The sequence below is a fragment of the Sulfitobacter sp. TMED3 genome, assembly GCF_002167505.1.
In the GTDB taxonomy this organism is placed as follows: domain Bacteria; phylum Pseudomonadota; class Alphaproteobacteria; order Rhodobacterales; family Rhodobacteraceae; genus Sulfitobacter; species Sulfitobacter pontiacus.
Genome location: NZ_NHBI01000051.1, coordinates 1 through 57,671 on the forward strand (window position 1 = coordinate 1; position 57,671 = coordinate 57,671).

Annotated in this window: 53 protein-coding genes and 2 pseudogenes (1 of these 55 running past the window's edge); 28 read left to right on the forward strand and 27 right to left on the reverse strand. The window is 60.0% G+C overall.

The features are described from left to right. On the reverse strand, positions 1-292 hold a 292-nt coding region (locus tag CBB63_RS12670; RefSeq protein WP_286699403.1), incomplete at its 3' end, for an ATP-binding cassette domain-containing protein. A 92-nt stretch (positions 293-384) separates the two neighbouring features. Beyond that, a complete protein-coding gene (locus tag CBB63_RS12675; RefSeq protein WP_286699404.1) occupies positions 385-1,470 on the reverse strand; it encodes a polyamine ABC transporter substrate-binding protein in 1,086 nt (361 codons plus the stop codon). A 146-nt stretch (positions 1,471-1,616) separates the two neighbouring features. On the opposite strand from CBB63_RS12675, the gene CBB63_RS12680 reads away from it, so the two are divergent. The 6 genes and pseudogenes from CBB63_RS12680 to CBB63_RS12705 all read left to right on the forward strand — a co-directional run bounded on the left by CBB63_RS12680 (position 1,617) and on the right by CBB63_RS12705 (position 9,489). Further along, on the forward strand, positions 1,617-2,297 hold the full coding sequence (locus CBB63_RS12680; RefSeq protein ID WP_286699405.1) for a GntR family transcriptional regulator: 681 nt from the start codon (positions 1,617-1,619) through the stop codon (positions 2,295-2,297). Positions 2,298-2,418: 121 nt separating this feature from the next. Beyond that, positions 2,419-3,849, forward strand: a complete 1,431-nt coding sequence (locus tag CBB63_RS12685) for an aspartate aminotransferase family protein (protein ID WP_286699406.1) — start codon at positions 2,419-2,421, stop codon at positions 3,847-3,849. Positions 3,850-4,209: 360 nt separating this feature from the next. Beyond that, positions 4,210-5,311: pseudogene (locus CBB63_RS12690) on the forward strand (ABC transporter ATP-binding protein). Positions 5,312-5,422: 111 nt separating this feature from the next. Next, a complete protein-coding gene (locus CBB63_RS12695; protein WP_286699407.1) occupies positions 5,423-6,538 on the forward strand; it encodes an extracellular solute-binding protein in 1,116 nt (371 codons plus the stop codon). A gap of 100 nt (positions 6,539-6,638) precedes the next feature. Next, positions 6,639-8,306, forward strand: a complete 1,668-nt coding sequence (locus CBB63_RS12700) for an ABC transporter permease (RefSeq protein WP_074636530.1) — start codon at positions 6,639-6,641, stop codon at positions 8,304-8,306. A 4-nt stretch (positions 8,307-8,310) separates the two neighbouring features. Next, a complete protein-coding gene (locus tag CBB63_RS12705) occupies positions 8,311-9,489 on the forward strand; it encodes an ABC transporter permease (RefSeq protein ID WP_005850529.1) in 1,179 nt (392 codons plus the stop codon). A gap of 79 nt (positions 9,490-9,568) precedes the next feature. Here CBB63_RS12705 and CBB63_RS12710 read toward each other — a convergent pair whose 3' ends face one another. From CBB63_RS12710 to dapD, 8 genes are all read right to left on the reverse strand, one after another. Beyond that, a complete protein-coding gene (locus CBB63_RS12710) occupies positions 9,569-10,828 on the reverse strand; it encodes a lytic murein transglycosylase (protein WP_286699408.1) in 1,260 nt (419 codons plus the stop codon). Between the two features lie 123 nt (positions 10,829-10,951). After that, a complete protein-coding gene (gene rnr, locus CBB63_RS12715; protein ID WP_286699409.1) occupies positions 10,952-13,231 on the reverse strand; it encodes a ribonuclease R in 2,280 nt (759 codons plus the stop codon). Positions 13,232-13,234: 3 nt separating this feature from the next. Beyond that, positions 13,235-13,837, reverse strand: coding sequence for a TIGR04282 family arsenosugar biosynthesis glycosyltransferase (locus CBB63_RS12720; RefSeq protein WP_064217293.1), 603 nt, complete (start codon positions 13,835-13,837; stop codon positions 13,235-13,237). Next, entirely contained in the window at positions 13,834-14,256 is a 423-nt protein-coding gene (locus CBB63_RS12725; RefSeq protein ID WP_005850535.1) for a GNAT family N-acetyltransferase, read from the reverse strand. The genes CBB63_RS12720 and CBB63_RS12725 overlap by 4 nt, the downstream gene beginning before the upstream one ends. Continuing rightward, positions 14,253-15,398: a succinyl-diaminopimelate desuccinylase gene (dapE, locus tag CBB63_RS12730; protein ID WP_286699410.1), complete on the reverse strand. Its 1,146-nt coding sequence runs from the start codon at positions 15,396-15,398 to the stop codon at positions 14,253-14,255. Before dapE ends, CBB63_RS12725 begins: the two co-directional genes overlap by 4 nt. Positions 15,399-15,537: 139 nt before the next feature. After that, positions 15,538-15,876 carry a DUF8846 family protein gene (locus CBB63_RS12735; RefSeq protein ID WP_286699411.1) on the reverse strand — a complete coding sequence of 113 codons (339 nt, stop codon included), beginning with the start codon at positions 15,874-15,876 and terminating at the stop codon, positions 15,538-15,540. 61 nt (positions 15,877-15,937) lie between these two features. Continuing rightward, a complete protein-coding gene (locus CBB63_RS12740; RefSeq protein ID WP_005850538.1) occupies positions 15,938-16,192 on the reverse strand; it encodes a GlsB/YeaQ/YmgE family stress response membrane protein in 255 nt (84 codons plus the stop codon). A 61-nt stretch (positions 16,193-16,253) separates the two neighbouring features. Next, positions 16,254-17,081 carry a 2,3,4,5-tetrahydropyridine-2,6-dicarboxylate N-succinyltransferase gene (gene dapD, locus CBB63_RS12745; protein ID WP_286699412.1) on the reverse strand — a complete coding sequence of 276 codons (828 nt, stop codon included), beginning with the start codon at positions 17,079-17,081 and terminating at the stop codon, positions 16,254-16,256. Positions 17,082-17,233: 152 nt separating this feature from the next. Here dapD and CBB63_RS12750 point away from each other — a divergent pair, with 152 nt between their 5' ends. Continuing rightward, positions 17,234-18,085 (forward strand): LOG family protein, encoded by an 852-nt coding sequence (locus CBB63_RS12750; protein WP_502695924.1) that lies wholly within the window; start codon positions 17,234-17,236, stop codon positions 18,083-18,085. Positions 18,086-18,503: 418 nt separating this feature from the next. Here the strand turns inward: CBB63_RS12750 and rlmN are convergent. Both rlmN and CBB63_RS12765 read right to left on the reverse strand, forming a co-directional pair. Beyond that, a pseudogene (gene rlmN, locus CBB63_RS12760) lies at positions 18,504-19,679 on the reverse strand (dual-specificity RNA methyltransferase RlmN). A gap of 204 nt (positions 19,680-19,883) precedes the next feature. After that, a complete protein-coding gene (locus CBB63_RS12765; protein WP_009825608.1) occupies positions 19,884-20,414 on the reverse strand; it encodes an invasion associated locus B family protein in 531 nt (176 codons plus the stop codon). Positions 20,415-20,593: 179 nt separating this feature from the next. Between CBB63_RS12765 and CBB63_RS12770 the strand changes: the two genes are divergently transcribed. Further along, entirely contained in the window at positions 20,594-21,574 is a 981-nt protein-coding gene (locus CBB63_RS12770; RefSeq protein WP_286699415.1) for an asparaginase, read from the forward strand. A 62-nt stretch (positions 21,575-21,636) separates the two neighbouring features. Here the strand turns inward: CBB63_RS12770 and serB are convergent, their stop codons facing one another. Continuing rightward, positions 21,637-22,512: a phosphoserine phosphatase SerB gene (gene serB, locus CBB63_RS12775; protein WP_005850546.1), complete on the reverse strand. Its 876-nt coding sequence runs from the start codon at positions 22,510-22,512 to the stop codon at positions 21,637-21,639. Between the two features lie 252 nt (positions 22,513-22,764). Here serB and pcaF point away from each other — a divergent pair, with 252 nt between their 5' ends. From pcaF to CBB63_RS12850, 15 genes are all read left to right on the forward strand, one after another. After that, on the forward strand, positions 22,765-23,967 hold the full coding sequence (gene pcaF / locus CBB63_RS12780) for a 3-oxoadipyl-CoA thiolase (RefSeq protein WP_286699416.1): 1,203 nt from the start codon (positions 22,765-22,767) through the stop codon (positions 23,965-23,967). A gap of 30 nt (positions 23,968-23,997) precedes the next feature. After that, a complete protein-coding gene (gene paaA, locus CBB63_RS12785; protein WP_286699417.1) occupies positions 23,998-24,990 on the forward strand; it encodes a 1,2-phenylacetyl-CoA epoxidase subunit PaaA in 993 nt (330 codons plus the stop codon). A gap of 5 nt (positions 24,991-24,995) precedes the next feature. Continuing rightward, on the forward strand, positions 24,996-25,340 hold the full coding sequence (gene paaB, locus CBB63_RS12790) for a 1,2-phenylacetyl-CoA epoxidase subunit PaaB (RefSeq protein ID WP_286699418.1): 345 nt from the start codon (positions 24,996-24,998) through the stop codon (positions 25,338-25,340). Positions 25,341-25,393: 53 nt separating this feature from the next. Continuing rightward, the gene (paaC, locus tag CBB63_RS12795; protein WP_286699463.1) at positions 25,394-26,116 is read left to right on the forward strand and encodes a 1,2-phenylacetyl-CoA epoxidase subunit PaaC; all 723 of its coding nucleotides are present in this window, start codon (positions 25,394-25,396) and stop codon (positions 26,114-26,116) included. Beyond that, on the forward strand, positions 26,110-26,577 hold the full coding sequence (gene paaD, locus CBB63_RS12800) for a 1,2-phenylacetyl-CoA epoxidase subunit PaaD (RefSeq protein WP_286699419.1): 468 nt from the start codon (positions 26,110-26,112) through the stop codon (positions 26,575-26,577). Before paaC ends, paaD begins: the two co-directional genes overlap by 7 nt. A 3-nt stretch (positions 26,578-26,580) precedes the next feature. Continuing rightward, entirely contained in the window at positions 26,581-27,645 is a 1,065-nt protein-coding gene (locus tag CBB63_RS12805) for a 2Fe-2S iron-sulfur cluster-binding protein (protein ID WP_286699420.1), read from the forward strand. A 10-nt stretch (positions 27,646-27,655) separates the two neighbouring features. Continuing rightward, positions 27,656-29,680: a phenylacetic acid degradation bifunctional protein PaaZ gene (paaZ, locus tag CBB63_RS12810; RefSeq protein ID WP_286699421.1), complete on the forward strand. Its 2,025-nt coding sequence runs from the start codon at positions 27,656-27,658 to the stop codon at positions 29,678-29,680. Positions 29,681-29,741: 61 nt separating this feature from the next. Further along, positions 29,742-30,440: a PaaX family transcriptional regulator C-terminal domain-containing protein gene (locus tag CBB63_RS12815; RefSeq protein WP_502695929.1), complete on the forward strand. Its 699-nt coding sequence runs from the start codon at positions 29,742-29,744 to the stop codon at positions 30,438-30,440. Positions 30,441-30,495: 55 nt separating this feature from the next. After that, positions 30,496-31,110, forward strand: a complete 615-nt coding sequence (locus tag CBB63_RS12820; protein WP_286699423.1) for a ribonuclease D — start codon at positions 30,496-30,498, stop codon at positions 31,108-31,110. Then, entirely contained in the window at positions 31,107-32,069 is a 963-nt protein-coding gene (locus CBB63_RS12825; RefSeq protein WP_286699424.1) for a KpsF/GutQ family sugar-phosphate isomerase, read from the forward strand. Before CBB63_RS12820 ends, CBB63_RS12825 begins: the two co-directional genes overlap by 4 nt. A gap of 6 nt (positions 32,070-32,075) precedes the next feature. Next, positions 32,076-32,684, forward strand: a complete 609-nt coding sequence (locus CBB63_RS12830) for an LPS export ABC transporter periplasmic protein LptC (protein ID WP_009825618.1) — start codon at positions 32,076-32,078, stop codon at positions 32,682-32,684. Next, the gene (locus CBB63_RS12835) at positions 32,681-33,175 is read left to right on the forward strand and encodes an LptA/OstA family protein (protein ID WP_009825619.1); all 495 of its coding nucleotides are present in this window, start codon (positions 32,681-32,683) and stop codon (positions 33,173-33,175) included. Before CBB63_RS12830 ends, CBB63_RS12835 begins: the two co-directional genes overlap by 4 nt. Continuing rightward, complete coding sequence (gene lptB / locus CBB63_RS12840) at positions 33,175-33,933, forward strand: LPS export ABC transporter ATP-binding protein (RefSeq protein WP_005850564.1); 759 nt, start codon at positions 33,175-33,177, stop codon at positions 33,931-33,933. The genes CBB63_RS12835 and lptB overlap by 1 nt, the downstream gene beginning before the upstream one ends. Before the next feature lie 249 nt (positions 33,934-34,182). Then, positions 34,183-34,749, forward strand: a complete 567-nt coding sequence (gene hpf / locus CBB63_RS12845) for a ribosome hibernation-promoting factor, HPF/YfiA family (protein WP_005850565.1) — start codon at positions 34,183-34,185, stop codon at positions 34,747-34,749. Between the two features lie 42 nt (positions 34,750-34,791). Continuing rightward, entirely contained in the window at positions 34,792-35,256 is a 465-nt protein-coding gene (locus CBB63_RS12850) for a PTS sugar transporter subunit IIA (protein WP_005850566.1), read from the forward strand. A gap of 6 nt (positions 35,257-35,262) precedes the next feature. Here CBB63_RS12850 and CBB63_RS12855 read toward each other — a convergent pair whose 3' ends face one another. The 8 genes from CBB63_RS12855 to cysQ all read right to left on the reverse strand — a co-directional run bounded on the left by CBB63_RS12855 (position 35,263) and on the right by cysQ (position 44,366). After that, complete coding sequence (locus CBB63_RS12855; RefSeq protein WP_286699425.1) at positions 35,263-36,690, reverse strand: nodulation protein NodH; 1,428 nt, start codon at positions 36,688-36,690, stop codon at positions 35,263-35,265. 2 nt (positions 36,691-36,692) lie between these two features. Next, complete coding sequence (locus CBB63_RS12860) at positions 36,693-38,390, reverse strand: DUF5927 domain-containing protein (RefSeq protein WP_286699426.1); 1,698 nt, start codon at positions 38,388-38,390, stop codon at positions 36,693-36,695. Next, positions 38,387-39,373 (reverse strand): glycosyltransferase family 2 protein, encoded by a 987-nt coding sequence (locus CBB63_RS12865; protein ID WP_286699464.1) that lies wholly within the window; start codon positions 39,371-39,373, stop codon positions 38,387-38,389. Before CBB63_RS12865 ends, CBB63_RS12860 begins: the two co-directional genes overlap by 4 nt. Positions 39,374-39,546: 173 nt before the next feature. Beyond that, positions 39,547-40,584 (reverse strand): glycosyltransferase family 2 protein, encoded by a 1,038-nt coding sequence (locus CBB63_RS12870; protein WP_286699427.1) that lies wholly within the window; start codon positions 40,582-40,584, stop codon positions 39,547-39,549. Continuing rightward, positions 40,581-41,564 (reverse strand): UDP-glucose 4-epimerase GalE, encoded by a 984-nt coding sequence (galE, locus tag CBB63_RS12875; RefSeq protein ID WP_286699428.1) that lies wholly within the window; start codon positions 41,562-41,564, stop codon positions 40,581-40,583. The genes CBB63_RS12870 and galE overlap by 4 nt, the downstream gene beginning before the upstream one ends. A gap of 24 nt (positions 41,565-41,588) precedes the next feature. Then, the gene (locus tag CBB63_RS12880) at positions 41,589-42,488 is read right to left on the reverse strand and encodes a UTP--glucose-1-phosphate uridylyltransferase (RefSeq protein ID WP_286699429.1); all 900 of its coding nucleotides are present in this window, start codon (positions 42,486-42,488) and stop codon (positions 41,589-41,591) included. 280 nt (positions 42,489-42,768) lie between these two features. Then, entirely contained in the window at positions 42,769-43,569 is an 801-nt protein-coding gene (locus tag CBB63_RS12885) for a 3-deoxy-manno-octulosonate cytidylyltransferase (RefSeq protein WP_009825626.1), read from the reverse strand. Further along, positions 43,569-44,366, reverse strand: a complete 798-nt coding sequence (gene cysQ / locus CBB63_RS12890) for a 3'(2'),5'-bisphosphate nucleotidase CysQ (RefSeq protein WP_180828456.1) — start codon at positions 44,364-44,366, stop codon at positions 43,569-43,571. The genes CBB63_RS12885 and cysQ overlap by 1 nt, the downstream gene beginning before the upstream one ends. Before the next feature lie 112 nt (positions 44,367-44,478). Between cysQ and CBB63_RS12895 the strand changes: the two genes are divergently transcribed. Further along, a complete protein-coding gene (locus tag CBB63_RS12895; RefSeq protein ID WP_286699430.1) occupies positions 44,479-45,303 on the forward strand; it encodes an ABC transporter permease in 825 nt (274 codons plus the stop codon). A gap of 2 nt (positions 45,304-45,305) precedes the next feature. On the opposite strand, the gene CBB63_RS12900 is transcribed toward CBB63_RS12895, so the two are convergent. Beyond that, entirely contained in the window at positions 45,306-45,908 is a 603-nt protein-coding gene (locus tag CBB63_RS12900; RefSeq protein WP_286699431.1) for an alpha-ketoglutarate-dependent dioxygenase AlkB family protein, read from the reverse strand. A 208-nt stretch (positions 45,909-46,116) separates the two neighbouring features. Here CBB63_RS12900 and dnaK point away from each other — a divergent pair, with 208 nt between their 5' ends. The 4 genes from dnaK (at position 46,117) to CBB63_RS12920 (ending at position 50,779) form a co-directional block, all read left to right on the forward strand. Beyond that, a complete protein-coding gene (gene dnaK / locus CBB63_RS12905; protein ID WP_005850585.1) occupies positions 46,117-48,024 on the forward strand; it encodes a molecular chaperone DnaK in 1,908 nt (635 codons plus the stop codon). Between the two features lie 77 nt (positions 48,025-48,101). Continuing rightward, entirely contained in the window at positions 48,102-49,259 is a 1,158-nt protein-coding gene (dnaJ, locus tag CBB63_RS12910; RefSeq protein ID WP_286699432.1) for a molecular chaperone DnaJ, read from the forward strand. Positions 49,260-49,365: 106 nt separating this feature from the next. Then, a complete protein-coding gene (gene radC, locus CBB63_RS12915) occupies positions 49,366-50,127 on the forward strand; it encodes a RadC family protein (RefSeq protein WP_286699433.1) in 762 nt (253 codons plus the stop codon). 100 nt (positions 50,128-50,227) lie between these two features. After that, complete coding sequence (locus CBB63_RS12920) at positions 50,228-50,779, forward strand: hemerythrin domain-containing protein (protein ID WP_502695930.1); 552 nt, start codon at positions 50,228-50,230, stop codon at positions 50,777-50,779. A 3-nt stretch (positions 50,780-50,782) separates the two neighbouring features. On the opposite strand, the gene CBB63_RS12925 is transcribed toward CBB63_RS12920, so the two are convergent. From CBB63_RS12925 to CBB63_RS12945, 5 genes are all read right to left on the reverse strand, one after another. Then, positions 50,783-52,345, reverse strand: coding sequence for a substrate-binding domain-containing protein (locus CBB63_RS12925; protein ID WP_286699435.1), 1,563 nt, complete (start codon positions 52,343-52,345; stop codon positions 50,783-50,785). Between the two features lie 18 nt (positions 52,346-52,363). Next, positions 52,364-53,377, reverse strand: a complete 1,014-nt coding sequence (locus tag CBB63_RS12930) for a hypothetical protein (protein ID WP_286699436.1) — start codon at positions 53,375-53,377, stop codon at positions 52,364-52,366. Between the two features lie 112 nt (positions 53,378-53,489). Continuing rightward, positions 53,490-55,625: a polysaccharide biosynthesis tyrosine autokinase gene (locus CBB63_RS12935; RefSeq protein ID WP_502695925.1), complete on the reverse strand. Its 2,136-nt coding sequence runs from the start codon at positions 55,623-55,625 to the stop codon at positions 53,490-53,492. Between the two features lie 219 nt (positions 55,626-55,844). Then, the gene (locus CBB63_RS12940) at positions 55,845-56,408 is read right to left on the reverse strand and encodes a PqiC family protein (RefSeq protein WP_286699438.1); all 564 of its coding nucleotides are present in this window, start codon (positions 56,406-56,408) and stop codon (positions 55,845-55,847) included. Between the two features lie 3 nt (positions 56,409-56,411). Continuing rightward, on the reverse strand, positions 56,412-57,671 hold the 3' portion of the coding sequence (locus CBB63_RS12945) for an MlaD family protein (protein ID WP_502695926.1). It continues 852 nt past the right edge of the window; only the last 1,260 of its 2,112 coding nucleotides appear in the window; the start codon falls outside the window, past its right edge; it ends in the stop codon at positions 56,412-56,414.

The following is a 57,671-nucleotide window of genomic DNA, read 5'->3' on the forward strand; positions in this document are numbered from 1 at the left end:
TGAACTGAAAAATCAAGTTCACTGCCCCCTTGTTCGGCGTTATGCCCGCGATATTCTTACCCGCCAATTCGATCTTGCCCGCGCTTGGGTTTTCAAACCCGGCAAGCATGCGCATCATCGTTGTTTTACCGCAGCCCGAGGGCCCCAGCAGAGCAAAGAACTCGCTTTCATAAATACTCAAAGACAGATCATCGATCGCAACGAAATCGCCAAAACGCTTTGTCACATTCTCGAAGCGGATAAGCGGCTTTTCGTTCGGGTCATCCCACGGGGCGAAAACGGGTTGGCTCACTTTGATCTATCCTTTGCACAGCGTTTACCCCTCCGAATGGAAGGGTCCGGTTGATCGGGTCAAAACCGGTAAGGCTTTGACCCGATGCGATTTTAGATACCAGATTTGATCTTCGTCCACATACGCGTGACGACACGCTGTACCTTGGGTGAATATGAAGAAATGGTATACAGGTTTTCCAGCGTGGCTTCGTCTGGGTAAATCGCTGTGTCCCCGATTACGTCTTCGGCAAGGAACTCCTGGCTCGCCTTGTTGCCGTTCGCATAGTAGACGTAGTTCGACGCGGCGGCCATATTCTTTGCGTCCATCATGAAGTTCAAGAACTTATGTGCCCCATCCGGGTTTGGCGCATCCGCTGGAATAGCCATATTGTCGAACCACATCAGCGCCCCTTCTTTCGGCGCGTAATAGGCGATTTCGACACCGTTATCCGCCTCGGCCGCGCGGTCACGCGATTGCAGGATGTCACCCGACCAACCGAAGGCAACGCAGATATCACCGTTGGCCAGTGCGTTAATATACTCCGAGCTGTGGAACTTTTGAACGTGGGGGGCAACCGCCGTCAAAACAGGCTCTGCCTTCGCGATCACATCGGGGTCCTGGGTTTGGGGATCTTCGCCCAGAAACTTCAGCGCCGCGGGGATCATTTCTGTCGGAGCGTCAAGGAAATGCACGCCACATTCGGCCAGCTTTTCCATATTCTCGGGCTTGAATACGAGGTCAAGCGAATCNACAGGGGCATCTTCGCCCAGCACTTCCTTAACCTTGGTCATGTTCACGCCAAGCCCGGTGGTGCCCCACATATAGTTAACGGCATATTCATTNCCGGGGTCGTATTTCGATACGCGGTCCTCGATCACGTCCCACATGTTGGTGATGTTCGGCAGCTTGTCTTTGTCGAGCTTCTGGAAAACCCCNGCCGTGATCTGGCGTTCAAGGAAGGTACCNGTCGGGACAACCACGTCATAGCCGGACCCGCCTGCAAGCATCTTGGTTTCAAGCACTTCGTTACTNTCAAACACGTCATAGATCAGATCAATGCCGGTTTCTTTTTCAAATTTCNGCAACAGGTCTTCGTCGATGTAGTCGGACCAGTTATAGACCCGCACCTCTTCACCCAAGGCGCTGGTGGCGATCAATGCCGTTGCTGCGATTGAGCTGAGCAAGCTATATTTCATTGTCATCTCCCGTTGTGTAGGCTCAGTTGATCCGAACCTTTCGTCAATTTGATCAAGTTTTGCGTCATGCGACAAGATCATTTATAATTTTACGCAGGTGCATGCCGTGGTTCAAAATGTGGTTGAGTACAATTTAGGCAAATTTGATGAACGTAAATTCCGCTGACCTTGCGTCGCAAAAGCCTTTGGAAAGCCCGGCCAAGGTGCCGGCCCATCAGCATGTCTATGAACGCGTGCGCAAGCTGATCCTGTTCGGCGANCTTGCCCCCGGTCAGGCGGTCACCATTCAAGGCCTTGCAGAAACCCTTGATGCGGGCATGACCCCGGTGCGCGAAGCGCTGCGNCGTTTGATCGCCGAAGGCGCGCTGGTGCATCAGGGCAATCGNCGCGTATCGGTCCCTGTGCTGGACCTCGAAGGGGTTAACGAGCTGGAATTCATGCGNAAAACNCTTGANGCAGAGCTTGCTCAACGTGCCACAAGCCGCATGTCAGAGACTGTTTTAANCGANCTNGCACAGGTGGACGACGCGCTGAACCACGCGATTGATCGNGGGGATATCGGCGAATACCTGACCCAGAACTACCGCTTTCACACCATCGTCAACACCTGTGCCGAGGCCCCTATTCTGGCCGCNACCGTCGACCGTTTATGGCTGATGTTCGGCCCGTCGCTGCGCGTGGTCTGCGGTCGGTTTGGCACGTCGAACCTGCCAGATAAACATGCCGACTTGCTGGCGGCTTTTCGCGAAGGCGATGCGGCAAAGGCTGCGCAGGCCATGGCNGAGGATGTTTCTCAGGGCATGGTCCAGATTCGCGCCTCTCTTTGATTAAAATCTGATCGGCTGATAGCCGTTTATCATCACCACAGCAGAGCGATTCGATTGACTCTGCATAATTTGATCATATTCTGAGCCCAATCTTCCCTCCCCATTCCCAGAGGTGTTCTTTATGGCCCATATCACCAACCACATGCCCACCGCCGAGCTGCAAGCACTTGACGCCGCGCATCACATGCACCCGTTCACCACCAATGACGAACTTGCCGAGAAGGGCGCGCGGATTATCACCCGTGCCAAGGGCGTCTACCTGACCGACAGCGAGGGGAACGAGATCCTTGACGGGATGGCGGGTCTTTGGTGCGTCAACATCGGTTATGGCCGTCAGGAAATGGCCGACGTCGCCGCGCGCCAGATGCTCGAGCTGAACTACTACAACACNTTCTTCATGACCTCGCACGTGCCCGCCATCGCNCTTGCAAAAGAGATCGCGTCACTGGCCCCCGGCGATCTGAACCATGTGTTCTTTGCCGGGTCGGGGTCCGAAGCGAATGACACCAACATCCGGATGGTGCGCACCTATTGGGCCATGAAAGGGAAGCCAGAGAAATCCCACATCATCAGCCGCAAGAATGCCTATCATGGGTCGTCGATGGGGTCCGGCTCCCTTGGTGGCATGAGCTATATGCACGAACAGGGNGGCATGCCGATNCCCGGNATTCACCANATCAACCAGCCCGACTGGTGGGTGGAAGGNGGCGANCNNACGCCNGAGGCGTTCGGCCTTGCCCGCGCGCAAGAGCTTGANGCCAAGATCCTNGAGCTTGGGGCAGATAATGTCGCGGCGTTCATCGGTGAACCCATTCAGGGCGCGGGCGGGGTTATCGTGCCGCCAAGCACCTACTGGCCCGAAATCCAGCGTATTTGTGACAAGTACAATGTATTGATCATCGCGGACGAAGTGATCTGTGGTTTTGGCCGGACAGGCAGCTGGTTCGGGTCCGAGACGATGGGGATCAAGCCGCATATCATGACCATCGCCAAGGGCCTAAGCTCTGGCTACCAGCCGATTGGCGGGTCCATTGTGTGTGACGAGATCGCGCAGACCATCGGGTCTGGGGAGTTCAATCACGGCTATACCTATTCGGGGCACCCCGTCTGCTCGGCCGTGGCACTGGAAAACCTGCGGATTATGCAGGACGAAAACATTCTGGATCACGTGAACAATGTTGCCGCCCCCGCCCTGAAGGAAGGGCTGGCCAAACTGGCAGAGCATCCCTTGGTTGGCACCGTCAACGTCGCGGGCCTTATGGCGTCGCTGCCGCTGTCCCCGCGCAAAGAAACGCGGTCAAAGTTCGCAGGCGATGCAGGAACCGTCGGTTATATGTGTCGTGAACGCTGCTTTGCGAATAATCTGGTGATGCGCCACGTCGGCGACCGGATGATCATCTCGCCACCGCTGGTGATCACCCCCGAAGAGATCAAAGTATTCATGACGCGCGCCACCAAAGCGCTGGATGAAACCTATACCGCGGTCAAAGAAGGCGGCCTGCTCAAGGCAGCCGAAGACCACGCGCAAGACGCTGAATCGCCGCTCGGCTAAGGCGTGACATACATTCGGGACGAGGCGCAAAGGTCGCCCGTCCCGCCGCTGGAAGCACTGCAAGGAATTGTCTGTTTGCGACATCGGCAGTGGCTGACCAGCGCTCAAAATCGCCGGGTTCAGGGCGAGCCGCTGATGCTTAACCTATGGCAGATATTAACGAATTCCCCTTATTTCAAGCAAGCTGCACAGTAATTCCGCAGGCAAAAGAACTGTTTCTTGTCAAATAACCGTCGATCTTCCCGCAATTGACGCTTTCTGCCCAAAAGTGTCGTTAATTGGTTGCAAAGCGGAAACCAGCCAGTTTTAACTNCCTGTCAACAAGGGCGCTTGAACGTCACAATAAACGGGGAGCCAGCTTTGGCAGATACTTCAGCAACGAATGCGTTCGTAGAATTTGAACGCGTGCAGAAAAGCTATGACGGCGAAAATCTCGTCGTAAAAGACCTCAACCTGTCGATGCCGAAAGGCGAGTTTCTGACAATGCTCGGGCCATCGGGGTCCGGCAAGACCACCTGCCTGATGATGCTGGCNGGTTTCGAAACGGCNACGCATGGNGANATCNNGCTNGANGGNACAANCGATCAACAATATCCCGCCGCACAAACGCGGCATTGGCATGGTGTTCCAGAACTACGCGCTTTTCCCGCATATGACCGTTGCCGAAAACCTCGCCTTCCCGCTTGAGGTGCGCAAGATCGGCAAGTCCGAGCGTGAAGAGAAAGTNAAGATCGCGCTGGACCGTGTTCAGATGGGCGACTTCGGCGGCCGCCGTCCGGCACAGCTTTCCGGTGGTCAGCAGCAACGTGTTGCCTTGGCCCGTGCTTTGGTCTTCGAACCCGAACTGGTGTTGATGGACGAACCGCTGGGGGCGTTGGACAAACAGCTGCGCGAAACACTGCAGTTCGAGATCACGCATCTGGCGCATGAACTGGGCATCACCGTGGTCTACGTGACCCACGACCAGACCGAAGCGCTGACNATGTCCGACCGCGTGGNCGTGTTNGAAAACGGGCGCNTCCAACAGTTGGCCCCGCCCGATCTGCTGTATGAAGAGCCCGAAAACAGCTTTGTTGCGCAGTTCATCGGCGAGAATAACACTCTTGAAGGCGTTGTGACCGAGATCAAGGGCGGCACTTGCCTTGTGCAGNTGGACGGCGGCGGCCTGATCGAGGCAAAGCCGATCAACGTGACCCGCGCCGGCGAACGCACCCGCGTATCGATCCGCCCCGAACGTGTCGAATTCAACAAGGACCGGATGCAGGAAGGGGCACATACCCTGAAAGCCGAAGTGCTTGAATTCGTCTATATGGGCGACATCTTCCGCACCCGCCTGCGGGTTGCCGGGACCGACAACTTTATCATCAAGACACGAAACGCACCCGATCAGGTACGTTTGAAGCCAGGCCAGCAGATCGAGATCGGCTGGTTGGCAGAGGATTGCCGCGCCCTCGACGCATAAGCGTCAGGACGCGGCCGGCCGTCCAACGTTCGACGGCGTCGCACGAGGCTGTGGTTAAGCCCGATATCACACCCTCAAGACCCTAACGGGCATATAATGGGAGACTATCTAATGAAGTTTACGACAACGCTACTCGCATCCTCCGCGATCATTGGCGCTGGCACATTGGCATTCGCCGATGCGCATGCGGACATGGCCAAAGAGATGACGCTTGTTTCCTGGGGTGGCGCTTACCAAGCCAGCCAAGACAAAGCGTATCTGCAGCCCTATCTGGAAATGCACCCTGAACTCTCTGCTGTTTGGGATGAAAGCTCCAACGAAGCCGTGGCNAAGCTGCGCGCGATGAACGAAGCCGGNAACGTGACCTGGGATCTGGTCGACGTNGTTGCCGCTGACGCCATCCGCCTGTGCGACGAAGGTCTGGCGATGGAAATCGACGCGGACGAAATGCTGGCNGAAGCCCCCGACGGGACATCCGCTGAAGACGACTTTGGCGACCTGCTGGTCAGCGACTGCTTTATCCCGCAGATCGTGTATTCGACCACATTNGGGTATCGCACAGACATGGTTGGCGACACGCCTCCAACCAAAATCTGCGACGTCTTCGACACCGAAGCCTACCCAGGCAAGCGCGCGCTTGAAAAGCGCCCCATCAACAACATGGAATGGGCGCTGCTCTGTGACGGCGTTGCAAAGGACGAAGTCTATGACGTTCTGGCAACTCCGGAAGGTCAGGAACAGGCTCTGGCCAAGCTCGACACCATCAAGGACGACGTGATCTGGTGGTCCGCCGGTGCCGACACGCCACAGCTGCTGGCCGATGGCGAAGTCGTCATGGGNTCCACCTACAACGGCCGTCTGTTCAGCGTTATCGAAGAGCAAGACCAGCCCGTTGCAATGCTGTGGGACGCNCAGGTGTTCGACCTTGACGGTTGGATCATCCCAGCGGGTCTGCCTGACGACCGTCTGGCGCGCGTCAAAGACTTCGTGAAATTCGCGACAGACACCCAGCGTCTGGCGGATCAATCGCAGTACATCAGCTACGGCCCTGCCCGTTTGTCCTCCGCTCCTATGGTTGGCAAGCACGCAGAACTGGGCATCGACATGGCACCACACATGCCAACCGACCCGGCCAACGCAAAGAACACGTTCCTCTACAACTACGAGTTCTGGGCTGACTACCGCGACGACATCGACGCGAAGTTCCAGGCATGGTTGGCGCAATAATCGCCTGAACCATTCGGAGGAGGCCGTTTTGGCCCCCTCCACCCCTTATTTGTTTTTCCATTTTCCCGACCTTCCAGCGACCTAACCCCATGGGGCCGATATGAGCGATACCGCCGACGCGACGAATGACACACCTGAACAGACCGGCCCGATGCTGGCCGCGGACGGCACACCGCTGAAACGCAGCCTGAACCGTGCGCTCCGTCGTCAGAAGCTCAGCGCGCTTTTGCTGATCGCCCCTCTGCTGATCTTTATCCTGATCACCTTTATCGCGCCGATCGCCGATATGCTGTTCCGCTCTGTCGAGAACCAGATCGTCAGCGACACGCTGCCCCGCACCACGCAAACCCTGTCCGACTGGGACAGCGAAAGCGGTGAAACCCCCGGTGCCCCCGTCTACAAGGCGCTCTACGAAGACCTGTTCATCGCACAGGAACGCAAATTGCACACCCGTCTGGGCTCAAGGCTCAACTACGAGCTGACCGGTGCATCGTCCCTGTTCCGCAAATCCGGCCGCGGCGTGGATGACATTGGCGAAGTGTTTCAGGACCAGTTCGAGGATCTGAACGACTTCTGGAAGAAGGGCGAAAACTGGAACGCTCTGCTTGGCTCCGACGCCTGGCTGGCAGAGATTTCCGACTGGAAAAAATCCTCCGGCGACGACCAGCCCGCGTTTGAAATGCGCGAAGGCATGGCAGAGCTTCTGCCCGAGACCGCAGAATACTACGAAATTTTCGCCGACTTCGTTCAGAACGACGACGAAGACAACCTGTACAAGGAAGACCCATGGGCGCTGATCTACTCGGCACTCTATGACGACCTGACAGGCCCCACGGCATCGCAAATCGCCAGCTATTCAGGCCCGGCATCAGCCGAATTGACCGAGGCAGCCGCAGCCGCCCCTGCATTCGACGCAGTCGATTACAAAACAGCCTTCACCGAGATTGACGACGATTGGGGCAAAACCCCTATCTGGAGCACCATCCGCGCCTACAGTCCCGCGCTGACCAACGGCTATTTCCTGAATGCCGTCGACATGCAGAAAACGGCTGACGGTCCCGAATTCCGCCCCGACAACGAACGCATCTACGGCACGCTGTTCCTGCGCACGCTGTTCATGTCGGTCTGCATCACCCTCAGCTGTATCCTGCTGGGCTATCCGGTGGCGTGGATCCTCGCCAACCTGCCCGCGCGCACCGCGAACCTGCTGATGATCCTCGTGCTGCTTCCCTTCTGGACCTCGCTTCTGGTGCGGACATCGGCGTGGAAGGTCATGCTGCAACAACAGGGTGTGATCAACGATACACTGGTGTGGCTGGGCCTGGTGGCCGATGACAGCCGTCTTGCGCTGATCAACAACCAAACCGGCACGATCATCGCGATGACGCACATCCTGCTGCCCTTCATGATCCTGCCGCTCTATTCCGTGATGCAAACAGTACCGCCCAGCTATCTACGTGCGGCAAAGTCGCTGGGGGCCACGAACTGGACAGCCTTCTGGCGCGTGTATTTCCCGCAATCGGTGCCCGGCATCGGCGCGGGGTCGATCCTCGTGTTCATCCTGTCGATCGGCTACTACATCACGCCGGAAATCGTCGGCGGCACCACGGGGACATTCATCTCCAACCGGATTGCCTATCACATCTCCAGCTCGCTCAACTGGGGCCTCGCGGCCGCGCTTGGGGCGATCCTGCTGGCCGTGGTGCTTGGGCTTTACTGGGCCTACGACAAGATCGTCGGCATCGACAACGTGAAACTGGGAGGCTGATATCATGGTCGCACTCACACCTATCTCCCGCAAACCCGTCGGTTTCTATGTACCGGTTGTCGCCGCAGCAGGCGCCTTTGCCGGGCTCTTTGTCGGCACCGCCCAAGGCAGCGGACTGCTGGGCATCCTGATCGGAGCGCTGTCCATGGGGGCGCTGGCCTTTGTGCTGACGCAGCTGATCAAGAACGAAACCATCGCCCGCTGGACCTCTGTCATTCTGCTGGCGGTGATCGGCTTTATTCTGGGCGGCGTGCCCATGCTGGTACTGGGGGCCATCTTCGGCTGGTTCTTCGGCTGGTTCAGCTTCTGGCTCTACGAGGGACGCTACCGCGCCAAGGTCGCGCCCTATCTGACCCCGGGTCAGGTGCTCTGGCACTTTGCCTTCCGCATCATCTGCGGCGCGATCCTTGTGTTCCTGATCACACCGATCCTCGTGGTCATGCCACTTAGCTTCAACGCCGAGAACTTCTTTACCTTCACCCCTGAAATGCTGCGTTTCGATCCCGAAGGGTATTCGCTGCGCCACTACAAAGACTTCTTCAGCAGTTCCGCATGGCAAGGTGCCGTCTGGAACTCGATCAAGATCGCCCCGGCCGCGACCCTTCTGTCGGTCAGCTTCGGCACCCTCGCCGCCATTGGCCTGAGCCAGCAGCACGTGCCGTTCCGGCGCGCGATCATGGCAATCCTGATCTCGCCCATGATCGTCCCACTGATCATCTCGGCGGCGGGCATGTACTTCTTCTACAGCCGCGTCGGCCTGCAGGGCACATATGTCGGCGTAGTCCTGGCACACGCGGCCTTGGGCATCCCCTTCGTCATCATCACCGTCACCGCGACACTGGTAGGCTTTGACCGCTCTCTGACCCGCGCGGCGGCGAATATGGGGGCCAATCCGGTCACAACCTTCTTCCGCGTGCAAATGCCGTTGATCCTGCCGGGCGTGATCTCGGGCGGTTTGTTCGCTTTCATCACCTCGTTTGATGAAGTCGTCGTGGTGCTCTTTGTCGGCTCTGCCGGTCAAAAAACGCTCCCGTGGCAGATGTTTACCGGCCTGCGCGAACAGATCAGCCCCACGATCCTTGCCGTCGCGACGATCCTCGTGGTCATCTCGATCTGCCTGCTGACCGTGGTCGAACTGCTGCGCCGCCGCTCCGAACGGCTGCGCGGGATGTCACCCGGCTAAGCCGCTTCCAAATGGTTTAAAATCCTCGCCGAAGGCACGCGCCGGACCCAAAGGTCCGGCGCGTTTCATTTACGCCAGACTATTCCGCCGCGGCTGCGCGCAGCGCTTCCAACAATCGGGGGGAGGCATAGCCGTCAGGCACAAGCCCCTGCGACAATTGGAACTCGCGCACCGCATTGATGGTCAGCGGGCCGATCTTGGCGTCGATCTGGACCGTATCAAACCCCTGCGCCGTCAGCTGCGTCTGAAGCTCGATCCGTTCGTCATAGGTCAGCGCGCGGTCTTGCACCGGCCAGCTGGACTCGATCGGTCCGCCCCCGGCGATACGATCCGCCAGATGCCCCACGCCGATCACATAGGCATCGGCCGAATTATAGCGTTCGATCACCGCGAAATTCGCATAGATCAAAAACGCCGCGCCCTCTGCCCCACCGGGCAAAAGCAGGGACGCAGGGCCGTGATCCCCCAGCGATCCTGTCACAGGGCGCACCCCAAGCGCACGCCATTCCGCTGCCGTTTTCAGGATATCCCGCCCCGCCAGAAGATAGTCGAACCCCTCGGGCAGCCGTACCTCGACGCCCCAAGGCTGTCCTTGGACCCATCCGAAATGCTTGAGATATGCCGCGGTAGAGGCAAGCGCGTCACGTGGATCATCGCTCCAGATATCGCGTTTGCCATCGCCGGTGAAATCCTCGGCATATTGCTGGAAAGACGAGGGCATGAACTGCGTGTGCCCCATTGCACCAGCCCAACTGCCCTGCATCCTCGCGGGCGTGGTATCGCCCGCCTGCAAGATCCGCAGCGCGTCCAGCAGCTCCCCTTCAAAGAACGCCCTCCGCCGTCCGTCATAGGCCAATGTCGCCAGCGAGCTGAGCACCGGATCGCTGCCCCTGAAGGTGCCATAGGCGCTTTCGAGCCCCCAGATCGCGGTGACGATCTCTTTCTCGACGCCATAGCGCGTTTCGATCTGGGATAGCGCGTCGGCCTGCTCGGCCAGCGCCTTCTTCCCGTTGGTGACCCGTAGATCAGAGGTCGCGGTCTCCAGATAGGCCCAGATTGTTTTGGTGAATTCGGATTGGTTGCGGTCGCGGCGGATGACCTGCGGGTCATAGCGTACGGTCTGCATCGCGCGGTCAAAGACCGCACCGTCGATCCCTGCGGCCAAGGCACGCGCACGGAAGGCGGTCACCCAGTCCTGCAACCCCGCCGCGTTGCCCGGCTTTTGCACAGCCGCGGGCGGGCGCGCAGTACCCTCGGCCCCCGCAGCGATCACACCTGTGGCACCCGTCACCGAGAGTGTCACCCCGCCAACCAATACGCCAATTTTCAGCAGTTCCATTCCCGCGCCCTTCCCCAGCATCACGCTGCAAGCCTAGCGTCAAACGCCGCGCCCAGAAAGGCGGAGTTGCCCGCTGTGCGTGTTACTGCCTGCCTGATCCTGCCTCGTATTCCCGTTCCGGGGTCAGCGTCGTGTGCGTTTGACCTTGCGTTTTACCTTATCCGCCTTGCGCTTGGCTTTGACACCCTTGCGCTTGGGGTTGGTGCGGCCCGCAGGCCCACCGCGTCCGCGCCGCGCCCCTTGGCCGCCCTTGGGCAGGGCGTCACCCTCAAGCGTCAGCAGCTCCAGCGCGATGCCCCCGGTGACCGGGACCGCCTCTGACAGGCGCACGGTGACACGCTGCCCGACAGAGATGATCATGCCCGTATCCGACCCCATCAGCGTGCCGGCCTCTTGGTCGAAATGGAAATACTCGCGCCCCAGCGACCGCATGGGCAGCAGCCCGTCGGCCCCGGTTTCGTCCAGCTTCACAAAGGCTCCAAATCGCGCCACGCCGCTGATCCGGCCCGAGAATTCATTGCCCACACGTTCCGACAGATAGGACGCGAGATAGCGATCGGTGGTGTCGCGCTCTGCCATCATCGACCGGCGTTCCGTGTCCGAGATATGCGCGCCGGTCTGTTCGATATCCTCGATATCATGCTGGCTTAGCCCGTCATTGCCCCAGCCATGGGCAGTGATCAACGCGCGGTGCACGATCAGATCCGCATAGCGCCGGATCGGAGAGGTGAAATGCGCGTAGGACCGCAGCGCCAGACCAAAGTGCCCGATATGCGCAGGCCCGTAATAGGCTTGCGTCATCGACCGCAGGGTCGACAGGTTGATCAGCTCGGCATCATCCGTGCCCGCCGCATCGTTCAGCAGCTTGTTCAGATGGCGCGTATGCAGCACCTGTCCCTTGGCCAGCGTATAGCCCGCCGCCTGCGCGGTTTCGCGCAAGGCGTCCAGCTTGGCGGGAGAGGGTTCTTCGTGGATGCGATACAGCAGCGGCGTTTTCTTGGACAGCAGAGTCTCGGCGGCGGCGACATTGGCCAGCACCATGAACTCTTCGATCAAGCGGTGCGCATCCAGCCGGTCCTTGAAGTTCACCGATTTAACGGTGCCGTCCTTGTCCAGCTCTATCCGCCGCTCGGGCAGGTCAAGGTCCAGCGGCTGACGCTCGGCGCGGGCAGCTTTCAATGCGGCATAGGCGGCGTAGATCGGTTTTAGCACAGGCTCCAGCAACGGGCCGGTACGGTCATTGGGGGCACCGTCAATCGCGTCCTGCACCTCTTCGTAGTGCAGCGAAGCGGGCGAGCGCATCAGCCCGCGATGGAAGCTATGGCCGATCTTGTTGCCCGCCGCATCCAGCACCATGCGGACAGCGATACAGGCCCGCGGCACGCCTTCGTGCAACGAACACAGATCCCCCGACAGACGGTCGGGCAGCATCGGCACCACACGGTCGGGGAAATAGGTGGAATTGCCCCGTTTGCGCGCCTCGCGGTCCAGCGCAGAGCCGGGGGTGACATAGGCNGCNACATCGGCAATCGCGACCCAGACGACATGGCCGCCCTCGTTCTTGGGGTCTTCGTCAGCATGGGCATAGCATGCGTCATCATGGTCCCGCGCGTCCGACGGGTCGATGGTGATCAGGGGCANNTCGCGCAGATCCTCGCGCCCTTTCAGGCCCACGGGTTTCGCGGCATCGGCCTGCGCCATCACGTCGTCAGGAAAGTCGTCGGGGATACCATGCTGGTGGATCGCGATCAGGGACACGGCCTTGGGCGCCGACGGGTCCCCCAGCCGTTCAACGATACGCGCCCGTGGCGATCCCATGCGCGCCTTTGGTCCGGCCTGCTCCGCCTCGACCAGCTCGCCATCCTTGGCCCCGTGGGTCGCGTCTCCGGGCACCCACCATTCCTTGTCGGACCCTTTGTCGATGGGCACAATGCGCCCGCCCTCTGTGGTCTTGCGGAAGATGCCCAAGACCCGCTGCGGGTTCGCGCCAATGCGGCGGATCAGCCGCGCCTCGTAGTGGTGGTCTTGCGCCTGTACCAGCGTCAACCGCGCCAGAATACGGTCGCCCGCACCCAAGGCCGGGTCAGAGGCACGGGGGATCACCAGCACCACGGGCTCCACGCCTTCGCCCTGCCACTCCATCGGTTTGGCAAACAGATCGCCATCCTTGTCCGGCCCCGTGACCTGCAACACAGACACCGGCGGCAAGCGGTCAGGGTCCTGATAGCTGCGCTTGCGCTTTTCCAGATGGCCTTCGGCCTCCAGCTCTTTCAGCACGCGTTTCAGATCGATCCGGGCCGCCCCCTTGATGCCGAACGCCTTGGCGATGTCACGCTTGGCGGTCAGAGTGGGGTTTTCGGCGATCCAGTCAAGGATCTCGGGCTTTGAAGGTATTTTGCTCATGCTTCACGAGGTAGCACGCGCACCCCGCTTCGTCATGGGCAAATCGTCGATTGTATCCACGTCCCGCAATGTGGCGACCTGTGCGATGCGGTGATCGGGCAGCGTGGCGACGGTATCGGCCAGCGCATGCTCCGTGGACCAGCGGACATTTTCAAACAGGCGCGGCGGCACGGGGCGGGCGCGTTTCAGCCCGACCAGCCAATAGCCCCCGTCCGGTGCAGGCCCGAACACCGCGTCATGCGACCCGAGCGCGCGAAACGCATCGGCCACCCGCGCCGCGGTCACACCCGGAATATCCGCCCCGATGACACAGACCGGCCCCGCGGGCGCAGCACGCAGCATACGGCCCATACGGTCCCCCAGATCACCGCGCCCCTGCGGCCAGCGCGGTAGATGCGCGGGCCAGACACGGCTGGACAGCCCCGCCCGATCCGGCGCGACCGCCAGCACCACCTGCCAGCGCGGGTCTTGCACACGGCGGATCAACGCGCGGGTCTGATGCCGGAACCACCACGCGGCAGCGGTCATGCCCAGATCACGGCCAAGCCGCGTCTTGACCCGCCCCGGCAGCGGCTCTTTCACCATGATAACCAGCGTGCGGTTCAAAGCGACAGCACCATCTCGCGATGATCAATGCCGGCGTCGTCAAAGACCGGCCCCTGCGCCACGAACCCCAGCTTTTCGTAGAACCCCAAAGCATGCAACTGCGCGCCGAGCTTCACGAAGCGCACGGCAGGATCCTTGCGCGCCTCGTCTACCGCCGCGCGGATCAGCGCCGCGCCAAGCCCCGTACCGCGGTGGGATTTGATCACACATACGCGCCCGATCTTGGCCGTATCACCCTTGATATGCATCCGCGCAGAGCCGATCGGCAGCTCTTCTTCGGTGGCAAGGAAATGCGTCGCGTCGTCATCGCGGTCGTCCATTTCATCGGCTTCCGACACGTTCTGCTCTTCGATAAAGACGATGCGGCGCAGCAGGTGACAGCTGGCGAGGTCTTCGGTCACGGCGATATGGGCGGTCATGCGAAATAGTCCTTCAGGATGCGGGTATAGATGGATTTGAGCTGGTGGATCTGCGCCACCTCGACGTTTTCGTCGACCTCGTGCATGGACTGACCAACCAGCCCGAATTCAACCACAGGGCAATGGTGCTTCATGAACCGCGCATCCGACGTCCCGCCAGAGGTGGACAGCTCGGGCGTCACCCCCGTCTCTGCCTGCACCGCTTTGGACACCAGATCAGACAGCTCACCCGGTGGCGTGATAAAGCTCTCGCCCGAAATCTTGACCTTGAGCTCGACCTGCACGCCAAAGCTGTCGCGGATCGCGGCGGCCTGTTCCTCCAGCCAAGTGGTCAGGCTAGCGCCCGAATGCTTGTCGTTAAAACGNATNTTCACCGTCGCGCGGGTTTCAGCGGGGATCACGTTGGTCGCGGGGTTGCCGGTATCGACGGTGACAATCGCCAGCGTGGAGGGATCGAAATGGTCCGTCCCCTCGTCCAGCTGATGCGAGGCAAGCTGATCCATCAGCCGCATCATCGCAGGCATCGGGTTATTGGCGCGATGAGGATAGGCCGCATGGCCCTGTTTGCCGATCACGCGAAAATGCGCGTTCAGCGACCCGCGTCGCCCGATCTTGATCATCTCGCCCATTTTGTTCGGACATGTCGGCNCCCCNNCCAGANAAACATCCNTCCGTNCNCCNGCCTCTTGCATGTAATCCAGCAAGGCGCGGGTNCCGTCGATGCCTTCGGCTTCCTCGTCACCGGTGATTGCCAGCACGATGGACCCATCNGGGGGCGTGTCGCGGACAAAGTCGATGGCCGCGGCGGTAAAGGCTGCCACACCGGATTTCATATCGGTGGTGCCGCGCCCGTACATGATGCCGTCTTTGATCTCTGCGCCAAAAGGCGGCATCGTCCAATCGGCCTCGTTCCCGATGGGCACGACATCGGTGTGACCGTTAAAGCCAAAGCTGCGGGTGTTACCCCTGTTGCCCCAACGCGCAAAGAGGTTCTTGATCCCGCCACGGTCCGCCCAGGCACAATCAAACCCCGCCTCGGTCAGCAGATCGAACAGCACCTCTTGCGCGCCCCCGTCTGCGGGGGTGACCGACGGGCAACGCACCAGTTTGGCGGTCAGGTCTACGGGATCGATGNNGGACATNTNAGGGCTCCTTCGGCGTGTGTCGCGGTGTTGCCCTACATTTGTGGGGAAAATGCACCAAAGCCAAGGGGCAGCGCGGAAATACACAAAGCGGTGAGCCACATAGCCCACGCCAGCGCTGCAAAGTCGCGCAGGAACCTTAGTCGAAGAAAGGCGTCATCTGCGCAATAATGACAGAGTTTTCATCCAGCGCCCGCGCCATCAAGGCCCGTTCGTCTTCGTCAATCTCGTGGCCTTCGGCCTCGCGGTCGGCAATCGTGCCNTATCCGGTCACGTCCANCGGGTTGGTATCGGCCTGTTTCAGGATGGCGACCGTCTCGCGCACGGCTTCNGCTTCGTCGATACCCGAGGCAAAGCACATCAGCGCAGCGCCCGTCGCCTTGTCCGGCAGGCCGTCGCCCTCTTTGCGGCCAATCTCGACCAGCAGCGTATAGACCTGCTGGCGNGACGGTTTCTTGGGTTTCTTCTGGTCAGACATAAAAAGGGCCACCGCATTAAGATGCGGCAGCCCTATCGTGTTCTGTGACGTCTGAAAAGGGTCAGCTACGTCCGCGTACCAAACGTGTGACCCAAATCAACAGGCAGGCCCCGATGACACCGACGACCAGTTGNCCAATCCAGCCACCCAAGGTCGCACCGACGATTGTCATCAGCAGGAAGTTGGCAACGATCGCGCCAATGATCCCCAGAATAATGTTCATGATCAGCCCCATATCGGACTTCATGATCTTTTCCGCGATCCAACCGGCCAGACCACCGACGATTATTGCTGCGAACCAACCCAGACCTGTCATTTCAAATTCTCCATAAATCTTGTTTCATAGAGTGAACTCACAGGTCTGTGAAAAGGTTCCCTTAGTCGCGCAGCAGCTCGTTGATCGAGGTTTTGGAGCGGGTCTTTTCGTCGACGCGCTTCACGATCACGGCGCAATAAAGGTGCACACCGTTCTTCGACGGCATGGACCCCGCCACAACGACCGACCCCGCNGGCACTTCGCCATAGAAGACTTCGCCGGTTTCACGGTCGAGGATNTTGGTCGACTGGCCGATGTANACCCCCATCCCCAGAACGGAGCCTTCGCGGACGATACAGCCTTCGACNACCTCGGAACGCGCACCGATAAAGCAGTTGTCTTCGATGATTGTCGGGCCNGCCTGCATGGGCTCGAGCACGCCACCGATGCCAACGCCACCCGACAGGTGGACGTTCTTGCCGATCTGCGCACANGACCCGACGGTCGCCCATGTGTCAACCATTGTGCCGCTGTCGACNTAGGCACCAATNTTCACAAAGGACGGCATCAGCACGACGCCCGGCGCGATATAGGCCGATTTGCGCACGACACAGTTNGGCACGGCGCGAAAGCCTGCCTCTTTCCAGTCGGCNTCGTTCCAGCCTTTGAACTTGCTATCGACCTTGTCCCACCAGCCGCTGCCCTGCGGGCCGCCGTCTTGCTGTTCCATATCCTTGATGCGGAAGCCCAGCAGGACCGCTTTCTTNGCCCATTGGTTCACATGCCAGTCGCCGTTCTCCATCTTTTCGGCAACGCGCAGCTTGCCGCTGTCCAGCGCGGCCAGCGTGTCTTCGATCGCGTCACGTGTTTCGCCGGTGGTGGCCGAAGTGATCGTGTCACGGGCGTCCCAGGCGGCTTCGATNGCGGTTTCAAGTTGGGCGTTCGACATGGGTGTAGCTCCGGCGAATGAGGGTCAAATGTTGCGCTTGGCTATACAGTCGTCGGGGCTGTGGTGCAATGACGTCGGATGGCGTGGTCATTTGCGGCAAAGGCAGGCATGTTGCAGCAAAGGGCNCCCGTCGCCCGCACAGACCGGAGAGTATGATGACCGAATCCAAACGCCACCCCTTGCGCAAGGCCGGCGACGACCGCGCCACCGCGCAGGATGTACCCGACACGCCGCAAACGCGCGCCCCGGCATACCGGCTGGCCTTTACCGATGACGACTTCATGTGCCGTCAGGAGTTGCGCCCCGTCCGGCTGCAACTGGAATTGCTCAAGCCCGAGATGGAGCTGGACGCCCATGGTGTGAAATCCACCATCGTCCTGTTCGGCGGCGCGCGTATTCCCGCCCCTGCCCATAAAGACAAGGCNCGCACCAAGACACTGGCCGATCTNTCNCATTTCTATGACGAGGCCCGCGAATTCGCGCGGCTGATGACGCTGAAATCGATGGAGAGTGACGGGCAAGANAACGTGATCGTCACTGGCGGTGGCCCCGGCGTGATGGAGGCAGGCAACCGCGGTGCCGTCGACGCCGGCGGGCAATCNATCGGGCTGAACATCGTTCTACCCTTCGAACAGGCCCCGAATGAATATGTCACACCGGAGCTGTGCTTTAACTTTCACTACTTCGCGATCCGCAAGATGCATTTCCTGATGCGCGCGCGGGCGATCTGTGTCTTCCCCGGCGGCTTTGGCACGCTGGACGAGATGTTCGANACGCTGACCCTGATCCAGACAGGCCGGATGAGCCGTGTGCCGTTCCTGCTGTTCGGCCGTGCCTTCTGGGAAAAGATCATCAACTGGGATGCGCTGGCNGACGCGGGCACGATCTCTGATCAGGATCTGGACCTGTTCCAATTCGTTGAAACCGCCGACGAGGCGATGAAGCTGATCGAAAACTGGGATACAGCCCCCGCCCGAGAGGAAGTCCCCGGGCGTTCAAAATAAAAGGTTCCGGTCAGATCAGGCGCAAAGATCGGCCGGAAGCACACAGACCTCAACGTGATGCGGCAGCGTTTCCAGAACGGACCCGTGGTCCGTGTCACGTACCCCATANCCATNNCCGGCCAGNCGATGTTTCCATTCGCGGTAGGACAAGGCGCTTTCGCGTTCGCGGGTNACAAGCGCCAGTACATCGGCAGTGATAAAGGCGTCGTTCTTGATAATAACAGTCATCGCAGTATCGCTCCTGATTGTGTTGTCGATGGAAACAATATTCTGGGCGATGATGACTTAATTTCTGCTTAATTGTGGCGGCCNCAAGGTCATTTCAGGGTGACCCCGCCACAATCAAACGCCTTGAAATGCAAACAGCCGCCCCAATCGGGACGGCTGCATCGTGGATTTCACGTTGAATTAAGGGCGGTTACATCCCCGCGTCAGCCTCGATCTGCTTGCGGGACTTGCGTTCACGCTCTGTCGCNGATTTCAACTGACCGCAGGCCGCCATGATATCTTCACCCCGNGGTTTNCGCACGGGCGAGGCNTAGCCNGCCTGATANACNATCTCGGAGAACGCGCGGATNCGGTTGTTCGANGACCGCTTNTACGGNGCNCCGGGCCATTCNTTGAANGGGATNAGGTTGATCTTGGCGGGGATACCGCGGATCANNTCNATCANACGNTGCGCATCGGCGTCTGAATCGTTCACACCATCCAGCATGACATATTCAAANGTGATCCGTTCAGAGTTGCTGACCTTGGGGTAGGCCCGCAGCGCCTCGATCAGCTCGGCGATGTTCCAGCGNTTGTTGATCGGCACCAGCTTGTNGCGCACCTCGTCNGTGGTGGCGTGGAAAGATACAGCCAGTTGGCAGCCAATCTCTTCGGCGGTGCGCGCGATCTCTGGCACAACACCGGAGGTCGACAAGGTGATCCGGCGGCGCGACAGCTGGATCCCCTCGGGGTCCATCGCNATCTTCATCGCGTCGCGCACATTCTCGAAGTTATANAGCGGCTCGCCCATGCCCATCAGCACGATGTTGGACAANAGNCGCGGCGCATCGGTCAGCGTACCGGGCACGGGCCATTCGCCCAGATCATCCCGCGCCACCATCACCTGCCCGATAATCTCGGCCGCGGTCAGGTTGCGCACCAGCTTTTGCGTGCCNGTNTGACANAAGGAACAGGTCAACGTGCAGCCGACCTGAGAGCTGACGCATAAGGTGCCGCGCCCCTCTTCGGGGATATAGACCACCTCGACCTCATGGCCGCCCGCGATGCGCACCAGATATTTGCGCGTGCCGTCTTCGGACACCTGTTTGGTCACGACCTCGGGCACCTCGATCACGAACTTCTCGGCCAGCTCGGCTCGGAAGGCTTTCGACAGGTTGGTCATATCGGCAAAATCGCGGGTGCCCCATTGATAGATCCACTGCCAGATCTGCCCCACACGCATCTTCGCCTGTTTCTCCGGCGTGCCTTCCGCGATCAACGCGGCGCGCATGGCATCACGGGTCAACCCGACAAGGTTCACCGGCCCCTCCGCCTGCTTACGCGGAATGGTCATGACATCTTGAGTAATCGGCGCGGTCGCAGACATGGGGATTCTCCGGTGTGCAGGGGTTTGAGCGCTCTATATAGGGATTTTTCTCTAAATCAAAAGGAAACGCCGCATTGCTGGGCCGGGCTGAGTGCATAACTTCGCCCGTCATGGCCGCTTTATCGACCAAACCCTTGGCCCAAACCGTGGTATAAAAAAGCCCCGCCAATGGCAGGGCTTTGCGATCAGTTCAGGCGGAAATACCTAGCCGCCGCAGCGTTTGGCCGCATCTTCAACCGCAGCTGTGAACCCCAGAAGCGAGAACGTGTCCTCGGTCTGTGTCCCACGCCCGGAACGGCCCGTAAGCTTGGCATCCGCGCCACGTTTCATCGCGGCGATGATCTTGTTGTCGTCATCGGTGGTCGCAGGCCAGGCCCATTCGCCTTCGGTGAACAGCTCGAACGTGGTGCCGCCGATGTTCATGTTGACCGTCGACCCCGAAGCAAAGGGGTAGCCGCCGGTAAAGGCCACCTGCCCCTTGGCCCCCGCGCTTGGACGGTAAAAGACCATCAGCAGGGTCTGGCCACGGTTCACCGCCACAACGCGACCATCACGGGAGTTCACGGATTCTTTCGGCGTGGACACGCCCCAGCATTCGGTCGGGTTATCTTCGACGAATACGCTCCAGTCCGTCTCTGCTGCCACGCGGTTCGTGCTTTGCGCTTGCGCGAAAACGCTGCCTGCGCTCAGACCCGCCAGCGCCGCCGCAAAACCAATCGTCCTAAAGTTCATCATTTACCTGGGCCTCCAGCCGCCATTAACCTCAACATCACAACAATTCCCCAATGGCAGCCCTTCGGGAGGCGCTCTTGATCAAAGGAACTGTATTTCTCTCGTCAACAAGCATAATAACGGCAAACAGGCGACACACGAAACCCTGATTGGCAGGAATTCGCCAACGAAAAGGATAATTCATGACCCAAGCAGCCCCCTTTGCTGAAATCTGGCGTGGTCCGTTTTTGGAAAGCGTGCATTCGGGTCATGCGGTGGTCTGTGACAGCAGCGGTCAGATCCTGCAGACTTGGGGCGATCCCGACACGGTGATCCTGCCGCGCTCCTCTGCCAAGATGATCCAGGCGCTGCCCTTGATCCAGTCCGGTGCCGCAGATGCCTATGGCCTTGGGCCCCAACATCTGGCGCTGGCCTGCGCGTCCCATCAGGCGGCGGATCTGCATGTGGGCATCATCTCTGACTGGCTCAAGACGTTGGGGCTGGACGACCGCGCCTTTCGCTGCGGCACGGCAGTTCCCGGTGACGAGGCCGCGCGCAATGCGCTGGTGTGTTCCGGCACGCAGCCTTGCCAGATCCACCATGAATGTTCCGGCAAACACGCGGGCCTCTTGTCGGTCAACGCCCATATGGGCGGCGGTGCGGATTACGAAAAGCCGGACCACCCCGTGCAACGCGCCTGTCTCGAGGCGTTCGAGCGTGTGACCGGCACCACCTCGCCCGGCTTCGGGATCGACGGCTGCTCTGTCCCGAATTTTGCAACCACGCTACACGGTATGGCCCGCGCCATGGCGCATTTCGCCGCTGCTCCCGACGGGTCGGCCGAGGCGCGGCTGCATCAGGCCATGCGCCTACACCCCGACCTTGTCGCCGGCGAGACCCGCGCCTGCACCAATCTGATGCGCGCGATGAACGGCAAGGTCGCGCTCAAAACCGGGGCAGAGGGGTTCTTCATCGCAATCCTGCCGGATCAGAACATCGGCGTGGCCCTCAAGGCGGCCTGTGGCACCAAACGCGCGGCCGAATGCGCGATCACCTCGATTCTGGTCAAACTCGGCGCGCTCGACCCGAACCACCCCGAAGCGTTGAAATACCGCAATGCCCCGATAGCAAACCGGCGCGGCATCATCACGGGCACGCTCAAACCTGCCGCTGGCTTTGCGTAACGCCGCTTCCAAATGGTTAAAAATCCCGGGGTATGGGGCAGCGCCCCATGCAGCTTGCGCGCCTAGATGACGAATTCGTCCTTGGCGTACCCCTGCACATAAAGCAGCGCCGTCAGATCGCCAAAGTTGATCCGCACGTCACATTCCGCCGCCACGGCGGGCTTGGCGTGCAGCGCCACGCCCATGCCCGCACGCGCCAGCATGCCCAGATCGTTTGCCCCGTCGCCCACGGCGATCACGTCGTCCTCTGACAGCCCCAGCCGCGCGGTGATCTGTTCCAGCGCATCGACCTTGGCCTGTTTGCCCAGGATCGGCACGCCGACGTCGCCCGTCAGCACGCCATCCGATGCGATCAGCGTATTCGCGCGGTTCTCGTCAAAGCCAAGCGCCTCTGCCACGGCGGCGGTGAACGCCGTGAAACCGCCCGACACAAGCGCCGCATAGGCACCATTTGCCTTCATCGTGGCGATCAGGGTCTTGCCGCCGGGCATATGGGTGATCCGTTCGGCCAGCACGCGGGTGATCACCGCCTCGTCCAACCCCTTTAACAGACCAACCCGTTCGCGCAGGGCGGCGTTGAAATCAAGCTCTCCGTTCATGGCGCGGGCGGTAATGTCTTTGACGCGGTCCCCGACCCCGGCCTCATCTGCCAGCTCGTCAATACACTCCTGCTGGATCATGGTGCTGTCCATGTCCGCCAGCAGCATCTTCTTGCGGCGGCCTTCCGACGGGGTGATCACCAGATCAACCCCCATCCCCTGACATTCGGCCCAGACATCCCAGCGATTGCCCGGCATCCGCTTCATGTCAAAGCCCGCCGCCTCATCCGGAGCAAGCCAGACCGCATCCCCGCCGCCCCATGCGTTGCGCACGGCATCGACCAACGACGCCTCAAGCTGCGGGCGTTGAGGGGAGGTTAGCAGGGTCACACTATGCATGGGTAAGGTCCGTTCGGGTCAAATCAGTCTGGGGCGCATCTTGCGCATTGTTTTAACGGGGTTTCCACCCCTGTTCCAGCGCTCCTGCGGGGGAAGGTTGCGCGCTTTGCCCAAGCGGCCCGAACAGACCTCCTTGCGGGTTACCCCGCCCGCCCTTATGTTACAAAATATGTAAACTGAAAAATGTCAGGTAACATTTAAGTTGCGTCGAATCGCGACTATCCCTACGCTCGTCAACCAAGGGAGACTTTCATGGACGCTTTTATTTGTGACGCGCAGCGCACACCCATCGGCCGCTTTGGCGGCGCATTGTCATCGGTCCGCGCCGATGATCTGGCAGCGGCACCGATTGCCGCACTGATGGCCCGCAATCCTGATCTGGATTGGTCCAAAATCGATGACGTGATCTTTGGCTGTGCCAACCAGGCTGGCGAAGACAACCGTAACGTGGCCCGTATGGCGGCCCTGCTGGCCGGCCTGCCGGTCGATGTGCCCGGTGCAACGATCAACCGGTTGTGTGCCTCTGGCATGGATGCGGTCGGCGTCGCGGCCCGTGCGATCAAGGCCGGAGACATGGATCTGGCGATTGCCGGCGGTGTCGAAAGCATGACCCGCGCGCCTTTCGTGATGCCCAAGGCGGAAACCGCCTTCTCGCGTAACAACGCTGTCTATGACACCACCATTGGCTGGCGCTTTGTGAACCCCAAGATGAAGGCGCAATACGGCGTCGAATCCATGCCCGAAACCGGCGACAACGTTGCCACGGATTATGACATCAGCCGCGCCGACCAGGACGCTTTTGCCAAGCGCAGCCAGGACCGTTGGGAAGCAGCGGACAAGGCGGGAGTGTTTGCCGATGAAATCCCCCCTGTCTCGATCCCGCAGCGCAAGGGCGACCCGATTGTCTTTGACCGCGACGAACACCCGCGCCCCGGGACCACGATTGACGCGCTGACCAAGCTGCGCCCGATCAACGGCCCCGACCTGACCGTGACCGCGGGCAATGCCTCTGGCGTCAACGACGGCGCGGCGGCGATGCTGATGGCCTCCGAAGCGGCGGCGTCGCAGCACGGGCTGACCCCGATTGCACGCGTCGTCGGTATCTCTGCCGCCGGTGTTGAACCGCGCGTCATGGGCATCGGCCCTGTTCCTGCCAGCCAGAAAGTTCTGGCCCGCGCAGGTCTGACCATCGACCAGATGGATGTGATCGAACTGAACGAAGCATTCGCATCGCAAGGGATCGCCACATTGCGCGCGCTTGGCGTGGCGGATGATGCGCCTCATGTGAATGCCAACGGCGGCGCGATTGCCATCGGTCACCCGTTGGGGATGTCAGGTGCCCGTCTGGTCATGACCGCAGCCCTGCAGTTGAAACGCACAGGCGGCCGCTATGCGCTGTGCACTATGTGTGTCGGCGTCGGCCAAGGCGTCGCCATCATCCTCGAACGAGCTTAACCCAATTATCCCCCTGAAAGGATCTGAACGATGTATGCACAGATGATCAAATCCACCGGCCAAGGTGTCAAATCTCTCGAAGAGATGGATCCGCAGGAACGCGCCTTTCAGGAACGGATAAATGCGGGCGGCAAGATCGAACCGAAAGACTGGATGCCGGAAGGGTATCGCAAGAACCTGATCCGGCAGATCGGCCAGCACGCGCATTCGGAAATCGTGGGCCAGTTGCCAGAAGGCAACTGGATCACCCGCGCCCCGACGCTGGAGCGCAAAGCGATCCTGCTCGCCAAGGTGCAGGACGAGGCAGGCCACGGTCTGTATCTCTATTGTGCCGCCGAAACACTGGGGGTCAGCCGTGACCAGCTGACCCGCGACCTTCTGTCGGGCAAAATGAAATACAGCTCTATCTTCAATTATCCGACCCTAACATGGGCCGATATGGGGGCTGTCGGCTGGCTCGTGGATGGGGCCGCGATCATGAACCAGGTGCCCCTGCAACGCACATCCTACGGCCCCTATGCCCGCGCGATGGTGCGTATCTGCAAAGAGGAATCGTTCCACCAGCGCCAGGGCTACGACATCATGATGAAGATGGCGAAGGGCACAGNCGCGCAGCGCAAGATGGCGCAGGACGCGCTGAACCGCTTCTGGGGGCCTGCGCTGATGATGTTTGGCCCGTCGGACGAAAACTCTGTCCATTCGGCGCAATCGATGGCGTGGAAGATCAAGATGAACTCCAACGACGAACTGCGTCAGAAGTTCGTNGATGAATGTGTCCCGCAGGCCGAATATCTGGGCCTCACCGTTCCCGACCCCGATCTGAAATGGAACGAGGAACGCGGGCATTACGACTTTACCCAGCCCGATTGGGACGAATTCTTTGACGTGCTCAAGGGCAATGGCCCCTGCAATACCGAACGGCTCGCCGCGCGCAACAAGGCGTGGGACGACGGCGCGTGGGTGCGGGACGGTTTGATGGCACATGCGGCGAAGAAACGCGCCGCGAAACTGGCAGCGGAGTAAGCAAGATGAGCAGCCCAGAAGCAAAACCCTACCCCGGCACCCAAGCGGTCGACCACGGCAAGGCGCNCGCCGANGAATGGCCCCTGTTCGAGATTTTCATTCGCGGTCAGCACGGGCTGAGCCATCGCCACGTCGGGTCGCTTCACGCCGCTGACGCCGAAATGGCGATCAAGAATGCCCGCGATGTTTATACGCGCCGCAACGAAGGCGTGAGCATCTGGGTCGTCGAGGCCGCGCATATCGCCGCCTCCTCGCCCGAGGAAAAAGGCCCGCTGTACGAGCCCGCCAACGACAAAGTCTACCGCCACCCCACCTTCTTTGACATTCCAGACGAAGTGGGGGCGATGTGAGCACGGCGAATATAGACCCTAACAAAGGCGATTTGTTCGAATTTCTATGCCGGATGGGGGATAACACCCTTGTTCTGGGGCACCGCGTTTCGGAATGGTGCGGCCACGCCCCCGTGCTGGAGGAAGACATCGCGCTGGCGAATACCGCNCTGGATCTGATCGGCCAGACCACGCTTTGGCTGGATCTGGCGGGTAAGGTCGAAGACGCGGGTCGCGATGCGGATCGGCTTGCCTTTCACCGTGACGTCTGGGATTTCCGCAATCTGTTGTTGGTCGAACAGCCCAACGGCGATTTCGGCCAGACGATCATGCGCCAGTTCCTGTTTGACGCATGGCACCTGTCGCAGCTGACCGCCCTGATGGAAAGCAGCGATGCACAGATCGCCGCCATCGCGGAAAAGNCGAGCAAAGAGGTGACCTACCATCTGGAGCGCGCGACAGACACGGTGATCGGCCTTGGCGACGGGACCGAGGAAAGCCACCGCCGCATGCAGAACGCGCTGGACCTGTTGTGGCCCTATGTCGGGGAAATGTTCGTCGCGGACGCNGTGGACGAGGCTATGGTCNCAGCNGGCATCGCGCCCGATCCTGCCTCCCTGCGCNCCGCCTANGATACCTTGGTGAACGATGTCTTCACCGCCGCCACGCTNANACGGCCCGANAGCGATTTNGGNCATCGCGGNGGCAAATCCGGNAAACGCCATTCGGAACATCTGGGGCATATGCTGNCGCAGATGCAATGGCTGCAACGCGCCTACCCGGATGCGACATGGTAGNCGAAAAGCCTTCGTTAGAGACTGTTTGGGGCTGGCTNCACGCCGTGCCGGACCCCGAGATTCCGGTAATCTCGCTGACCGACCTGGGGATCATCCGCGATGTGCAATGGCAGGNTGACACGCTAGAGGTCACGGTGACGCCGACCTACTCCGGCTGCCCCGCGACGACGATCATCAACCTTGATATCGAAACGGCATTGCGCGGGCACGGGATCGAAAAACTGGCTCTAAAGCGGCAACTTTCGCCTGCCTGGNCCTCTGACTGGATGACCGACGCGGGCCGCGCCAAGCTGGAAAGCTACGGCATCGCCCCGCCCCAACCCGCAGGTGGCCCCGAACGCTGCCCCCGGTGCCAATCGACGCATCTGGAAAAGATCAGCCAGTTCGGATCGACCCCCTGCAAGGCGCAATGGCGCTGCACCGACTGTCTGGAACCCTTCGATTATTTTAAGTGTATCTGACCCATGAGCCAATTNCTCCCCTTATTAGTGACTGATATTCACCGCACCATCCGCGACGCGGTGNTCTTGACCCTACANCCCGAAGACCCAAAGGCGTTTGCCTTCAAGCAGGGTCANTATCTGACCTTCAAACAGGANTTCGACGGGACCGAGCTGCGCCGCAACTATTCCATTTGCGCCGGTCTGGACGACGGCGTGCTGCAAGTGGGGATCAAGCGGGTCGATGGCGGTGCCTTCTCTACCTTTGCGAACGAGGTGNTGAAGGTCGGGGATACGCTNCATGCCATGCCCCCCCAAGGCACGTTTTCCGCCGGGTTAGAGCCTGATNGCGCGCGGAATTACCTTGGCTTTGCCGGCGGNTCGGGGATCACGCCNGTGCTGTCGATCCTCAAGACGGTGCTGAAACGCGAGCCCAAATCGACCTTTACGCTGGTCTATGCCAACCGCGCTGTGAACACGATCATGTTCCGCGAAGAGCTGGAGGATCTCAAGAACCGCTATATGGGCCGGTTGAGCGTCATTCACATGCTGGAGAGCGGGCAGGACATCGACCTGTTCACNGGCCGTGTAGACCAGAATAAATGNGCCGAGTTGTTCAAGACCTGGATCGACGTGTCGGACATGGACATGNCCTTTATCTGNGGGCCGGAGCCGATGATGCTGGCCATCGCGGATGCCCTGAAAACCCACGGGTTAGAGCCTGATCAGATCAAGTTCGAACTGTTCAGCGAAAGCCAGCAGGGCCGTCTGGCGAAACAGGAAATGGCCAAGCGCAGCGAAGGTCAGGCGCAAACGCAGGTGACCGTGAAAATCGACGGCGCGCANCACAGCTTTACCATGGCNAAGGGGCANTCGGTGCTGGATGCCGCGCTAGAGAATAACCTTGATGCGCCCTTTGCCTGCAAGGCGGGGGTCTGTTCGACCTGCATGTGCAAGGTCACCGAAGGCGAGGTCGAGATGCTNTCGAACCACGCGCTNGAGGACTACGAAGTTGAACGNGGATACCGGCTGAGCTGCCAAAGNTATCCGCTGAGCGACACGCTTTTCATTGACTACGACCATCACTAAGGGNCCCAATATGCGCGATATCCAAAGCTTTGCCGCCGGACAATGGATCAACCCCGGCGCCGGTGCACGCAACATCGCAAGTGCTATCACCGGCGATGTGATCGCCCAAGCCGGCAATGACGCGCTGCAGGTTCAAACGATGCGGGCCTATGCCCGCGACGTCGGCGGCCCTGCCCTGCGCAAGCTGACCTTTCACGACCGAGCCCGGATGCTCAAGNCCGTCGCGCTCTACCTCAATGACCATAAACAGAGCCTATACGAGCTGTCGTTCGACACAGGCGGCACGCAGGCTGACCACATGATCGACGTGGATGGCGGGATCGGCACGATGCAGGTCTACGCCGCCAAGGGTCGCCGCGAAATGCCGGATGATCAGGTCTATCTTGATGGTCCCGTTGAACAGCTGGGCCGCGCGGGTCAGTTCATGGGCCGCCACATCTGCACGCCGNTGCAGGGCGTTGCGGTGCATATCAACGCGTTCAACTTCCCCGTTTGGGGCATGTTGGAAAAGCTCGCCCCGACGCTGCTTGCCGGGGTGCCTGCCATCGTTAAACCCGCCACCGCCACCTGTCAGGTGACCGAGGCCTGTTTCCGCCTGATGATCCAATCCGGTATTCTGCCAGACGGCGCGATCCAGTTGGTGACGGGGGGCTTGGGCGATATGCTGGACCACCTCGATTGTCAGGATGTCGTCAGCTTTACCGGCTCTGCTGAAACGGCACTGAAACTGCGCAGCANCCCTGTGTTGGTCGAACGCTCCGTCCGGTTCGCGTCNGAACAGGATAGTCTCAATGCCTCNGTGTTAGGGTCTGATGCGGGCCCCGGCACGCCCGAGTTTGATCTGTTTGTGAAAGAGGTCCAGCGCGAGATGACGGCCAAGGCGGGGCAGAAATGCACCGCCATCCGCCGGATCATGGTACCGCANCCCCATGTGGANGCGCTGATCGCCGCGCTGTCGGACCGGNTGGCCAAAGTCACCATCGGCGATCCNCGNCTTGAAGGCACGAAAATGGGCGCGCTTGTTTCGCAATCGCAGCGCCGCGACGTGCTNGAGAAAGCCGCCCTGATCGGGTCNGAGGCGACGCGTGTCTTTGGCGACCCCGATGCCTTTGCGGTCGAGGGTGCGGATGCCCAGAAAGGNGCNTTTGTCCCGCCGATGCTGTTCCACTGCGCCGATCCCGATGCCGCCACGCATGTGCACGACACCGAGGCTTTTGGCCCTGTGTCCACCATCATGCCNTACCGCGACACCGATCACGCCATCGCGCTGCTGAACAAAGGCAAAGGGTCNCTGGTCGCNTCCATCATCACCCGCNACGGCGAGACCGCNCGCGACATGGTGATGGGCGCAGGCGCGTTTCACGGGCGGCTCTATTTCAANAACCGCGACTCGATGGCCGAGGCGACGGGCCACGGTGCCCCCCTGCCCCANATGGTCCACGGGGGNCCGGGGCGTGCAGGNGGCGGCGAGGAACTGGGCGGCGTGCGCGGTGTCATGCACTATATGCAGCGCACCGCCATTCAGGGCAGCCCCGATATTCTGACCGCCATCGGCAAGCAATGGGTGCCCGGCGCGACCGAGATTTCGGACCGCGACCACCCGTTCACCCGCCGCTTTGNCGCGCTGGATCTGGGCGAGACGTTCAATTCNGCCAGCCGCACCGTGTCGCTGGAGGATATCGAGACNTTCGCCCATTTCACCGGTGATACGTTTTACGCGCATATGGATGACGCNGCCGCCAAGGCNAACCCGTTCTTTCCNGGCCGTGTNGCCCATGGCTATCTGCTGCTGAGCTTTGCCGCAGGGCTGTTCGTGCAGCCNGACCCCGGCCCTGTGCTGGCGAATACCGGGCTGGACAACCTGCGCTTTATGGCACCGGTGCANGCGGGCGACAGCATNAAGGTNCGGCTCAGNGTCAAGGCAAAGACGCCTCGCAATGACGAATACGGTGAGGTACGCTGGCACGTGACCCTGACCAATCAGGATGATGCCGCCGTGGCCGAGTATGAATTGCTGACGATGAATGCCTATTGACGACTTTGACCTTGCGATCGCCCCTCTGAAAGACCTTGGCGGCCAGCGCGTCTGGTCTTTGATGATCAGTCTCTTTGGTGATCTGGCCCGACAGGAAGGGCAGATCATCGGCGGGCCGGTGCTGTCGGCGATCATGTCGGCGATGGACGTCCGCCCCGAGGCCGCGCGCGTGGCCNTGCATCGTTTGCGNAAGGACNAATGGATCGCNTCCGAGAAACACGGGCGGATCAGCCATCACAGCCTNACCCCCGAAGGCCGCGCCCAAAGTCAGGCGGCCAGTGGCCGGATCTACGCCACCCCTGACGATCTGCCGGAGCACTGGCAAATGGTCGTGACCGATGACGCCGACTATGGCGCGCTGGAAAAGGCGGGATTCACCACGTTGATGCCGCGCCTATATGTCGGGGANGCCGNCCTGCCTGTGCCGAANGATGCCGCCACGCTGCCCGGTNAGGCTGNCCCCGACTGGATGAAACGCCAGCTAGAGCCTGCCTCCCTTGCCGAAAGCTATGCGCAGCTGTCAGACGCCTTGCACCATGTCGCGCGCGACCTTGCCGGTGCCGACACGCTAACGCCGTTGCAAATTGCGACCCTACGCTGCCTGATCGTGCATAATTGGCGCCGCCTTGCGCTGAAGCATCCCGCGCTGCCGCGTCCGCTGATCCGCGATGATTGGGCCGGTCTGGTCGCGCATCAAAGGGTTGCTGCCCTGCTCGCGGCCTATCCACGCCCCGACCTGCCGGAAATCGCCACCGCCTGAGGCCGCGCAGAAAGCGATGCTTTCCCAACGCGCGCCGTCGGGATATAGGNAGGGCATGACAAATACAGTTTACCAAAATGACCTGCCCGACGGGCTGAACCTTGGACCGATGGTCGCGATCGATTGCGAAACCATGGGGCTGCATCCGCACCGTGACCGGCTGTGTGTNGTGCAGNTGTCCGGCGGTGACGGGAACGCGCATCTGGTCCAGATNGCCAAGGGCCAGACCGAGGCCCCTAATCTTTGNGCCCTGCTTGAAGACCCGCATGTGCTCAAGCTGTTCCACTATGGCCGGTTTGACATNGCNGCTTTGCTGAACACCTTTGGGGCCAAGGCCGCGCCGGTCTATTGCACCAAGATCGCCAGCCGCCTTGTGCGCACCTATACCGACCGCCACGGGCTTGCCAAACTCTGCCAAGAACTGCTGAGCGTCGATATCTCCAAACAGCAGCAATCCAGCGATTGGGGTGCCGAGACGCTGACCAAAGCGCAGATCGACTATGCCGCCTCGGACGTGCTGCACCTGCACAAGCTGCGGGACGTGCTGAACCAGATGTTGATCCGCGAAGGACGCATCGAGCTCGCGCAAGCGTGTTTTGAATTTTTGCCAACCCGTGCCCAACTCGATTTGGATGGCTGGCCCGAAACGGATATTTTTGCACACGCATGACCACACCTTTCCTAGATACCGCCCGCCGCGTCATCCGCACCGAAGCCCAAGCGCTTGAACAACTGGCCGACAGTCTGGACGACCGTTTTCGTCAGGCNATCGACCTGCTGGTCGCGACCCGTGGNCGGGTGATTGTCACCGGCATCGGCAAGTCCGGCCATATCGCCAAAAAGATCGCNGCGACGCTGGCAAGCACNGGCACGCCCGCGCAGTTCGTCCACCCTGCCGAGGCAAGCCACGGCGATCTGGGGATGATCACCGGCGATGATGTGGTGCTTGCGATCTCGAACTCGGGCGAAGCGCCGGAGCTTGCCAATCTGATCGCCTATTCGCGNCGCTTTTCCATCCCGCTGATCGGCATCACCAGCCGCGCGCAAAGCAGCCTTGGNGCGCAATGCGACGTGGTGCTGGAACTGCCGCAANTGGCAGAGGCCTGCGGGACCGGCGTGGTGCCGTCGACATCGACCACGATGACACTGGCGATGGGGGATGCTGTGGCGATTGCCCTGATGGAAAATCGCGCCTTCACCGCCGAACATTTCCGCGAATTCCACCCCGGTGGCAAACTTGGCGCACGGCTTAGCCGCGTCGCTGACCTGATGCACACGGGCGATGCGCTTCCGCTGGTGCAGGTCGATGCCCCGATGTCCGACGCGCTGATGGCGATGAGCAGTAAATCCTTTGGCGTGGTGATTGTCACCGACAGCAACGGCGCGCTGGCCGGTATCATCACCAGCGGCGATTTGGGGCGTCACCTGGACGGGCTGATGTCCAAAACCGCGCGCGAGGTCATGACGCCGACCCCTGTCACCGTCGCACCCGACGCGCTGGCGGAAAAGGCCGTGGGCATCATGAACGCCCGCAAGATCACCTGCCTTCTGGTGCTGGACCCCGCCCAAGGGGACGTCCCCGCAGGTCTGCTGCATATCCACGACTACCTACGCGTCGGTCTGGGCTAGGGCGCGATGCAGGGGGACCGTTACACAAGGCTGATCTCTTGGCTCAAGGTGCTGTTCCCCTTGGCAGCGCTTGGCCTGCTGTCGACCCTATTCCTGCTGTCGCGCGCGATTGATCCCGGGCAGGCCATCCCCTTTGCCGAGAAAGAGGTGCAAGATCGCCTGCGCGACCAGCAGATCACCGGCCCCTTCTTTACCGGCGCAACGTCAGAGGGGGACGAGCTGTCGTTCTACGCCGATGTGCTCACCCGCCCCGACGGGCAGACCGGCATGAACCACGCCGAAAACCTGCGTGCGACGATCAACACCCCCGAGGGATCGACCTTTCGCCTGCAATCGGATCTCGCCGATTTTGACATTGCCGAGGACGTGGCCGATCTGCTGGGCAAGGTGATCCTGACGACCTCGACCGGATACCGGCTGCAAAGCGAAAAGATCACGTCAGACCTGTCGGGGCTGAATATCCAGTCGCCGGGCGCGGTCCACGGCACCACCCCAGGTGGTACGCTGGAGGCTGGTGCCATGTCGATAACGCAAACAGATGAACAAACCGCCCCCCAATTGGTTTTCACAAACCGGGTGAAGCTGATATACAAACCGAAATCCAAATCAGAGTGACGCACGTGAAACACCTACTGCTGCCCGTTTTCCTGCTCCTTTCCGCGATGCCAATCGCCGCACAAGGGACCAATGTGGCCTTTGGGTCGATCCGTCAGGATACCGGCCTGCCCGTCGAGGTGACCGCCGACAACCTGTCAGTCGATCAAGGGGACGGATCGGCTGTTTTCACTGGGAATGTGCTGATCGGTCAGGGCGAGATGCGCCTGTCCGCCGCACGCGTTCTGGTTGTGTACCGTGCAGACGCCGAAGGCATCGCGCGGCTTGAAGCGACGGGCGGTGTGACCCTTGTCTCGGGCAAGGACGCCGCCGAATCAGAGCGCGCGGATTACGACATCGACACGGGCACGATCGTGATGTCGGGGAACGTGCTGCTGACCCAAGGGCGCAATGCGCTCAGCTCTGACACGATGAGCGTCAAGCTGTCGGACGGCACGGCGCAGATGTCCGGCCGCGTGAAAACAATCCTGCAAACGGGCAGCAACAACTGATGTCTTCCCCGAATTTGACGGTCACGGATGGCGCAAGCGGTCTGCGCATCGAACACCTGCGTAAATCCTACCGCAAGAAAACCGTGATCCGCGACTTCTCGATGGAGCTGAACCGGGGCGAGGTTGTTGCCCTGCTGGGGCCGAACGGGTCCGGCAAGACGACCACGTTTTACGCCGTGGCCGGGCTGGTCATGCCCGAAGGCGGCACTGTCACGATTGATGGCAAGAACGTCACCACCCTGCCGATGTATCGCCGCGCACAGCTTGGCATCGGCTACCTCCCGCAAGAGATGAGCATCTTTCGCGGGCTGAGCGTGCAAGACAATATCTCGGCGATTCTGGATATCTCTATCTCTGACGCGCGCGGGCGGCGTGAACGGCTTGAAGCCTTGCTGTCGGAATTTTCCATCGAACACCTGCGCCGTGCGCCGGCCTTGGCCCTGTCAGGCGGGGAGCGTCGCCGCGTGGAAATCGCCCGCTGTCTGGCGGCCGATCCCAAATACCTGCTGCTCGACGAGCCCTTTGCGGGCGTGGACCCGATTTCGGTGGATGACATCCGCCATCTGGTTGCCGATCTGAAAAAGCGCGGCATCGGCGTGCTGATCACCGACCATAACGTGCGGGAAACATTGGATATTGTGGACCGTGCCTACATCTTGCACGAAGGCACTGTGCTGATGTCCGGCACCCCCGAAGAGGTCGTGCAGAACGAGAATGTGCGCCGGGTCTACCTGGGCGATAACTTCCGCATTTCCTAATCAACTACAGACATATTGCGCTAGTTTCCGCACATCCATGCGCCGGATTCATTTGACAACGCGGCCCAATCACGCGCTCAATAGGACTATGGCGAGACGGCGTATCATGTTTGTGCTGCATCCCCCCCTTCCCAAAGGGATGGTGTCTCTCAAACTCGTCGCATCGTTATTCACCCGCATCTGACCCCGCCTTTACCGCATTTTATGCGGCCTATGGTGTTGTCCGGATCATAAGAACAAGGAGAATTTATGCGGTACCAAATCAGTGGCAAACAAATCGACATCGGCGAAGCCCTGCAAACGCATGTGAAAACGGAATTGGGCGAAGCTGTCCAGAAGTATGCTGAGCGTCCGACGGACGCGAATGTCATCTTTTCCAAATCCGGTCACGAGTTCGTCTGCGAAACGACGGTGCACCTATCGACTGGCCTTACGGCGTCAGCGAAAGCGCATGCTACTGATATCTATGGATCTTTCGATTCATGTGCAGCAAAGATGGAAAAGCAGCTGAGGCGCTACAAGCGACGGTTGAAAGATCACCATCGCGAGCGTGCGCAACCGGTTGAACTTTTCGGTGCATCCTCGTATATCCTCGCCTCAGAAAGCGATTCAGACGCGCAGGAACCCGAAACACTCCAACCCATGATCATCGCGGAAATGCAGACCAAGATCGCGACCTTGTCTGTGGGTGAAGCTGTGATGCAGATGGAAATTTCGGGAACGCCTGTCGTGGTCTTCCGCAAAGACGGTCAAGAAGGCGTAAACGTTGTCTACCGTCGCGATGACGGCAACATCGGCTGGATCGATCCGTCGTAACACAAACCGGACCCATCAGCGGCCGAGAACAGAGCGAGCAGAATGAATTTTGCGAAACTCCTAAAGCCGGGGGCTGTCAAAGTCCTCACATCGGCCTCAAGCAAGAAACGCCTGCTCCACGACATCGGGGAGCTGGCGCATAATGCTTACGGCTTGAAAGCCGCCGCGGTGGTCGAAGCCTTGATGACGCGCGAGTCCCTTGGTCCGACAGGCGTGGGCCACGGGGTCGCGCTGCCCCACGCGCGGCTTGAAGGTCTGGACAATGTGCTGGGGGCCTTTGTGCTTCTCGACAAGCCGATCGATTTCAACGCGGTCGACCGCCAGCCGGTCGATATCGCCTTTGCCCTGTTTGCCCCTGAAAGCGCGGGTGTCGAACACCTCAAGGCGCTGGCGCTGGTGTCGCGTACACTGCGCAATGCCTCTGTCTGTTCTAAGCTGCGGGCCAACCCGGACCCTGCCACGCTTTACGCGATCCTGACCGAAGCACAGGCAACGCAGGCCGCCTAAGCGGCGCTACCCCCAGCTTTTGAACCCGAACATCATATAGTCCCGTTGGTACGCGTCGGATGCGCGTTTTTCGATGTCGGCATCATAGATGTCGGCCAGCGCATAGGGGTGGGTTGCGGGTCGTGCGGGCAAGGCTGCGGGCGGTTGCACCCCGACGCTTTGCGCCAAGGCTGACAGNTCTGCGGCNAGNGCGTCCTCGCGGATGATCCGGTCNGGCAAGGCGAATTCNCCGAAACCCTGTACCGCCTGCGCCTGCGTGCACCANGCCTGATCCACACGGATTGCNGTCTGCCCGTTCAGATTCCCCTTGAGGAAGGTCAGAAACGCCTTGAACGCCGNGCGATGCGCGTCGGCGTCATAGCTGTTGTCCGGTTCGCCTTTCGGCAGCGGCAGCTTGTAGCGGTTGATCAACGTCGTGCGCAGCTGCGGGTAGCTGCCTTTGNCNGTGGTCACGATGTGCCGGCAGAACGCGTCATGCGCACGGTCCACCGGATGCCGCAGCACGGTGAAACTGCGGTGACCGGGATGCCGGCGCTTCCATTGGCGCAACTGNTTCTGGTTCAACTTGGTTTGCAGCTTGTCCCGCCCGACACCATCCAGCGCCGCCATCCAGTCCAGCACCTGCGGCTCTGGCCCGCTGCGCAAGGGCAAATAAAGCAACGGAGCTTCGGCCGCCGCGACATAGGACGGCACCACCGGCCCGCGGCGGGGTTCGAAATTCGGGGTGCGGGTCAGGTCGAAGCGATCCATCCGGCCAAGCGCATCCAGCATATCGTCATAATTGCTGACCTTGGCCGAGATCGGGTCGGGGTTCTGCTTTTTCAGACTTTTATCCAACGCCTCTAGCGGNTGNTCCACGCCCAGATACCGCGCCAGACCGTTCATCACCTCGACGCTTTGCAGATCCTCATANGCCACGTAAAACGCCGTCTGCCCCAGCTTCTGCAACCGGTTCAACAGTGTCAGTTGGAACGCCTGAAGTGCCTCTAGGTGNTCCGAGAATTCTTCTTCGTCAAAGACGGCTTGCGCCTTNTTCCGCGCTTTCACNTCCGTCANTTTCCACTGNCCNGTGCTGCGNGCGATCTTCCANCTGACGTAGCTTTCGACAGGGTTGCGCGTCAGGATNATCTTGGCGCAGGTNNCGTCNTCCANCAGCGGNTCCAGNACGCGCGGNTCGTGGTTGTGGAAATAGCGAAACCCGCCGATGCCCTTGGTCTTGTCGCGTATCGCAACCAGCAGNTTTGTCGGGTCGTCGTCCCGTGTTTGCTGGTCTATGCCCAAAATCTCGGTGCTTTTGGGGTAGCCGATAAAATGCGGGTTGAAGGCCTCGCCGTGGCAGGTGATCCCGTCAAAGGCNTTCAGGTTACTCTCCAGAAAGTTGGAGCCCGTGCGCATTTCGGCAAAGACGACAAAGCTTTTGAATTTAGAACTCATATTTATTGCACCAGATAGGGTTTGCGCGGCGGTTTCTGGGGGGCCGACATGCCACGTTCAACNGGNAAGTCGCCCATCAGATAGGGGTGCATCCCCTGGTTCTTGAGGTTCTGCAGGAATTGGCCAAAGCCGGTGAGATCCGCCATCTTCGGAACCTCGGACAGACGACCGGTTTTGACCTGCCCNATCTCGTCCAGNATGCTTTGCAGCGGCTCCATCGGGGCTTCGATGAATTCGGCCATCGTCCAGATCCGCACCCGCGCCTTGGCGTAATGCGACCGCAGCACCTTCATGTGTTCGCTTTCGATCTTTTGCAGCGCGGCGGCGGTGCGGCGAATGTCGGCGAAATCCTGATTGGACCGGAACANCGGCACNGCCCAAGCCCCGGTGATCACCGACACCTGCGCATTCGGATCCTTGGCGATGTTCCAGACGATATCCTGATTGTCCTGTGGTCCGAACTGGAAGCATTGACGTTCGCCACGGGTGTTCCAGATCAGATTGGTCAGAAANGCCTTGGGGTCGTAGTCGCGTATCTTGGCGCTATTGCTCAGCGCCCCGTTGATCGAGTTCTGCCCATCGGCAAAATGCACGCGATCCGGTGCGAACAGATGGCCATGCACCCGCGCGCCGGTGGATTTGGTGAGCCAGGGTTCAAAGTTCTCGAACAGCTCGACAAATCCCTGAAACACGGAATAGGGCGCGGCAGTGACGCCGTTTTCCCANTCTTCATTGGGGAAGCGGCTTTGCATATAGAGCCCCGCCCGCCCCCGCGTGCGCCGTTCAACCGCTTTGGCAAAGACACGGTCAATCTTGCCGGGGTTNGGCTCTGTCCGCTTCATGGCACCCGCCTCATCGGTGAGGAACGCCTCGTAGAGCCTGTCCGCTTTGGGCCATATCTTGCGCGCGACAAAGCAATCGGACCGCCGCAGAAGCTGGAGGTGATCGTCGTAAAAGATATGCGGCTTGCCCTGAAAATCGAATTTGGACAGGGTCAGCGACCGACTTTCGATCTGGGTCGAATACAGCCGGGCGAGCGTCTGGAAGTAGCTTTCATCCGGTATCCAGACGTGGCGGAAATANGCGTCGTATGCNGCGCGTTTCGGNTCTTGCAGGATCGCCGACAGGGTTTGNCGCGTCAGGCACCACCATTGCGACCCCATATGCGGCACNACCCCCTTGGGGATACGCCGTTTGAGCCCGATAAAGCGNTGNANNGCNACCGCCTTGTCGAACAGATAGCGCCGCCGTTTCCACGAGAAGGGAAAACGCATGGTAAAACGTTCTTCGTCCAGCCCGCCAACGGTCCAGGGCACATCGGCTGTGGTGGCGCTTTCGATGAAATCGGTGCGCGGGCGGGCGGCAAGATAGTCGATCAGCTCTTTCACCGGACGCAGCGGCAGGCATGACCCCGATGCCAGATATACATGGCGCACATCCGGAAAGCGGTTCAGCATCATCTCGGACGCGGTTTGCGAGGCGGCCACCAGCCCCCATGTCCCCCATTCGCAACGGTATCTTTTGCTGAACACCAGCGCGGGCACATCCGCCAACGCCTGCACAAAAGCATCATGGGTCTGGCGTGGCACCGATTTATCGACATGGATCACCACCGGACAGCCCGCCGCCGCCCAATGCCGCGCGACCTGTTCGGCGCGGCCAAGGGCGGTGTGCACCAGCATGACGATCCCGACGCTCATGCCCAGTTCCCCTTGGACATGAGACCCAGAATCTCGAGCTGGCGCCAGTTGATATATTTCTCGGACCACTTGCCCCACAGCTGCGGGTTCTGGTCGGGGTTGTTGGCATAGGTCTTGTATTCGATGGATTTGGCATAGTGCTGGCCGCGCACAAGCTCCTCTGCCGCTTTGGCGCTAAAGGTATCCAGGAATTTGGCATGAAGCAGCACGCCTGATGCTTTCTCTCCGCCCCATTCGTCATAGACACGGTTCAACCCGCGCGGCAGCAGCATATGGGTGGAACTGACATAGGCATAGCGCCGGTCCCATTTGACCAGGGGCACCTTGTTCAGCGCGGGGGCCTTGGCGGGCTTATGTTTGAAAAATACCCGCGCACGCGGCCCGCCCTGTATCCACAGGTTTCCATATTTGGCATTGCGCGAAATCGCGTAGTTGCCGCTGTCGAACCACGATGCGATCTCCATCGGGTTCTGCCCCTCTCGATAGGGTTCATCCCCCAACCGTCCCTTGGGGTAGACATCCAGCAGCATCGCACCAAAGCTGCGGATCTCGCAGTTGTCCAGCCAGTCGGTCAGCGCCTGAACCGGCCGCGTATCGCAAAACGGATAGACAAAGAATTCATCCGGATCGACCACCAGCACCCAATGCCCGTGCGCGTATTTGCGTTTGAGGTAGTTCATCCAGTCGACACCGAACCCCGACCGCCGATAGCTGGCATCCGTATGCCAGACAGAGACATCCTTCATCCCGCGCAGGTAATCGGCACTGCCGTCGTCGGACCCGTTATCGACAAAGAGAAAGTGGTTGATCCCCAGCTCTCGATAATACTCCAGGAAATACGGGAGCCGGATTTTCTCGTTCCGCATGGTGCAGACAAGCAAGACATCATCGGGACGGATGGCGCTGGTGTTGTCCTGAACATGTGTCAGCTCGGACGACTTGCGCAGCGCCCGGATCAACCGCCGCTTGCGCCGCACGCGCATCTTGTAAGAATCCCAAAGGCTCACGTGTTCTCCATACCCTGCGCGGAATGCCCCGCCGGCCTAAGGCCTTCATTCCATCAGGTTCCAAGCCAATATGTCATGGGCCGTGTTCATAAACAACGTACTTTGAAACAGTTACGCGTTGCACGAATGACGGGCAGGACCGAGGAATATCAAGCCCAGGGGCTGCGCATCAGGTCGCAGTCGTCCAGATCCGCCGGTCCGGTATAGCGCCGCGCATCTGCGTGCCACAGATCGGGGGCGTCGGCGATCTGGTCATAGTAACCGTCAAACTGCTCCGGGTTGTGAAAATGCTGCCCCCGTGCCTTTTCCTGACGGGACTTCGCAATGATCTCTGGCAGGAACTTACTGTGCAGCAACACCCCCGAGACCGTCTTCCCCCCCGGCCCGTCGTAGATGTCATTCAGCGCGGGCGGCAGGATGGAGTGGGTCGAATTCACATAGACATAGCGCCGATGCCAGCGGACCAGCGGTATCTTGTTCAACGTCGGTGACTGGCTGGGACGATCGGCAAAGAAAACCCGTTCGCGGGCACCACCCTGCACCCAGAGATTGTTCATCGGCCACTGGCGCACCGCCCGATAGGGGGCGGGGTCGAACCAATCCAGCACCTGCGCCGGGTCTTGACCGGGGTCATAGGGCTGCGCGCCCAATGAGCCCTTTGGGAACATATCCAGCATCAGCGTGCCGAACCCTTTGCGCGCTTTACGCTCAAGTTGAGCGGTCAACACGGGCAGTTTCCGCGTCTCCATCTGGTCATAGACCAGCAGCTCGTCCGCATCGACGGTCAGGCACCAGCGCCCGTGCCCATGCCGCCANAGCANCCAGTTCAGCCANTCCAGCCCGAACCGCGACGCGCGATAGCTGGCAGAGGTTTGCCACAGGGTCACATCGGGCTGTGCCGCCAGCATTTCGGTGCTGCCATCGTCACTGCCATTGTCGATCATCAGAAAATGCGCAACGCCAAGATCGCGGTAGTGATCCAGAAAATACGGAAGCCGCGCGGACTCGTTGCGCAGCACGACAAAGGCGAGCACNCCNTCGCGCGGAATGGCGGGCCGCGTTGGTGCCTTCAACTGATGCCGCGACCGAAATGCACGCCACANCAGNCGCCGCCGTTTCAACCGCATCCGATAGGCACCCCANANNCGGGCCCCTCGNGACGCGGGAACAGCGGCGCTGTCGGTCATGCGCTATAGTGGCCGGTCTGGTGCCATCTCCACGCGTCGGTGATCATCTGCTGCAGGGTNGACCGTGTGGGNCGCCAGCCCAGCTCTGTCTCGGCGCGGACCGAGCCCGAGACCAGCTTGGTGCAATCGCCCGGNCGCCGGTCGCCTTCGGTCATGGGCACGGCGCGGTTGGTGACCTCGCGGCTGTGTTCCACAACCTCGCGCACGGAAAACCCGGTGCCGGTGCCCAGATTGAACACGCGACTGCCCTTATCCTCTCGCAGCCAGTTCAGCCCCAGAACATGGGCATCGACCAGATCGCAGACATGCACATAATCACGAATGCAGGTGCCATCGGGCGTATCGTAATCGGTGCCAAAGATCGTCAGCGCATCGCGTTTGCCGTCGATAGCGTCCAGCATCAGCGGGATCAAATGTGTCTCGGGCTGGTGGAATTCGCCGACCTCCCCTTCGGGGTCGGCACCGGCCACGTTGAAATAGCGGAAGATCACNCTTTGCAGGCCATAAGCCGCCTCGAAATCGCGCAGGATATCTTCGATCGCGCGTTTGGAGGCCCCGTAGGCGTTGATCGGGTGCTGCGCGCTATTTTCATCCAGCACGACATTGTCCTGATCNCCATAGGTCGCGCAGGTGGACGAAAAGACGAAGTGTTTGCAGCCTGCGGCAACCGTCGCCTCGATCAGGTTCANCGACCCTTCGACGTTGTTGCGCCAATAGGTGCCGGGCTGTTTCATNCTATCGCCCACTTGGCTAAGCGCGGCAAAATGCATGACGGCGACCGGCTGGTATTGTTCAAACGCGGCGTCAATCTCGGCGCGGTTCAGCAGGTCACCCTGCACGAACGGGCCGAATTTTACTGCGTCACGCCAGCCGGTGACCAGATTATCGAAGGTNACGGGGGTATGCCCTGCNGCGGCCAGCGCCTTGCACGCGTGCGACCCGATATAGCCCGCNCCGCCGGTGACCAAGATATTCGCCATACGCCCGTCCCTATCGTCCTGCGCTTATTGCGCTGCGGTTTCACCCTGCATGATGTCTTGCAGATACGCACGCAGATCATCGCGCAGCTCTTCACGTGNCANCCCNAAGGACACGGTCGCCTGCANGAAACCGGATTTGGANCCGCAGTCGAAACGCTGGCCNTTGAAGCGGTAGCCATAGACATCNTTNCCTTGNGTCAGCTCTGCTGCNATNGCGTCGGTCAGCTGGATNTCCCCGCCNGANCCGGACTTCAGCTGGTTCAGGTTNTTCAGCACGTTTGGCGACAGGATATAGCGGCCGATNACGGCAAGGTTCGACGGCGCGTCNTCGGCTTTGGGCTTTTCGACCATNCCCTTCACCTTGACCAGCTCGCCATCGGTTTGGCCCTCGTCGATGTCCAGCATCCCGTAGGAGGAGGATTTTTCAGGGTTCACTTCCATCGCCGCAACCATGTTGCCGCCGGTCTCGTTATAGGCTTCGATCATCTGCTGCAGGCAGGGCTTGTCGGCAGCGATCACGTCATCGGGCAGCATCACCGCAAAGGGTTCGTTGCCGATCAGACGACGGGCGCACCATACCGCGTGGCCCAGACCAAGCGCTTTGTGCTGGCGGATATAGGCGATGGCACCGCTGTCCATATTGGTGCTTTTCAGGATCTCCATCAGCTCTGTCTTGCCCTTGGAGCGCAGTTCCTGTTCCAGCACGGGAGAGTGGTCAAAGTAATCTTCCAGCGCGCCCTTGCCGCGGGAGGTGACGAAGATGAATTCCTTGATGCCCGCCGCGCGGGCCTCGTCGATGGCGTATTGCACCAGCGGGCGATCGACCAAGGTCATGATCTCTTTGGGGACAGATTTCGTCGCGGGCAAAAACCGCGTTCCCAAACCTGCCACCGGAAAAATCGCTTTTGTTACTTTCTTAGCCATGTGAAATCGTCGCCTTTATACATTTACGTGCGGATAACCGAGTTAGCGCTCATTGAATTGCAAACCACCATGCTGCCAGCCCTAAATATGGGCAGCGCCTAAAATATGGCGGCTTCTTGCTGATTTTGCGGTCAAAAGCTCCTTTATGCCGCAGCTTGCACATCTTTGCGCCTTATCCGCCGTTTTCGTTAAATAAATCAAAACGTCGGATCGCTGTGGCTTTATTCTTTACAGGTTGCACGCCCCACCGCAATATTGGTGATTGCGGGGGGCGGTGCGGTTACGCCAACCCCATCTCGGCCATCATCGCTTCGATCTTTGGCACATCTTCGGGGTTGTTCAGCTCCCAGAACTGGCGGCCCTTGGCCTCGACCTCGACGCAGAGCACCTTGTGGCTGTTTTCCATGAAGCGCAGCTGCTCCAACCCTTCAAGCTGTTCAAGCGGGCCGACCTTCCATGACGGATAGGCCGCCAGCGCGTCGGGGCGATAGGCATAGACGCCCACGTGGTGAAACACCGGCGTGGCATCGGTATCCTCATAGGTTTTCGACGTGAACGGCACGACTTCCTTTGAAAAATACATCGCCGCATGATCCGCTGCGAAAACGGCGGTGGTGCCCCCCACCCGACCNGCTTTGCGGTCGGCCAGCAGCCCGTTCAACGCCGCGCCATCGCAGCGCAATACCGGCGTCGCGATCCCGGCATCAGGGTCGCCTTGCAGACCCTGCACAAGGCTTTCGACAAACCAATGTGGTGTCAGCGGCGCGTCGCCTTGCAGGTTCACCACGATGTCATAGCCACCGCCCAGAACCGCATGGGCTTCGGCGCAACGCTCTGTCCCGTTGGCACAGTCGACCGAGGTCATCACCACCTCGGCCCCGAAGGCTTCGGCGGCGTCCTTGATGCGATCATCATCGGTGGCCACAACGACCTTGTCGACGCCCTGAACCTCGCAGGCAGCACGCCAGCTGCGTTCGATCAGGCTGCGTGCCGTACCGCTCGCCCCTGTCAACAGCGCCAGCGGTTTCGCCGGATAGCGGGTGGAGGCATAGCGGGCGGGAATGACAATAAGGACCGACATCAGGAGGCTTTCAGTTCAACGCCCGGCGCATGGGCGATAAAGAAGGGGTTGGCGAAATCGGCTTTGCCGTAGGTCAGCGGGGTCAGGTCGTCAAAGCGCACAACGGCCCCACCAGCGCCGGTCAGAACCGCGTGGCCTGCAGCCGTGTCCCATTCCATCGTGCGCCCGACGCGTGGGTACAGATCCGCCTCGCCCGTGGCGATCAGGCAGAACTTCAGCGACGAGCCCGCGCTTTTCATGTCGCGCACATTGTATTTCGCGATGTAGTCATCGGTCGCCTGATCGCGGTGCGACTTGGACGCGACGACCATCAGCGCGGCATTATCCGGCGTAGAGACTGATATCGGCTGCACAGGGCCCATGCTGTCTTTTGGGAAATCGCCGGTTTCCTCGACCGCGCTGCCATCGGCCAGCGTGAAGAACATGCGCGAACGGGCGGGGGCATAGACAACACCGCGCGTCGGCACGCCGCCTTCGACCAGCGCGATGTTCACGGTGAAATCACCCCGACGGTTGATGAACTCTTTCGTGCCGTCCAGCGGGTCCACGATCAGGAATGTATCGCCCGACGCCGAATGGGTGGCCGATTGCTCTTCCGTGACAAGCATCACATCAGGGAACGCCGCGCGCAGCCCGTCCGAGATGATCTTGTCNGCCGCTTCGTCGGCAATGGTCACGGGGCTTTCGTCGGATTTGGTTTTGACCTCGAAATCATCCGCGCCGTAAATCTCCATGATCTTGTCGCCTGCTTCGATCGACAAACGGCGCATCACCGTTACCAGTTGCTCATAATCCATAATGTCGCGGCCTTTTCAGTTTCGTTGATTACTTTGCGCAAACCCCTTATGATTGCGCCTTGACGGAACAGCAAGAATTCCGTGCGAGGGTACGTCACAAAGAGGCTTTACGATGTTTCAACCAAGGCGCACCAACACGGGCAATTTCCGCTCGGCCGTTAACTTCTTCGAACTCGTCTACCACTCCGTCGTGCGCTCTGTGCGCAAGCAGCACAATAATGCCTTTGCCGCCATCGGGATCAACATCCTGCAAGCGGTGATCTTTGTTGGCGTGTTCTATGTCATGTTCTCGGTTCTGGGGATGCGCGGGTCGGCCATTCGGGGCGATTTCGTGATCTACATCATGACCGGCATCTTTCTGTTCATGGTGCACACCAAAACGGTTGCCGCCGTCGCCGCTGCCGAGGGNCCGGCAAGCGCGATGATGAAACACGCGCCGATGACCACGATGATCGCACTGGCTGCGGCGGCCTTGGGCGCGCTGTATATTCAGATGCTATCGCTGATCCTGATCATGTCGGTCTATCACCTCGCCTTCAATCCGGTGGTGATCTACGANCCGTCGGGCGTGATGTTCATGCTGATGATCGCGTGGTTTACGGGCGTGGCCGTGGGGATGGTGCTGCTGGCCATCAAGCCTTGGGCACCGGCCTTTACGCAGATCTTCACGACGATNTACCANCGNGCNAATATGATCGCCTCGGGCAAGATGTTTCTGGCCAATTCGCTGCCGTCCTTCATGCTGGCCATGTTCGACTGGAACCCCTTGTTCCACGTCATCGACCAGGCGCGCGGATATGCGTTTATCAACTACAACCCGCGCTACAGTAACTGGGANTANGCGGTTTGGGTCGGTGTGGTCCTGATGGTGATCGGGCTGATGGGTGAATTCTACACCCGTAAACANGCCTCCGCGAGCTGGAGCGCGCGACGCTAGGCTCAGGTCACGACCCGCAGCGTGATGTTGATCCGCCCGCCTTTGGGCAACAGCGTCGAAGACCCCGCACGAATGCGATCGATCCCGTGATAGTTCAGCCGTGCCTCGCCGCCCATGACGACGACATCGCCCGATTGCAGCCACAGGCTGTCGGTCTTGCCGCCGCGCTTTTGACCGCCGACGCGCAACATCCCTTCGTCGCCAAGCGAGATGGACACGACCGGCCAGCGGAAATCCGTCTCGTTCTTGTCCTGATGCAGGCCCATCTTCGCGTCTGACGCGTAATAGTTGATAAGGCAGGACTCCGGCTGCCGCTCNANCCCCGTCAGGTCATTCCAGATCGCCAANACCTCAGGCGGGATCGCAGGCCACGGGGTGCCGTTGGGGTGGGTTGGCGCATAGCGATAGCCCTGCGTATCGGACAGCCAGCCGTAGTCCCCCGCGGAGGTCATACGCACCGACATCTGCTGCCCGCTTGGCATGACGGGACGGAAGAACGGCACCTGTTTGACCACCCCGCGCACGGCATCCAACAGCCCGCGCTGCGCCGACAACGTAAGGTAAGATTTGTGAATTTCGAAGCCGCGTAACCGCAATATCGTCATCTAAACGCCCTTCTTGCCTGCTTTCGCGAAAAATCCACGCAGAATCCGCCTCTCCTTTCTCATGCAACGGTTGCAGGGTCCATATCTGCTCCTTATATACGCCGAGAACCGCTAAAGGCATCCGGCCTTTGGTGAAAAAGATCGGGGCAAAGGTGCCACAACGGGCCTGCGCTTCGTGTCATCGCCTTGAGTAAAAGAGGGATCAAACATGGCCAAAGTTATTGGTATCGACCTAGGAACGACAAACAGCTGTATCGCCATCATGGACGGCAGCCAGCCTCGCGTTATCGAAAACGCCGAAGGCGCGCGCACCACGCCCTCCATCGTTGCGTTCACAGACGACGAACGTCTGGTTGGGCAGCCTGCCAAACGGCAAGCGGTTACCAACCCCGACAACACAATTTTCGGCGTGAAACGTCTTATCGGCCGTCGCAATGACGACGCGGATCTGGCCAAGGACAAAAAGAACCTGCCCTTCACCGTCATGGACGGTGGGAACGGTGACGCATGGGTACAAGCCAAGGGCGAGAAATACTCCCCCTCGCAAATCTCTGCGTTCATCCTTGGCAAAATGAAGGAAACAGCGGAATCCTATCTGGGCGAAGAAGTCACCCAGGCCGTGATCACTGTGCCTGCCTACTTTAACGACGCTCAGCGTCAGGCGACCAAAGACGCGGGCAAGATTGCCGGTCTGGAAGTGCTGCGGATCATCAACGAACCGACAGCGGCGGCCCTGGCCTATGGTCTGGACAAGAAAGACACGCAAACCATCGCGGTCTATGACCTTGGCGGCGGTACGTTCGACGTGACCATCCTTGAGATCGACGATGGCCTGTTCGAAGTGAAATCCACCAACGGTGACACGTTCCTCGGCGGTGAAGACTTCGACATGCGCATCGTGAACTACCTTGCGGATGAATTCAAAAAGACCAACGGCGTCGACCTGACCCAAGACAAGATGGCGCTTCAGCGTCTGAAAGAAGCGGCAGAGAAGGCCAAGATCGAACTGTCCAGCGCAAGCCAGACAGAGATCAACCAGCCGTTCATCTCGATGGGCAAAGATGGCTCGCCACTGCACATGGTGATGAAGCTGACCCGCTCCAAGCTGGAGCAATTGGTTGGTGACCTGATCAAAGCGTCGATGAAGCCATGCGCAGCAGCGTTGAAAGATGCCGGTGTATCCGCATCCGAGATCGACGAAGTCGTTCTGGTCGGCGGTATGACCCGTATGCCGCGCGTCATCGAGGAAGTGACCAAGTTCTTCGGCAAAGAGCCCCATAAGGGTGTTAACCCTGACGAGGTTGTTGCTTTGGGTGCGGCCATTCAGGCCGGTGTTCTGCAAGGCGACGTCAAAGACGTTGTTCTGCTGGACGTGACACCGCTGAGCCTTGGTATCGAAACGCTGGGTGGCGTGTTCACCCGTCTGATCGACCGCAACACCACGATCCCGACGAAGAAGTCGCAGGTCTTCTCGACCGCCGAGGATAACCAAAGCGCCGTGACCATCCGCGTCTTCCAAGGGGAGCGTGAAATGGCTGCGGACAACAAGATCCTTGGCGCGTTCAATCTGGAAAGCATCCCACCCGCACCCCGCGGCATGCCCCAGATCGAAGTGACCTTTGACATCGACGCAAACGGTATCGTTGCCGTAGGCGCGCTGGATAAAGGGACAGGCAAAGAGCAGAAGATCACGATCCAAGCATCCGGCGGTCTGTCCGATGCGGATATCGAAAAGATGGTGAAAGACGCCGAAGAAAATGCCGACGCCGACAAAGAGCGCCGCGCATTGATCGAGGCGAAAAACCAAGCGGAATCGCTGATCCACTCGACCGAGAAGTCGCTGGAAGAGCATTCTGACAAGGTTGACCCGACCACCGTCGAAGCGATCGAACTGGCCATTGCTGCACTGAACGACGAACTGGCGACCGACAATGTTGATAAGATCAACAACGGTATCCAGAACGTTACCGAAGCGGCGATGAAACTGGGCGAAGCCATCTACAAGGCGGCTCAGGACGAAAACGAAGACGTTGCCCCGGCTGCGGATGCACCCGAAGGTGACGACGATATCGTCGATGCCGATTTCGAAGATCTGGACGATAACAAGCGCGCGTAAGCACGCCCACGGAACCACTGAAGGGGCCGGTCCGCTTGCCGGGCCGGCCCGTCACGTTCCAGCGTAGGAGCTAATTCATGGCCAAACGTGATTACTACGAGACGCTCGGCGTCGCTAAAGGTGCCTCTGCCGACGAGATCAAAAAGGGCTACCGCACCAAAGCCAAGGAATTGCACCCCGATCGCAATGCCGACAACCCCAATGCCGAAGCCCAGTTCAAAGAAGCGAACGAAGCTTACGAAGTCCTGAAAGACCCCGAAAAGAAAGCCGCCTATGACCGGTATGGTCATGCGGCCTTTGAAGGGGGTATGGGCGGTGGCGGTGGCCATCGTGGCGGCGGCTTTGGCGGCGGCGGTCAGGGCGACTTCTCTTCGGCGTTCTCTGACGTGTTTGACGACCTGTTCGGCGACTTCATGGGNGGCCANCGGGGNGGCGGCGGACGCCGTGCCGCNCGCGGTGCCGATCTGCGCTATAACCTCGGGATTACGCTCGAAGACGCGTATCGGGGCATGCAGAAGTCGATCAACGTGCCCACCTCTGTGGCCTGCGATTCCTGTAACGGTTCCGGGTCAGAAGGCGGCGCAGAGCCGACCACCTGCCCCACCTGTTCCGGTATGGGCANGGTCCGTGCTCAACAGGGNTTTTTCACGGTCGAACGCACCTGTCCGACCTGTTCGGGCATGGGTCAGATCGTCAAGAACCCCTGTAAATCCTGCCGCGGTGCCGGGCGTGTTGAAAAAGACCGTGCGCTGTCGGTGAACATCCCTGCGGGCGTTGAAACCGGCACACGTATNCGTCTGGCCGGCGAAGGCGAAGCAGGCATGCGCGGCGGGCCGTCNGGTGATCTGTACATCTTTATCGAGGTGCAGGACCACAAGCTGTTCGAACGCGACGGGCCAAACCTGTTCTGCCGCGTTCCCGTTTCGATGAGCACCGCCGCCCTTGGGGGCAGCATCGAGGTGCCAACGATCGACGGTGGTCGTGGCCGCGTGCAAATCCCTGCGGGCAGCCAGTCCGGTCGCCAGATGCGTCTGCGCGGCAAGGGTATGCCCCCGCTGCGTGGGGGTGGCACGGGCGATATGATCATCGAACTGGCAGTCGAAACGCCGGTGAACCTGACCAGCCGCCAAAAGGAATTGTTGCAGGANTTCGAAAAGGAATCCTCCAACAACAATCCTGAAAGCAGCAGCTTCTTTTCGTCGGTGAAATCCTTCTGGGATTCGATGAAAGGGTAANACCTGAGCATACAAAACATCGGGCGGGGCGCAGGCTCCGCCCTTTTTGTTTNTGCCCCNGCCCGCGTTAACGGGATGATAACCTCTTTGGCCGCAAGCTGGGCCAATGGGACGCAACAACGCTCACTTCTCNGACCCGCGCCTGCCNTTTCTGGGGGACGAAGCGGTGCCCGCACCGCCAGCATCGGGCAAACAGCCGTCGTATATCGCGGATCACCGACAACGTTTGCGCGCACGCTTTATGCAGGGCGGTGCCGCAGCGATCCCGGACTATGAACTGCTTGAACTGGTGCTCTTCCGCGCCATCCCGCGCCGTGATGTCAAACCGCTGGCCCGTGCNCTNATGGACAGGTTCGGCGACTTCAACCGCGTGATCACCGCGCCNGANCCNCGGCTTAGGGATATCTCGGGCGTGGGCGACGCNGTGATTGTCGAGCTTAAGGTGATTGAAGCCGCAGCCCACCGTATGGCGCGNTCNAGGGTGATGCGNCAGCATGTGCTNTCAGGCTGGGACGCTCTGCTTGANTATTGNCACACCACGATGGCGCACCGCGAAACCGAACAGTTCCGCGTCATNTATCTGGACCGCAAGAACGTCGTCATCGGCGATGAGGAACAGGGCAAGGGCACTGTCGATCACGTCCCCGTCTACCCGCGAGAGGTCGCCAAACGCGCGCTTGAACTGAACGCCAGCGCGCTTATTCTGGTGCATAACCACCCCTCGGGCGACCCTACNCCATCNCAAGCCGACATCGNCATGACGCAGCAGATTTTCGCAGCCTGCAGCGCCCTTGGGCTGACCCTGCANGACCATCTGATCATCGGCAAATCACGCGAGCTTAGTTTTCGCAGCGAAGGGTACTTATAAGCGCAACTGTCGTGTTCGAATTTGCGNANTTTACCGGATCACCCCTCGGCACTAGCTTTGGCCTATGTCCAATACGCCGCCCCCCGACCCGCTTTCCCTGATGCAGCGCGATGGCCTGCCCGATCCGTTGCGTGCGTTGATCAAAGCCTTCCCCCGCGACGGTTGGGAGGAGAACCCGAATTACTCCCGCCTGATCGCGTTCTGGTTGGATCGTCATATGATGTTCCGCCGTCTGNTGGANCAGATGGAGGGGGACGCGCAACTGGCGATGGACCGCGTCGAGCCGCCCGAGACCTACAAACGCAAACTGTCGCGTTTCGGCGGGATGTTGATCAACGAGCTGCACGGTCACCACCATATCGAGGATGCCCAGTATTTTCCGGTGATGGCGCAGCTTGACCNANGNGCGGCGCAAGGGTTCGAGATTTTGGATCGCGACCACCACAGTCTTGATGGTATTTTGAACGATCTGGCCGAGACGGCGAATACCGTCCTGCGCCATGAGGGGGACGCGGCAGGTTTCCTNGACAGTACCGCGGCCATGAAACAGCGGCTGGATGCGTTCAANCCCATGCTGAACCGCCATCTGATCGACGAAGAAGAANTGGTCGTGCCGGTGNTNCTGAAATACGCCCCGCCCCAGTTTCGCTAGGGTTTAGCGCACCCAGACCTCTACCCGCCGGTTGGCCTGACGCCCCCATGCGGTATCATCACAGGCCATTGGCATCGCCTCGCCAAAGGCGTCCAGATCCAGCGTCACACGTTCCAGATTGGCGGTCACCGCCGCGGTGATCACCGCTTGCCGCACGGCTTCTGCCCGACGCAGCGCGATGTCACGGTTGGCGAAAGACGCGCCCTGCCCGTCACTGAACCCCACGAACAACAAACGGCGCGCGTCGTACTGCCCCACCTCGAGCGCACGGGCGAGTTGCTGCACGTTTGACCGCGATTGTGCATCCAGACGCACCGATCCCGCCTCGAACCGGAAAGAGGTCGACAGCCGCGCCATGGGCTTCAATGCCGCATTCATCCGCTGTAGTTCCTCAAGCGTGTTTTCCGGCCCCGCCACAGCAATCGCGTTTGTAAATCGGTTGCCCTGATCCTCGACGGGGATCTCCTCGGGCGTCTGATCCACAAACCCCGCGCGCCGGATCACGATCTGCGCCGCAGGGCTGCGGGTAAAGGCCAGAAACTCACGCGCCACCTGCGGCAGACGGCGGGCCGGAAAGTACAGAAACATCGGCGCGGTCAGCGGGTAATCTTCGGTCTTGATGGTGCGGCGCGAGGCATCGAGCGCAAAGCCACAGCGGCCAGAGAGCGTCAACACATCGGTATCACGCTGTTCGGCATAGCTGGTGATGCCAAGCGCGAAACTGTCGTTTGCCACCGCTTCCGCCAGATCGGCAGGGCGGGCATGGCGGGTGATATTGTCGGTGAACATCAGCGTCGCGGGCCGCATCACCTGATCACTGATCGCCTGTGCCAGCCCGCTGCTGGTATCGGGCAGATGCAGATCAATGGGTGCGTCCGGCCCGCCAAGCGCCTGCCAGTTGGTCACCTTCCCCGCAAAAGCCCGCGCCAACATCAACGGAGAGATCTCCTTGACCGGGTTCGAGGCCGACACCACCGGCACCACAGCATCAAGCGACAGCACGCGACTGCGGTTCAGGCCCGTCATATCACCCAACCCCGCCTCGCGCGCGCGGACCCGCTCTTCGGGGCGCATTTCGCGCAGGGACATCACGATATCCGCCTCGTCCGCCAGTAGATCGGCAAAGCCTTCGTCACTGTTGCTTGCCCGAAACATGAACAATGCAACGGTTTGTTCACTTTTTTCGTCGATCAACCGGTAGGTAAAGCGGTGTTCGTCTTCATCCTCGCGCACAGCGGTATAGCCGTTGCGCTGCGCGAACCCGTCTATCAAGGCAGGCATCAACACTTCGCCCATCGTGGCCGATCCCGAAAGCTGCAGCTCGGCGACGAAAGGGTCCAGATTGGGGCAGCCCGGCCCTTCGCATTGAACGCCGGTGCTGTCGATCGTCAGCTCGCCATATTCGGTTTCGACGCGGTAGAACTCGCCATCAAAGCCCAGCAAGGTGCCGCTTAGTTCAATCTTACCATCGCGGGAGGAAAGCGCGACATCCTGCGCCCCTGCGGACAGCGTCGCCGAACATAAGAAAAGTGCGGCGAGAACCGCCGCACGTATAATCGTGATCATAAGACCCCAAGCGTTGCGTTAGTGTCCCGCAACCTTCATGTCTTGGAGCAGATTATTCAACACAAGAAAGCTGCCGACCGCATCACAATCCGGCACTGCGATGCTTAGGTCGCGGGTTCTGAGCGTGGCATCGCCAAGCAGTTCGATCGATTGCGCCTCTATCTCCTGGCCGCAGTTCGCCTGGATCACTTCGGCTTCCACGGTCAGCGCAACGCGGGCATCGGCGTTTTCCATCGCAGCGGGGAATGTGTACACCTCGGCCACCAGTGGCTCTGCCGCGCTGAGGTCGCCGTTCACAGTCATAAATCCGCCTTCACCGGTGATCGCAGAGGCAACGCTGCGCGGCTTGCCAGCCCAGACATGGCCCGAACCATCATAGTCGGACCCGAATTCGCGGGCGTGCATCTGGAAACCCGTGTCGCCCTTCCATTGCAGAACCACGCGGTCAAATTCGGCCAGATCATCAATCTTCGCATCCGCAATCGCACCTTCGCCGTTTCCGAAAGCGATGACAAAGGTCGCATCCTGCGCAAGCGCAGGAACGGTAATGTCCAGCGCGCCGGTGTCAGATGTCGTTTGGGTAAAGATCATGCCGCTGTGATGCACCGTGATCCGTTCGTTTGGCATGCAGGGCGCAGCCAGTGTGAGGTTCACCATAGCTGCCGCGACGGGGCGCGCGTTTGCGGTGATATCGCAAGTCTGTGTGGCCGCTGGCTCCGTCGCAATTGGGGCGGAAACTGGGCGAGAGATCGGTTCGTCCGCGCTTGCAGCGGCCAACATGACGGGGGCAGAATCGGGCAGCTCCACCGTGGGCTCCAGCGGGGCTGCATTGAACTCGGCCGAGGTGAGGACGATGTCTTCGACCTCGAGCACGGCATTCTCGTTGCTTAGCCGGCGCAGCTCTTGCTCTTTCACAGCGGCGTCAGAGCCATAGCGGGCTGTCGCAGCGTCAGAGCTTTGCATCACGTAGCCGATGCCCAAAGCGCAGGCGAGCGTGCCAGCAGCTGTCGCGATCTCTTTCATACGTGCCATCTGAGGGTCCTCACTGGGATAACTTCCCAATGAATATCGCCTAGCAGAGCGGCCCTGTTATGACCCTTGAGGGGAAAGATTTGGGCAGTTTTGAGGCATGCCCAAGCCTTGCTTAGCTGTCGTAATAGCCCTTGCCGTAGGCCCCATAGGCACCGTATTCGCCGCCATAGCCATAGCGTTTCATGCCTTTCTCATCGATCTGGCTGAGCACAAGACCGGTGATCCGCTGGTTCGAGTTGTGGAAGAAACGCATCGCTTCCTCGACCAGTCCCTTGTTCGTGCTGTCCCATTTCACAGAGAACAGGATCGCGTCGGCATTCTGCGAGATGATACGAGCATCCGGCACAACCAGCACAGGCGGCGTGTCGATGATGATGAAGTCATACTGATCGCGCATCTCGGAGATAAAGGATTTGAACCGATCGGAGGAGAAGATATCCGCCGCGTTCACATTGGTCTTTTCGCCGCCCAGAACATCCGCGCCGAAACCGTCTGGCGTATGGATCGCATCGGCGAATTTCACATCGCCGTTCAGGACAGACGCGATGCCGTTGCGCGGCATTTCGGGGAAGTATTCATTCAGCGTGCGGCGGCGGATATCGCCTTCGACCAGCAGGACGGATTTGCCCAGACCGGACAGGAATTTCGCCAGCGACAGCGAGACGGTGGTTTTACCCTCCCCCGGGATGGACGAGGTCGATACGATGACCTGCGGCTTTTTGTCGAGGTTCGACAGCATCAGCGAGGTGCGCAGGTTGCGGATCGCTTCGGCGGCGGCAGACGTCGGCTTGTCCGACAGATACTTGAGCGTGTCCTTGCGGTGACGCGTTGGGATCAGCGGGATCTGCCCGATCACTGTATAGCCGGTATGTTGCTCAAGCTCGTTCGCGGTGCGGAACGTGCGGGTTCTGAATTCGCGCAGCAGCACGAGCCCCGAGCCGACCATCGCCCCGAGGATCATCGCCAGCGCAATGATCTGCGATTTCTTCGGCGCGCTTGGTGAATTTGGCACGACCGAGCTAGATAGCATGCGGCTGTCGGCCTTCTGGATACCTTCTTGGGCAGAGGTCTCTTTGAGGCGGGTCAGGAAATATTCATACAGCAGACGCGTTGCTTCGGATTCACGGGTCAGCTGTTGCAGCTCAATCAGGTCTTGTCCTTGCGAGGCCAGCTGCTCCCCAAGCTCTTTTTCCGAGTTGCGCAGCGCCTCAAGTTGTTGCGTGCTGCGCACAAGATCGGCCCGAACCCGCGTCATCACTGTATCAAATCGTAAATCAAATGCCGTCTGGTTCGTCTCCGACGACAGCCCGTTGCTAAAGATACGCGTCAGTGCGGCGTCTTGCGCGGCGTCGAGCTTTTCATCGGGCGTTTGCGCAGCCTCTAGGTCGGCAAGGCGTGTTTCAAGCGCTTCGCGCGTCAAAGCAGCACCATCAATGCGGTCACGCAGCTCTTTGATCTGACGCTCAAGCGCTTGCAGCCCTTCGATCGAAACCAGTTGAGTGCGCGCCGTAAATTCGGATACTTTCTTTTCGGCATTCTCAAGCTCGATCTGAAGCTCGGACACACGGTTGCTTAGCCATTCAGTCGCTTTTTCCGTCGCCTCGAATTTCACTTCGATCTGGTTGAGGATGTACAGTTCAACAATCGTATTCGCGATCTGGGCAGATTTAACCGGAGATTCCGTTTCAGCCGTGACGTTGAACACAAGGCTTTGGCGGATGTTAGAAACCGAGACCTTGTCCAGCAAAGCCTGCACAACCGCATCGCGGGTTTTGGCTTTCTGAAGCTCGGGGTCCAGCTCTTCTTCGGGTGCCCCCGAAGACAGCATCCCCTTGAGGCCAGAGATCATGCCACCGATCATGGATGGTTCGCGCAGTTCGCCGTTAAACTCAGGGTCATCAATCAGGTTCAGCCGGTCGACAACTTTGCCTGCCAACCCACGGGACCGCAGTACCTCGACCTCTGTATTGACCTCGGTGCTATCGCCCGAGAACCCGCCAACCACGGCCTGCAGGTCCACGATGCTGTCTTCTTTGGTGTCCAGAACCACAACCGCGGTGGACCGATAGGTCGGCACAGCCACGCCATAGGCATAGTACCCCGCCAGCAGCATGAAGATCAGTGTGACAGCAGCGATAATCAGTTTGCCGCGCCACAACGTACCAATCAGCGCGCCAAGATCGATGGTGTCGTCATCTTCGTCCCTGGGCCCGGAAAAGTTCGATTGGCTTTGGTTCATCATATGCATGTGGTCCGTTGATCATTGCCAGAACTGGCTAAAAGTAATGTATCAGGCAAGATGCCCGCGGTATCGCAGGTAGCGTCAACGGGCATGAGATGAAGAAGGTCTGCCTGTTATGCGATTGCGCCCAAAGGGTGATGGCGGCCTTGCTAAATCCTTATGAAAAAAATTCAATCAAAAGTCGTGTAAAATTGTCCCCTATCGGGAAATCGCGCTGGAATTACGTCACTTTAGTCCATTCTTGGCGATATAGCTGGCCAAATCAAGGATCAGTTGCCCCCGTGCCGCCGCTATGGCAGCCGGACCCCCCTTGGGGTCGAAAGCCACGGTCAGGTCAAACAACCCCGATCGTTCGCTTCCACCGGTGGATACGGCGACGAAATACTGGCCCGAGGCGCGGAACTGGCCTGTTTCAGCGGCCAGCAATTCGGTGAACCGCAGCTCAAGCCGCGCATCGGGATAGGCTTCGAATGGCCAAGGCTCGGATGCGATCCGNCGGTTGGTGAGGCGCGACAGGTTCTCGCTCAATTCCAAGGCGACGGCCCGCTCGGGCGAATCCGCCCAAAGTTCGTCGGAAGAGCTCACCAACGTGCCGTTCGATTTGCGCACGTGGATTTCATCGGCAGCCGCATAGCTGGGCAGCGATACGTCACGCACTTCGACCGAAGTGAAGCGGATGCTCACCTGCTCTGTGACCGGGGGCATGTCCACGGCATAGCGATCTGCGGATCCACAAGCGGCAAGAAAGGCCACGAGACCAAGGCTTGCGATACTTTTTACAACGTTCATATTTTACCGTCCCAGCAACAATGAATTGGGGTTACGTTCAATGGTGCGCGCCAAGGATGCAAGCGCATCGGCTGCTTTTTGGATATCACGCATGGTTTCTTGTGCGGTACGGCTGATCTGATCACCCTTGTTGTACCCTTCAATTGTACGCTCTGCCTGCGTGAACAGGGTCGACAGACGGTTCACGATCTGTGGCAGGTCTTGTGCCGACACCGCGATATTATCCGCCGCGTTACGCGCTGATGCCAGCGTCTGGTTCACGTTCTCGACCGCGCCGCCTTCGCGCAGTTCCTGCAGCGTATAGTTCAGCTCGTCCAAGGCGTTTTTCAGCGATCCGGGCAGCGCCACGGCGTCCGGTGTACCAATCACCTGATCGGCAGAGCGGGTCAGCGCGGTCAACTCGTCCACCAGCTGTTGCAGTTCCAGCTCGCTTGCCTTGGCGGCGACGGCCTGCATCTCTTCGACCAGTTCGGGCACGCCCTCGGTCGAGGTGCTGAAGGATGTGGCGGCCTCCGAGACGGAGTCGACCGCATCCAGCAGACGTTTCGCCATCTGCTCTTCCTCGAGTGTCGCGACCAGCGTCTCGACACGCAGCAGCGTGGCGTTCAGCGATACGGGGATATTCTGCACCTCATCCGACGATACCAGCCCCGTGACCTCGTTGATCAACGTGCGGACATCGCGCGGGGTCTGTTGCAGCTCGTCGCTGCCAACAAAAGCCTGTAGTGAATTCATCAGACCGATGGCGCTGTTCAGCAACTCTTCGATGGGCAGGTTGTTGATGCGGCTAAAGACACCTTCGACGGTGGCAGCGGCATCTGATGTTTCGTTCTTGGTCGTCGGCATAACAGGGAAGTTTTCGCCCGCGGCCACCAGACGCCCGCTTGGCGCGTCTTCGACCACCACCAGTTCAACCTTCAGACCACCGGTCAACAGGCTGGCAGAGGCAAGCCGCGCGCGCAGACCGTTCACAACACGGTCCTGCAAGAACGCCAGCGCGCTTTCGGCGGATACNTCCCCCGGCAGGCCAAGCCGCGCGGGCTGGATGGCCAGCGTCACGTTCAACCGGACGCGGCTGTCACCAAACTGGTCGTAATCCACGATACCGGCAAGGGTGTCGACCTCGCCGATGTTCAGACCGCTCAGCTCGACAGGGGCGCCGACGGCCAGTCCGGAAACGTTTTCATCAAAGATCACGTTGATCAGCAGCGGCTCGACTTCCGAGGCGTTGAAAACCGCGCTGCGAGCGTCTTCCTTGCTTGG

Coding starts and splice junctions, on each gene's coding strand:
- CBB63_RS12700 (WP_074636530.1), top strand. CDS start 6,639: ATGAGCGATACCGCCGACGCGACGAATGACACACCTGAACAGACCGGC.
- CBB63_RS12705 (WP_005850529.1), top strand. CDS start 8,311: ATGGTCGCACTCACACCTATCTCCCGCAAACCCGTCGGTTTCTATGTA.
- CBB63_RS12710 (WP_286699408.1), bottom strand. CDS start 10,828: ATGGAACTGCTGAAAATTGGCGTATTGGTTGGCGGGGTGACACTCTCG.
- CBB63_RS12725 (WP_005850535.1), bottom strand. CDS start 14,256: ATGACCGCCCATATCGCCGTGACCGAAGACCTCGCCAGCTGTCACCTG.
- CBB63_RS12765 (WP_009825608.1), bottom strand. CDS start 20,414: ATGATGAACTTTAGGACGATTGGTTTTGCGGCGGCGCTGGCGGGTCTG.
- CBB63_RS12770 (WP_286699415.1), top strand. CDS start 20,594: ATGACCCAAGCAGCCCCCTTTGCTGAAATCTGGCGTGGTCCGTTTTTG.
- serB (WP_005850546.1), bottom strand. CDS start 22,512: ATGCATAGTGTGACCCTGCTAACCTCCCCTCAACGCCCGCAGCTTGAG.
- pcaF (WP_286699416.1), top strand. CDS start 22,765: ATGGACGCTTTTATTTGTGACGCGCAGCGCACACCCATCGGCCGCTTT.
- CBB63_RS12830 (WP_009825618.1), top strand. CDS start 32,076: ATGCAGGGGGACCGTTACACAAGGCTGATCTCTTGGCTCAAGGTGCTG.
- lptB (WP_005850564.1), top strand. CDS start 33,175: ATGTCTTCCCCGAATTTGACGGTCACGGATGGCGCAAGCGGTCTGCGC.
- hpf (WP_005850565.1), top strand. CDS start 34,183: ATGCGGTACCAAATCAGTGGCAAACAAATCGACATCGGCGAAGCCCTG.
- CBB63_RS12850 (WP_005850566.1), top strand. CDS start 34,792: ATGAATTTTGCGAAACTCCTAAAGCCGGGGGCTGTCAAAGTCCTCACA.
- CBB63_RS12865 (WP_286699464.1), bottom strand. CDS start 39,373: ATGCGCGTGCGGCGCAAGCGGCGGTTGATCCGGGCGCTGCGCAAGTCG.
- dnaK (WP_005850585.1), top strand. CDS start 46,117: ATGGCCAAAGTTATTGGTATCGACCTAGGAACGACAAACAGCTGTATC.
- CBB63_RS12925 (WP_286699435.1), bottom strand. CDS start 52,345: ATGATCACGATTATACGTGCGGCGGTTCTCGCCGCACTTTTCTTATGT.
- CBB63_RS12930 (WP_286699436.1), bottom strand. CDS start 53,377: ATGGCACGTATGAAAGAGATCGCGACAGCTGCTGGCACGCTCGCCTGC.
- CBB63_RS12935 (WP_502695925.1), bottom strand. CDS start 55,625: ATGCATATGATGAACCAAAGCCAATCGAACTTTTCCGGGCCCAGGGAC.